We start from the raw sequence: 57,671 nt of genomic DNA, 5'->3' as shown, positions 1-57,671 counted from the left end.
CCGCCGATAACCGCACAAGGCCAAGTATCTTAATAATTATCAAAGGGTTATGAAGATTTCATAGTTCTCATCTTCATCCGGCGCTGCCCGCCATTTACCCATATGCCAACGTTTGCCGCCGCTGCCAGCTCCAAAACCGCGGCCGCTATGCCATCCAGCCTTGCTGACCGCATGACGGTCGGCTTGCAGGGCAATCGAGGGTGGAACGCAGACGCCGCAGGCCCGGCCATTTCATACGCAAATACTATGCGTTCCCCACTTCCTCCGTCTCGAATTCCAACGGCGCCCTGCATTATCTGAGCGACTGCAGGCGACTCATGCCGCTTCCCGCGCGCGCGCACTGCAGGAGCAAACCCATGCAGGACATTTTCTGGATCGGCCTCATCCTCGCCTTGCTGGCGGCCAGCCTTGGCTATGCCGCGCTGTGCGACAATGCATGAGGATGGCCCGATCATGACCATCGATCTCTGGCTCGCGGCGATCACCGCCTTCGGCCTCCTCCTCTATCTGGTCGCGGTCCTCGCGCGGCCCGAACGCTTCTGACAAAGGAAGCCACCATGACATTTCAGGGATGGCTGCTCATCGCGGCCTTTATCGGCATCTTGCTGGCGCTTGCCAAGCCGATCGGCCTGTGGCTGTTCGCCTTGTACGAGGGACGGCGCACGCCGCTCCATGCCGTGCTCGGCCCCGTCGAACGCGGCTTCTACAAGCTGTCGGGCATCGATCCGGACGAGGACCATAGCTGGCGGCGCTATGCCGTCAACATGCTGATCTTCAATGCCGCGCTGTTGTTGCTGACCTATGCGGTCCTGCGGTCGCAAGCGGGGTTGCCGCTCAATCCCCTGGGTTATGCGGGCCTGAGCGAACATCTGTCGTTCAATACGGCGGTCAGCTTCGCGACCAACACCAACTGGCAAAGCTATGCGGGGGAATCGACCATGTCGAACCTCAGCCAGATGCTTGGCCTGACCATCCATAACTTCCTGTCTGCCGCGACCGGCATCGCGTTGGCGTTCGCCTTCTTCCGCGGATTCGCCCGGCGGAGCGCCACGGGGATCGGCAATTTCTGGGCCGACGTGACGCGGGTGACGCTCTACCTGCTGTTGCCGATCTGCATCGTCTACGCGCTGTTCCTGATCGCCAGCGGCGTGCCGCAGACATTGGCGGGTTCGGTCGACGTGACGACGCTGGAAGGCGCGAAGCAGACGCTCGCCCTGGGGCCGGTCGCCAGCCAGGAAGCGATCAAGATGCTCGGCACGAACGGGGGCGGCTTCTTCAACGCGAACTCGGCGCATCCGTTCGAGAATCCGACCGCGCTCACGAATTTCATGCAGATGCTGTCGATCTTCCTGATCGGCTTCGGCCTTTGCTGGACCTTCGGCAAGGCGGTGGGCAACACCCGCCAGGGCTGGGCGATCCTTGCCGCGATGCTCACCATTTTCCTGATAGGCGTGACGGTCATCTACGCGCAGGAGGCCGCAGGCAATCCGATCCTCCACGGCATCGGCGTCGCTGGCGGCAACATGGAGGGCAAGGAGGTCCGCTTCGGCATCGCCGCTTCGGCGCTGTTCTCGGCCATCACCACGGCGGCGAGCTGCGGCGCGGTCAATGCGATGCATGACAGTTTCACCGCGCTTGGCGGCATGATCCCGCTGTTCAACATCCAGCTTGGCGAGGTCGTGGTGGGTGGCGTGGGCGCGGGCATCTACGGCTTTCTGCTCTTCGCGATCCTCGCCGTTTTCGTCGCTGGACTCATGGTGGGCCGCACGCCGGAATATGTCGGCAAGAAGATCGAGAGCCGCGAAGTGAAGCTTGCGGTGCTGGCGATCGCCGTGCTGCCGCTCATCATCCTTGGGTTCGCCGCCATCGCCTCGGTGACGGATGCCGGACTGGCGGGGCCGCTCAACAAGGGGCCGCACGGCTTTTCGGAGATTCTCTACGCCTTCACCAGCGCGGTCGGGAACAACGGGTCGGCCTTTGCAGGCATCACCGCGAACACGCCCTTCTACAATGGCCTGCTCGGCATCGCGATGTGGCTTGGGCGCTTCTTCGTGATCGTCCCGATGCTGGCGATTGCCGGCAGCCTCGCGGCGAAGAAGCACACGCCGGCGACGGCAGGCAGCTTCCCGACCACCGGACCGCTCTGGACCGGGCTGCTCATCGGCATCGTGCTGATCGTGGGCGGCCTCACCTTCCTGCCTGGCCTCGCGCTTGGCCCTGTCGCCGATCATCTTGCGATGATCCGCGGCCAGCTTTTCTGATCGGAGCACAAAAATGGCACGCACCGCGTCCAAATCGCTCTTTACCGCCGACCTGATCCTTCCCGCGATCGGCGACGCCTTCCGCAAGCTCAACCCCAGGGAGCTGATCCGCAATCCGGTGATGTTCACGACCGCGGTCGTGGCTGTCCTGCTGACCGTCCTGCTGGTTATCGGCCAGGACGGCCTGTCGGTCGCCTTCAAGCTTCAGCTGGTCGTCTGGTTGTGGCTGACCGTCTTGTTCGGCACCTTCGCCGAAGCCATCGCCGAGGGGCGGGGCAAGGCGCAGGCCGCCTCACTGCGCGCGGCCAAGGCCGATCTGACCGCCAAGCGCCTGAAAGGCGACGGACGGGAGAAGGAAAATGTGCCCGCGAGTGCGCTCAGGATGGGCGACATCGTGCTGATCGAGACCGGCGACCTCATCCCGGCCGATGGCGAGGTGGTTTCCGGTGTCGCTTCGGTCAACGAAGCGGCGATCACGGGCGAAAGCGCGCCAGTCATCCGCGAGGCGGGTGGCGACCGGTCGGCGGTTACGGCGGGCACGCGCGTCCTGTCGGACGAAATCCGGGTTCGCGTCACCGTCAATCCCGGTCAAGGCTTTCTCGACCGCATGATCGCGCTGGTCGAGGGGGCCGAGCGGCAGAAGACGCCCAATGAGATCGCGCTGACGCTCCTGCTGGTCGGGCTGACGATCATCTTCTTGATCGCGGTCGGCACCATCCCCGGCTTTGCCAGCTACGCCGGAGGATCGATCCCGGTCGCGATCCTGGCGGCATTGCTGATCACCCTGATCCCGACCACCATCGCCGCATTGCTGTCGGCGATCGGCATCGCCGGCATGGATCGGCTCGTGCGCTTCAACGTGCTCGCAAAGTCCGGCCGCGCGGTCGAAGCCGCGGGCGACATCGACGTGCTGCTGCTCGACAAGACCGGCACGATCACGGTGGGCGACCGGCAGGCGGCCGAGTTCCGCCCGGTCGGCGGCGCGACGCCAGCCATGCTTGCCGAGGCGGCTTTGCTCGCCAGCCTGGCCGACGAGACGCCCGAAGGCCGTTCGATCGTCCTCCTCGCCCGGGACAGGTTCGGCCAGTCGGCCGACGCCTTGCCCGACGGCGCCCAGGTCATCCCCTTTACCGCCCAGACCCGGCTATCCGGCGTGAAGATCGGCGGCGCCGAGATCCAGAAAGGCGCGGTCGACGCCATCCTGCGCGCCAATCCCGGCCTGGACAAGGAGCCTGCGGCGCAGGAACTGCGCAGGATCACCGACGAAATCGCGCGCTCAGGCGGTACGCCGCTGGCGGTCGCGAAGGACGGCAAGCTGCTGGGCGCCATCTTCCTGAAGGACATCGTCAAGGCTGGCATTCGCGAACGCTTCGGCGAATTGCGCGCCATGGGCATCCGCACCGTGATGATCACTGGCGACAACCCGCTGACCGCCGCCTCGATCGCGGCTGAGGCGGGGGTCGACGATTTCCTTGCCCAGGCGACACCGGAAGACAAGCTGGCGCTGATCCGCCAGGAGCAGGAAGGCGGCCGCCTGGTCGCGATGTGCGGCGATGGCACCAACGACGCACCGGCCCTGGCCCAGGCGGATGTCGGCGTCGCCATGAACACCGGCACCCAGGCGGCGCGCGAAGCGGGCAACATGATCGACCTGGACAGCGACCCGACCAAGCTTATCGAGGTTGTCGGCCTGGGAAAGCAACTGCTGATGACCCGCGGCGCGCTGACCACCTTCTCGGTCGCCAACGATGTCGCCAAATATTTCGCGATCATTCCGGCCATGTTCGTGGCGCTCTATCCCGGTCTGGGCATCCTCAACGTGATGGGACTTGCGACGCCGCAAAGCGCGATCCTGTCGGCGATCATCTTCAACGCGCTGATCATCCCCCTGCTTGTTCCGCTGGCCTTGAAGGGCGTGACCTACCGCCCGATCGGCGCCGGACCGCTGCTTGCGCGCAACCTCGCCATCTACGGCCTTGGCGGCCTCGTCTCGCCGTTCATCGGCATCAAACTCATCGACCTGGCCGTCAGCGGCCTGGGCCTGGTTTAGAGGGATTTATCATGGGCAAGGATATCCTCACTTCGCTGCGGCCGGCCATCGTGCTGACCATCCTGTTCGCGGTCCTGCTCGGCATCGCCTATCCGCTTGCGATGACCGGAATCGGCCAGGCCCTCTTCCCGCATCAGGCGAATGGCAGCCTGATCGTGGACAAGGGCAAGATCGTCGGCTCCTCCCTCATCGGTCAGGGCTTTACCGACCCGCGCTATTTCTCTTCGCGGCCATCGGCTGCCGGCAAGGGCTATGACGGCCTCGCTTCGTCCGGGTCCAATCTTGGCCCGACGAGCCAGGCGCTGGTCGACCGCACCAGGGCCGATGTCGCGAAATTTCAGCGAATGTCCCCCGGTCGCCCCGTTCCGGCCGATCTGGCGACGGCCTCCGCCTCCGGTCTCGATCCCGACATCTCGCCTGAGGCGGCATTTTATCAGGCGGCCCATGTCGCGGCGGCTCGCGGCCTTCCCGTGGCGCGGGTCCGATCTTCCGTGCAGGAAACCATCCGCTATCCTTTCCTCGGGGTGCTTGGGGAACCGACCGTCAACGTGCTCGATCTTAATCGACGGCTGGATCGTATAAGCGCTAATAACGCACGGTGAACGCCGCCGACAAACGCCCTTCGCCCGAGTCCTTCCTGCGGGCAGCCACGCAGGAAGGACGAGGCCGCCTCAAGCTGTTCCTCGGCGCGGCGCCCGGTGTCGGCAAGACCTATGAGATGTTGACCGACGGCATGCGGCGGCTGAAGTCGGGCGTGGACGTGGTCATCGGCGTCGTCGAAACCCATGGCCGGCGCGAGACCGAGGCGTTGATCGCCGGTCATGAGCTAATCCCGCGGCGGCATGTCGACCATGCCGGCCACAGTCTTGGCGAAATGGATCTGGACGCCATATTGGAACGGCGCCCCAAGCTCGTCCTGGTCGACGAACTGGCGCACAGCAATGCGCCGGGCAGCCGGCACCCCAAGCGCTATCAGGATGTCGAGGAACTGCTGGACGCCGGCATAGACGTCTATTCGACGATCAACATCCAGCACATTGAAAGCCTCAACGATATCGTCGCCTCTTTCACGCGCGTGCGCGTGCGTGAAACCGTCCCCGATTCCATCCTGGAGGCCGCGGAGATCGAGGTCGTCGATATCCTGCCCGACGAACTGATCGAGCGCCTGAAGGAAGGCAAGGTCTACATCCCGGACGAGGCGGCGCGCGCGCTCACCCACTTCTTCTCCAAATCCAATCTCACCGCCTTGCGCGAACTCGCGCTGCGCCGCGCCGCGCAGGCGATCGATACGCAGATGCTCGACCATGTCCGCGCCCACGCCCTTGCGGGCAGTTTCGCGGTGGGCGAGCGCGTGGTGGTCGCCGTCAGCGAGCAGCCGGGCGCGCCGGGCCTGGTGCGCGCCGCCAAACGCCTGGCCGACGCGCTGAAAGCGCCCTGGACCGCCGTCCATATAGAGACCCGGCGGGCGCAGGGCTTTTCCGACGAGGAGCGCAAGGCGCTCGCGGATACATTGGCCCTGGCGTCGCGGCTTGGCGGCGCGACAGCGAGCATTCCGGCCGAGAATGTCGCCGATGGTCTGCGCAGTTTCGCGGCCGATGCGCACGCGACCCAGATCGTCATCGGCAAGTCGAACCGATCCTGGTGGTTCGAGCTTCGCCACGGTTCGGTTGTCGACCGCCTGGTTCGCGACATCGGTTCCGTCGCCGTCCATGTCCTCCCGTCGGACGAAGATCTCGCGCGGCCGCGCGCCAGGCATTCGACCCGCGCCGCCTGGGGCAAGCCGACCGACTATCTCTGGTCGGCGCTGATGATCGCCGCGATGACAGCGGCGGGCCGGCTCCTGCTGGAAGTCATCGACCTCGGCAATATCGCCCTGCTTTATCTCATCCCGGTCATGTTCGCCGCCGCGACGTACAGCCTGCGCGCCGGACTCTTTGCCGGCCTTGTCTCCAGCCTTGCCTATAATTTCTTCTTCCTGCCGCCGACCGGCACCTTGACCGTCAGCAACCCGGAGAATGTCGTCTCCATATTCGTGCTGCTGGGCGTCGCCGTCGTCACCAGCCAGTTTGCCGCGCGCGTGCGGGGGCAGGCTGACCTCGCCCAATCCAGCGCCCGTCAGAATGCGGCGCTCGCCGGTTTTTCCCGGCAATTGACCTCCGCCGCCAGCCAGGCCGAACTGATGCAGGCGATCTGTGCGGAGATTGCCCGGCTCCTGGACGTGCACACCGTGATGCTGTTGCCGTCGGATACCGGTCCCGCATTGCGGGCCGCCTACCCGCCTGAGGACAGGCTGGGGGAAATAGAGCGGGCGGCGGCGCGATGGGCGATGAACAACGCCCAGCCCGCCGGTCGCGGATCGTCGACGCTGACGGCGTCCGACTGGCTCTTCCATCCGCTGCGTACCCAGCGGGGCGTCCTGGGCGTGCTTGGGCTGGCCCGCGACGACGCCCGCGAACCGCTGCGCTCCGATCAGGTGCCTTTGCTCATGAGTCTTCTCGACCAGGCGGCGATTGCCCTAGACCGGTCGGCGCTGGAGGAGGAGATGCAGGGCGCGCGCCAGATTCACGAGCGCGACCGGTTGCGGTCCGCCCTGCTTTCCTCGGTCAGCCACGATTTGCGCACGCCCCTGACGACGATCATGTCCGCGACGCAGGAGCTGCGCAAACAGCAGCCGTCCGCCTTGCTCGACACGGTCGAGGGCGAAGCGCGGCGCCTCAACCGTTTCGTCGCCAACCTGCTCGACATGGCCAGGGTCGAAGCGGGCGCCCTGCCCATGAAGATCGAACCGACCGACCTGTTCGACGCGGTCGGCAGCGCGGTCCGGGACACCCGCCAGTCGCTCGCCGGCCATGAGGTAAAGGTCGACATCCCGCCGGACATTCCGCTGGTGCGCGTCGATCCGGTGCTGCTGCACCATTGCCTGATCAACCTGCTGGATAATGCGGGCCGCTACGGAGAGCCGGAAACGCCGGTCACGATCGGCGGCAGGCGCGAGAACGGCGCCATCCTGCTATCCGTCATCGACGAAGGGCCTGGCATCCCGGACGGTGCGGAGAAGAAGGTGTTCGACACCTTCTCGCGTCTCGAAGGATCGGATCGGGTCAAGCATGGCACCGGCCTTGGCCTTGCCATCGTCAAGGGATTTGCCGAGGCGATGGGCCTGAGCGTCGATGCGTCGAACAATGTCGAACCCCGCGGCGCCCGCTTTACGCTGCGCATTCCGGAACATCTTGTCATCAGCGATTTTCCCGGCGAGGCACTATCATGACGATCCGCCACAAGGTTCTGATCATCGATGACGAACCGCAGATACGCAGGCTGATCGGCGCGGCGCTCACCCGCGCGGGCTATGCGACGGTGGAGGCCGGGAACGCCCGCGAAGCGCTGGACAGGCTGCGGTCCGAACGACCGGACATCAGCCTGCTCGACCTGGGCCTGCCCGACCGCGACGGCCTGGAGCTGGTGCCCCTGTTCAAGCAACAGAGCGATACGACCCTGATCATCGTGTCCGCGCGGGAAGCGACGGAGGAGAAGGTCGCCGCGCTCGACCTGGGCGCGGACGATTATCTGACGAAGCCGTTCGACACGGATGAATTGCTCGCCCGGGTGCGCGTGGCGCTGCGCAATCGCATGACGAGGGACGGAGGCGTCCCTTCCGTCCATGCCGGCGACGTCGAGGTCGATCTGCTGAACCGGGTCGTGAAGAAAGCCGGGAAAGAGGTGCATCTGACGCCCAAGGAATATGCCGTGCTCGCCCAGCTCGCCAAATTTCCGGGGCGGGTGATCACGCACGGCCAGATCATGAAGGAGGTCTGGCCCAAGGAGCATGAGCATCATGTCGAATATCTGCGCGTGCTGATCCGCACCTTGCGTCAGAAACTGGAGGATGACCCGCAGCATCCGCAGATTATCGGCAACGAACTGGGGATCGGCTATCGGCTCCTCTTCATCAAGGCATTTTCAAGTCAGGCGTAACGCCGTTCGGCGCCATGCGCGAGAAGCACCCTGCGCCCGATCAAGCTTTTCTACCCCCGCGATCAGCAAAGCTTGAAAGACAAATCTCTACCTGCAAACTAGATAAGAAGCCGTCCCGATTCGGCGGGGAGAGGACATGTGGGGGAGAGGAGATATGGAATGGCTCTCGGCAATCGGTCGGCATTGGGGTCTCTGGAGCGAGGCCTTGAAGCGCGAGTTGCTGCGGGAGCCGGACCGCGTCCTGCTCGAACGCGGGCCTGACGCCGTCGCGCTCGACCGGGGCGCCACGGACAGGACGGAGATTTTGGAGCCGTCGCTCGATCTGCGGTGAAAATGCGCTGACAGGCTTGCCCTTCCCACCCGGTTCCCGATATCGCGGCCATCGGCCGAACGGCTTTCACGTCGTTCCCCAGTTTTCAGGGAGTTTCCATGTCAGCCACCACCCGCGCCGTGACCCGCGCCGTCGAACCGCTTTTCCTGGACCGCTGGTCGCCCCGCGCCTTCGATTCCTCCGCCATCCCGCAGGAGGATCTGAACACGATCTTCGACGCCGCCCGCTGGGCGCCATCGGCCTTCAACTATCAGCCCTGGCGCCTGCTCTACGCCACGCGCGACAGCGCCGACTGGAGCCGGTTCCTGGGTCTGCTGCTGCCCTTCAACCAGGCATGGGTGCAGAACGCCTCCGCGCTGGTCTACATCCTGTCCGACACGCTGATCGCCGCGCCGGGTTCGGAGGATTTCAAGCCCTCCCACAGTCACAGCTTCGACGCGGGCGCGGCCTGGGCGCTGCTGGCGTTGCAGGCGACGCGGCTCGGCTATCACAGCCATGCCATGACCGGCGTCGAGTTCGACAAGGCGCGGGTGGAACTGGGCGTGCCCGACCGTTTCCGCATCGAAGCCGCCGTCGCGCTCGGCCGCATCGGCGACAAGGCGACCCTGCCCGAAGCGCTCCAGTCCCGCGAAGAGCCGAGCGGGCGGAAGGACATTTCGGAATTCGTCACGGCGGGCAATTTCCCCGCGTAAAGCAGGATGGGGCCGCCTGAACGACCTGCGGCCCCTTCCCCAAAACGGTGAGGCCCGGTCCTGCTTGCGCAGGCCGAGCCTCATTCCCTCTCCAAACTGGCAACGGATCAGCCGTCGTAGTCGCCGCCGATATTCTGGTTGCGCGGCGGGGCTGCGGCGGTCAGGCGCAGGGCCTCCGCCGACTGGGCGATCGAACCGATTTCGTCCGGCGTATCGTCATCGTCGATCTGCACCTTCTGCAGCGAAGCGACGAGCGAATCATGCAGCTCATCCGGCAGGACGGTTTCCTCCGCGATCTCGCGCAGGGCGACGACCGGATTTTTATCGCGGTCGCGGTCCAGAGTCAGTTCGGCGCCGCCCGAAATCTCACGGGCGCGCTGCGCGGCAAGCAGGACGAGGTCAAAACGGTTGGTAACCTTGTCGACGCAATCTTCGACGGTAACGCGGGCCAAACGGGCGCTCCTGAACCAAGAGAAATGGTGAAAGGCGCGCCTAACAGCGCAGCTCTCAAGAGTCAATGAAAAGCCCATAAAGTCGTGGCCAGCCGCCCCGAATGCGGGCATGAACGGAAGATGGCGAGCATCCAGCAGGCAGAGCCGGGGCGTGGCGAAGGGTCGGGCGAAGGGTCGGGCGAGAGGCCGGGCGAAGGGCAGGGCGAGGGTCAGATCGGCCTGTCCCTGCACGCCAACCGCCTGCGCCTGATCGAGACCGGCCCTGCGCTGCGGCAGGCGTTGGTCGACCTGATCGACGGCGCGGATGAGAGCCTGAAACTTTATTATTACATCTTCGCCGCGGACGGCAGCGGGCAGTTGATCCTGGACCGGCTGGTCGCGGCGCGGGCGCGGGGGGTGGCCGTCACGCTGATGGTCGACGCCTTCGGATCGGCGGCCACGCCGCTCGCCTTCTTCGATCCGCTGGCGGCGGCGGGCGGGCATTTCGGCCGCTTCGGCGCGCGCCGCTCGACGCGCTATCTGATCCGCAACCATCAGAAACTGGCGATTGCCGACGACCGGCGGCTGTTGATGGGCGGCTTCAATGTCGAGGACGGCTATTTCGGGATTCCGGCGGAGGATTGCTGGTACGACCTTGGCCTGCTGGTGGAAGGGCCGCAGGTGCAGGCGATGGCGAGCTGGTACGGCCAGCTCTGGCGCTGGGTGTCGACGCGCAAGCAGCGCTTCCGCACGCTGCGCCGCATGGTGCGCAACTGGCACAGCCCCCTCCATATCGCTCCGGGCGATCCGATGCGCTGGGTGATCGGCGGCCCGACCCGGCGGCTCAGCCCCTGGGCGCAGATGGTGAAGCATGATCTGGAGCGGGCGCGGCGGCTGGACATGGTGGCGGCCTATTTCTCGCCGGGCCGGGGAATGCTGAAGCGGCTTGCCAATGCCGCGCGGCGGACGGGATCGCGCCTGGTCCTGCCATCCAGGTCCGACAATGGCGCGACCGTCGCGGCGGCGCGGCTGCTCTACGGCCCACTGCTCAAGCGGGGGGTGGAGATTTGGGAATATCAGCCCTGCAAGCTGCATATGAAGCTGATCGTCGTGGACGACGCGGTCTATATCGGATCGGCCAATTTCGACATGCGCAGCCTGTTCCTGAACCTGGAGGTCATGTTGCGGGTGGAGGATGCGGGCTTCGCCCAGGCGATGCGCGCCTTCATCGACCGGCGCGTCGCGGAAAGCCGCCGGATCACGCTGGAAACCCACCGTGCCCAGCGCAGCCTGCCGACGCTGATCAAGCAGTGGATCAGCTATTTTCTGGTCGGCGTGCTGGACTATACCGTGACCCGCCGCCTCAATTTCCGCGATCCGGACGCCGATTAGGGCTGGATGGCCGATCGTGCAGGAAGAACTGGATGGGAACGACCAGCTCCAGCGTGGCGCCCGGCCGATCGTCGGGAGGCTTCGGCAGCGGCATGGCCCGCATCGGCAGCGACAGCGCCTCGCGATCGAGGTCCGGCGATCCTGAGGTGCGGCGCAATCGCACCGACATCACCCTGCCGTCGCGATCCATCACGAAACGGATCAGCGGCGCGCCCTGTTCGCGGCGCGCCAGCGAGTCGCGCGGATAGCGAAGATGTCTGTTCAGTGCGGCGAGCACGCGGCCTTCCCAACTGTCCGGGCCATCGGATGCGGGCGGGGCGGGCGGCGGCATGGGAACCGGAACGGGCGACGGCGCTGCCTCGATCCGTTCAGGCGCGGAGAGACCGGCGGGTCCGTAGCGCAGGCGTTCACCCTCCCTCACATCGGCGAACCGGGCGGGCGTCGCGAACGACCCGAGGCGAGAGCAGCGGACGAAAACGAAATCGAATCCTATTGCCGGTCTGCCGTCGCCATGTTCATCGCCGCACACGGTGGCAACGACCACGCGGACAGATAAGCATTTGATTTCTCCGGTCATCAGCACAAAAATGCGATGGAGGCCGACATGGTCGGTACGCAGGCCGTCTCTTGATAAGTTGCCGAAATTGCCGAGACTGATCGCTGTTTTGTGGGCGGTCGCCAGCCTTCGGCCGTCTTGGACCGAAGGCTGAGGCTTGACGGAAGCTTAGCGATTTCCAGTCAGATGGCATTGTCTGACGTTTAAGAAATCGCGGTAAAACAAAGGAATAGAGCGGTCGATCTGATTCAATCAGATCGACCGCTCTAGAACGGCGATGCCGTCGGGCGGACGACCATCTCGCTGACATCGACGTTGTCAGGCTGTTCAAGCGCATAGCGGATCGCCTGGGCGATCGCGAAAGGGGATTGTGCGTCCGGCATGCCTTGCTGGATCCAGGCCGCGATGTCGGGATCAGAGACGTCGTGACCGAGTTCGCTGGTGGTAGGCCCGGGCGATATGAGGGTCGCGCGAATGTTGTTATGTTCCTGACGCAAACCATCGGTGATGACGCGGACGGCATGCTTGGTCGCGGAGTAGACCGACGAGGCGGGCGTCACGATGCGCGCGGCGACCGAGGCGACATTGATGACATGCCCGTTTTCCTGTGTAACGAAGCGCGGCAGCACTGCAGCAATGCCGTTCAGAACCCCGTGAATGTTCACGTCGATCATGCGCTTCCACTCATCCCGCTTCAGGGAAGCAAGCATCGAAAGCGGCATGATGCCGGCGTTGTTGACCAACGCGTCGATCCGACCGAACCGTTCTTCCGCCGCATCAGCGAACGCATCGAACGCGGCGCCATCGGTGACGTCGAGCTCCTGCCATGCGACGTTCTCGCCCAGTTCGTTCGCCAGCGCCTTCAGCCGCTCGGTGCGGCGGGCACCGATAAACAGCCGTGCGCCTGCTGCCACCAACTCACGTGTGGTCGCTTCGCCGATGCCGCTCGATGCCCCGGTGATCAGCACAACCTTGTCGATAGTATGCATCATGATGCTTCTTTTCCGTTCTTAAGTGATGGCATACAAATGGCGCAGCATTGGTATGGGGCGATAGAGCGATCCTCCGAATGATTTGCACGATCCTCCAGGATTGATGGCGCGCTGCTTGCGCGACGGAACGGCATCGTCGAATATGGACCTATGGATAGAATTGCCGAACTGGCGCAAGCTATTGAACGTCACGTGGCTGGCCCGGGCCTTTGCGCCACCGCTATGCCTCGCCTGTCACTGGTTCACGCCGATCAGCCGGTTATTCCGATGCCGGTCATCTATGAAGCCGGATTGTGCCTGATTGCCCAAGGATCGAACCGGGTGTCGATTGGTGATCACAGCGTAGTGTACGATGCCGCGCACTATCTGGTCGTTTCGGTGGACATGCCGCTGGTGTGCAACATCACCGAGGCCAGTGCAGACAAACCCTATCTCTGCTGCAAGATCGACTTCGATCCCACAATCTTCGCGGAACTGATGGTGGAAGATGGCGACGCGGCCCGACGCACCGATCTGCCGGTGCTGGGGGTCTATCCAAGCGACCCTGATCTCATCGACGCGGCTTGCCGACTGGTCCGGCTACTCGACCGTCCCGACACTATCGATGCGCTGGCGCCGCTCATCGAACGCGAAATACTTTATCGCCTGCTCCACGGCCCACATGGGCAGATATTACGCCACCTCGCGACCTTGGGCAGTCACCTCGATCAGGTAAGCCGCGCCATTGCTGCGATCCGCCAGCGTTACGACAGCCAAATCCGCATCGATGACATAGCTGCGGAAGCCGGCATGAGCCCTTCCTCGCTGCACGCGCATTTCAAGGCGATCACGCGGATGACGCCGCTCGAATATCAGAAGCAGTTGCGACTACAGGAAGCGCGCCGTCTTATGCTTGTCGAGGGTGCGACAGCAGGCACGGCGGGCTTCACGGTCGGTTACGAAAGCCCATCCCAGTTCAGCCGCGAATATCGGCGGATGTTCGGTGCACCCCCAAGGCAGGATATCGAACGGCTGCACGCCACGCCGGCGGTGGCTATGGCGTATTAGATGTACCCTCGGGATGCTCACCTTGTTTACCGCGAGCAGAGCGGGCCGAGAGGCGGCGCGTGCCATCGCTGCATCTCACTGTTTTTGGATTTATCTCTGCGTCGAAGCCGCAGCCCATCCACCACCCAGCGCGCGGAATGAGGCGACGGCGCCACGAGCGGCGGCCGCTCGCGCCTGCACCGCACCATCGCGGGTTTCCAGGAGCCGGCGATCCGCATCGAGCACTTCGATCAGGCTGACCGCGCCGCCCTTGTAGGCGGCAAGCGACGCTTGCTGAGCCCGGGTAAGCGAGGTTTCACCCTGTCCCAGCACCGCCGCGCGCTGTTCCTGCTGCACCAGCGTGGAGAAGGCATCCTCCACGTCCTGGGAGGCGCGCAATACCGTCTGGCGGTAGGCTGCGAGCGCCTCGGCATTGCGGCCCTTGGCGGCCTTGATCTCGGCATCGACGCGGCCGAAGTCGAACAACCGCCAGCGCAGGCCGAATATCCCGTTGGCCTGCGTCGCGTTGCCAGTGAAGAGGCCGCCCGCAGCAGTCGTCGCCGTGCCCAGCAGGCCGCTGAGCGAGAATTTGGGATAATATTCCGACATCGCCGCACCGATCCGGGCATTGGAAGCCGCGAGCGTTCGCTCCGCCGCGATGATGTCGGGCCGGCGTCGCAGCAGCGATGCCGGTCCGCCCGCCGTCGATACCGCGGGGGCGAGCGGTATCGGGGAGGATTGTGCCAGTTCCGATCGGGTCGAGCCCGGCTGAACGCCGATCAGCACATCGAGCGCATTCATGGCGATATCGAGTTCGTTCTGAAGCGCCGGCACCGAAGCCCGAACCTGCGCCAGTGCGCCTTCGGACTGGCGCAGCTGCAACTCGGCCGCCACGCCTTTGCGATATTGGAGCGCCACCAGGTCTGTCAGGCGTTGCTGGGTCTCGGTCTGCGAGCGGGCGATGGCGAGGCGCGCCTGCAGCGCCCGTATCATGATGTAAGTGTCGGCGGTCTGGGCCGCGACGGCAAGCCGGGCAGCGACCGCGCCAGCGGCCGAGGCCTGCCACTCCGCCCGTGCCGCATCGCGCGCCGCATCGCGCCCACCGAACAGGTCGAGTTCCCAGCTTGCGCCGAGGTCAAGCCCATAAAGTTCGGTCGAGCGCTCGAACTGCGGAAAGGCGCTGCCAATGCGGCCAATGGGGGTTTCAAGCGATTGGTAGGTCTCGCCCGCTTGCCCGCTGATCTGACCCGACGGTAGCAAGGCGGCATTGGCGCCCTTTAGCGCAGCGCGCGCCTGCGACACCCGGGCGACGGCCTGTTGCAGATCGAGATTCTCCGCGAGCGCCCGCTCGACGAGGCTGGTGAGCAGCGGATCGTCGAAGGAGCGCCACCAATCGACAAGATCGGCAGTCGCCGCCGAGGCGGTCCGCGCCTCGACGGCAGGGCCGGTCACGAAGGCAGCGGGTGCATGGGAGGCTGGCTCAACATAGCGCGGACTTACCGCACAGCCGCCCAGCAGGACGGCAAGCAGCGTTGGTGACAGCATGGTTTGGAAGCGCATAGGCGGATCGACTCGTTGAAGCACATATGACCAATGGTCGATATGGTCACCGTTTGTCAATCAGCAAGGGTGGCGTTATATAGCCAGCATGAAAGACAAGACTCCTCCCCCACCATCTGGACGTGGCCCGGCCGAGCATGCTGTCCGCGACCAGATCGTCGAGGCTGCCAACGAGTATTTTGCCCGTTACGGCTATGGCAAGACGACCGTAGCCGACCTGGCTCGGGAGATTGGTTTCTCCAAGGCCTACATCTACCGCTTCTTCGAATCGAAACAGGCGATCGGGGAGGCGATCTGCAGTTCGCGCCTAGAACACATCGTCGCCGAAACACGAGTCGCTATTGATGAAGGCGGAAGCGCCAGCGAGCGGTTGCGCCGTATGTTCAGAGTGATAACTACCTTGACACTCGAGCTGCTTTTCCAGGATCGGAAAATCTACGACATTACGACACACGCGACTACCGAGCGGTGGAGTTCCACCATCCGTTACCAAGAGACGCTCAAGCAGATGCTTGAGGAGATCGTCAAAAGCGGGCGGGACAGCGGTGAATTCGAGCGCAAGACGCCGCTCGACGAGACCTGCCGCGCGATCTTCTATGCCATGTCACCGTTCATACATCCCCTTCATCTGGAACAAAATCTCGAGCTTCTGCCCGATGCCCAAACTGAGGTCACGGGCCTCGTCCTGCGCAGCCTGGCATCATAAAATCGCTGTGACCGGTTGACTAATCGGTCATACGACAACAGATAGTCCTCCAAATTCCCTTGGAGGTTCTCTGTGTCGAGTCGGCCAATCCAGATCGCGTGCGTCGCCCTGTCGCTTTCTGCGTCCCTTACTGCCTGCCAGAAGCAGGAGACCGATCCGCGCACGAAACCGCCGCTGGTGCGCGTGATGACGCCGGTGGCCGAAAGTGAGGCGAACCGTGAGTTTACCGGCGTCGTCGCGGCGCGGGTGCAGAGCGACCTCGGCTTTCGGGTCGGCGGGAAGATCATCGAACGCCTCGTAAATGCCGGCGATGTCGTGCGCCAGGGGCAGCCGCTTATGCGCCTCGACCAGACCGATCTTGCGCTGGCGACGCGCGCCACGCTCGGCACGGTCGAGGCCGCGCGGGCGCGCGCGCAGCAGACGACGGCCGATGAGCGCCGCTTGCGTGATCTTGTCGCGGCCGGGGCCATCTCGGCCTCGTCTTACGATCAGGCCAAGGCGGCCGCCGACGCGGCCCGTGCCGAGCTTTCCGCAGCACAAGCGCAGGCGCGCGTGTCGCGGAACGAAGCTGGCTACAGCGTGCTGGTAGCGGATGCGGACGGGACGGTTGTCGAAACCCTGGCCGAGCCGGGGCAGGTCGTGGGCGCTGGACAAGTCGTCGTGCGCGTCGCCCGTTCGGGGCCGCGCGAGGCGCTGGTGCAGCTTCCCGAAACGGTCCGTCCCGTCATCGGATCTTCAGCGCGGGCACGAACCTATCAGGGTGCGAACGGAGACGCGACGCTCCGTCAGCTCTCCGATGCCGCCAATCCGGCCACGCGCACTTTCGAGGCACGCTACGTCCTTGCCGGCGCGCCGGCCCGTGCGCCGCTCGGATCGACGGTGACCATAGCGCTCACGATGCCCGGTGATGCCGGTGGGACCCAAGTGCCGCTCGGCGCGATCCGCGACGTGGGCAAAGGACCGGGCATATGGGTGGTGCAATCAGGCGCGCAGCCCAAGGTGACATGGCGTCCTGTGCGCATCGCGGCGCTGGGTGAAGAGACCGCCACCATCAGTGGCGGATTGAAGCCCGGCGAGCGCTTCGTGGCGATGGGTGCGCACATGCTGCATGAAGGCCAGCCCGTTCGGATTGCCGCCCGATGAGCGCGCCTTCGGAAGGCCCTGGCCGTTTCAATCTCTCCGCCCTGGCCGTTCGCGAGAGGCCGGTCACCTTGTTCTTCCTCATCATGATCATCCTCGCGGGTGTCTTCGCCTTCCTGCAGATCGGGCGAGCCGAAGATCCCAGCTTCACGATCAAGAACCTGACCGTCGTCACGGCCTGGCCGGGCGCCACCGCGCAGGAAATGCAGGATCAGGTCGCCGAGCCGCTGGAAAAGCGGCTACAGGAGCTGCGCTGGTATGACCGCAGCGAGACGTTCACACGCCCTGGGCTAGCCTTCACGACCCTGACGTTGCGCGACCAGACGCCGCCGAAGGACGTGCCCGAGCAATTCTATCAGGCGCGCAAAAAACTCCAGGACGAGACGGCCAGGCTTCCGCGTGGGGTGATTGGGCCATTCGTCGACGACGAATATGGCGACGTCAGCTTCGCGCTCTACGCACTGAAGGCAAAGGGCGAGCCGCAGCGCAACCTGGCGCGCGAAGCCGAAAGCCTGCGTCAACGCCTGCTCCACGTTCCCGGTGTCAACAAGATCAAGATTCTGGGGGAACGTCCCGAACGCATCTACGTGGAGTTTGCGGAGGAGCGGCTTGCCACGCTGGGAGTGTCCCCTCGCGCGATCCTCGATGCGCTCGGAAAGCAAAACCTCATAACGCCCGCCGGATCGATCGAGACGAAGGGGCCGTCGGTCGTGGTGCGCCTCGATGGCGCATTCGACGATCTGTCGAAGATCAGGGACCTGCCCATCGTCGCAAACGGCAACACGCTGCGCTTGTCCGAGGTCGCGAAGGTGAAGCGTGGCTACGAAGATCCCGCTTCCTTCCTGATCCGTAGCGAAGGTGAGCCGGCGCTTCTGCTCAGCGTCGTCATGCGTGACGGCTCGAACGGCCTTGATCTTGGAAAAGCGTTGAACGCCGAGGTCGACAAGATTCGGGAAGAGCTCCCGTTGGGCATGACTCTGAGCACCGTGACGGACCAGTCGGTCAACATCAGCGATGCCGTCGACCAGTTCATGCACACCTTTCTGGAGGCGCTGGCGATCGTGATGATCGTCAGCCTCATCAGCCTGGGCTGGCGCGTCGGCATCGTCGTCGCCGCCGCGGTGCCGCTGACGTTGGCGATCGTGATCGTGATCATGTGGGCGACCGACCGCGTGTTCGACCGCATCACGCTTGGCGCCCTCATCCTCGCACTGGGATTGCTGGTCGACGACGCGATCATCGCGATCGAGATGATGGTCGTGAAGATGGAGGAGGGCTACGACCGCATCCGTGCCTCGGCCTATGCCTGGAGCCACACCGCGGCACCGATGTTGGCGGGCACGCTGGTGACGGTCATTGGTCTCATGCCCGTGGGCTTCGCGCAATCGAGCGCCGGCGAATATGCCGGTAACATCTTTTGGGTCGTCGGCTTCGCGCTCATAGCCTCTTGGTTCGTGGCGGTAATCTTTACGCCCTATATGGGCGTAAAGCTGCTGCCCGCGATCAAGCCCGTGGAGGGTGGCCATGCCGCCATCTATCGGACGCCGCGCTACGAGAAGGTTCGGGGGATCATCGCCTGGGCGGTGCACCGCAAGAAGCTGGTCGTGCTGAGTACGCTCGGCGCTTTCCTCATCGCGGGCGTCGGCATGGGGCCGGTAAAGAAGCAGTTCTTCCCCACATCCGACCGGCCCGAGCTGCTGGTCGAAGTGCAGATGCCGAAGGGCACGGCGATCGGCCGCACAAGCGAAGCCGCGCGCGAGGTCGAGACCTGGCTGCGCAGACAGTCGGAGTCGGCGATCGTCACCACCTATGTCGGTCAGGGCGCGCCCCGCTTCTACATGTCGCTTTCTCCCGAACTGCCTGACCCTTCCTTTGCCAAGATCATCGTCCGCACCCGCAACGAGGATGAGCGTGAGGCACTGAAACGCAAACTACGCCAGGCGGCTGCCGACGGTCTCGCGCCCGCCGCGCGCGTCCGCGCCACCCAACTGGTGTTTGGGCCGCCTTCGCCGTTCCCGGTCGCCTTCCGCGTCAACGGCCCGGACATCGACACCGTCCGCAGCGTCGCCGCGCGGGTGCAGAAGGTGATGGAAGGCGATCCGATGATGCGCACGGTCAACAGCGATTGGGGCGATCGTGCGCCGGCGCTACGCTTCATTCTGGATCAGGACCGCCTTCGCGCGCTGGGACTGACCTCAGCCGACGTCGCCGAACAAATGCAGTTCCTGCTGACCGGCGCAACGGTCAGTCAGGCACGGGAGGATATCCGCACCGTTGATGTGGTCGCGCGGTCCGGCGGCGCCGACCGCCTCGATCCCGCCCGCATCGGCGATTATATGCTGACCGGGGCGAATGGCGAACGGGTGCCGGTCAGCCAGATCGGCAAGCTCGAAGTGCGGATGGAAGATCCCATTCTCCAGCGCCGCGACCGCGTGCCGACCATCACCGTGCGCGGCGACATCGCCGACGGACTTCAGCCGCCGGATGTCTCCACCGCGATGCTTGAAAAGCTGCAGCCGATCATCAAGAATCTGCCGAGCGGATACCGCATCGACATGGCCGGCTCGATCGAGGAGGCGAACAAGGCGAACGCGGCGCTCGCGCCGATCTTCCCGATCATGATCGTGCTGATGATGGTCGTCATCATCCTGCAGGTCCGCAGCCTGTCGGCTATGGCGATCGTACTGCTGACGGCGCCGTTGGGGCTGATCGGCGTCGTGCCGACCTTGCTCGTCACCGGCACGCCGTTCGGCTTCAACGCCATCCTGGGGCTGATCTCGCTTGCCGGTATCCTGATGCGCAACACGCTGATCCTGATCGGCCAGATCCACGACAATGAGAGGGCGGGAGCGGACCCTTATGCGGCGGTCGTCGAAGCCACCGTGCAGCGCTCGCGTCCGGTCATCCTCACGGCTCTCGCAGCGGTGCTGGCCTTCGTCCCGCTTATCCAGTCGGTGTTCTGGGGGTCTATGGCGATCACGCTCATCGGCGGCACGCTGGGCGGGACGATCCTGACGCTCGTGTTCCTGCCCGCTCTGTATGCGTTATGGTTCCGGATCAAGCCGCCGGCGCGCGAGGAGGGCGAACTGGTTGCGCGCTCGGGTCCGGCGAACGCGGCACCGGGCGGATGAAGCGGCGCCCGCCTTCCGACGATCCCCAGGCAATTGCCGACGCGATCATTTCCACGAAGTGGACTGTCGCGATTATAAGAACGCTCCTGGAAGGGCCTGCTCGCTTCTCGCGAATAAGAGCAGCGAATCCGGCAATCTCTGCCAACATCTTGACCTCTCGGCTTCGCTACCTGGAGGAGCAGGATGTTATTCGACGGTCGATCATGCCCCCTCGGGTCGTCTCAGCCTATGAGATATTCAGCTATGTTCATGATGATGCGGAGGGCGGGCCGTCCGAAAGCTCTATGCGGAAAGCCCTGAACACCGCACTGGCCGAACTGAATGAGAAGCTGCTCGGCTCGCCGCTTCGCATCATGAGGAAAGCCCGGCCGCGCGGGTGGACAATCGAGCTTCGAGCCTTGCAGCGCGCGGAAGCCGCATGATCGTCGAGGCTGTGGATTTTCTCGATCGCGTCGAGGCCGTTGAGTTCGTGCTGAGCCGAGCGCATAACCCGATCTGGACCGTGCGCCGCCACGGCGAGCTTATTGCCGCGACGATCTGCTCATGCGCCGTTCGCGATCTGTCGTTGCGTATGATGGCCGGAGCGGTGCGAGAGGATTTCCAAGGGATGCGGGTCGCCCGCTCCTTCGTCACACATATTCGGGACAGCGCCCCGGTCGTCGGCGCGGCGGTGCGGATCGATCGGCAGGACAGGCGGGATCGACTGACGCGTTGGGGCTTCGACCACTGGTATGAGGGCGCGACCGGCGACATCGTGGTCGGCTTCTCTCGGCCGATCGAGCCGCCAGCAGGGCTCATATTCGCCGTGCCGATCGCGACGGATCAGGAGATCGCGGCGGGACTGGCGCGCTTAAACACGTCGAACATGCGGGAGCGCAAGCCCGCCACGATCCCGCCTCGATCGTCACTCACACGCTGAACGGTGCAACAGACAGGGACATCATGACGAGCGTTGAAGCTGAGATGACGAGCCTGGAGATCGCGAACCGTGTTGACGACATGCTGACCGCTCTGCCGGTCGATGCGCCGCCCGTTGCCCGGCAAGCGTTGAACGAGGCGCGCGATGCTCTGCGCAAAGCTGCTGATGCGTTCGCCGATGCTGCTGAAAACTCTGCATCGTAGCTGATCCAACTAACGCCATGCTGTTGCAATCAAGCACATTTCACGATGGCGGGTTTATTGGCGGGTACCCCTTGAACTCCGCTATAAAGCCCAATGATTTCAAGGATAATTGGCGGAGAGGGAGGGAACCAAACATTTCTTACAAGCCCTTGATTTCATTACATCAAATAATGCAACTTTGTTCAGCATGCCCCCTTCAATGCCCCCACTTTCACGTCGAACAATCTAGGATGACCGAAGCCGTCCAGTCGGCTTGCCGAAAATTAGCGGGCAGAATCGCGTAACGGCAGGTGGCTCCTACATCCCGACTACTTTCATTCCAGCGTCTATCAATCCTTCTATGCCACGGCGTACATCGCCGTCGCGGGCAGTGAGCGGGGCTTCCTCGACGATCAGTACCCCTTCACCCGCTGTGACGCTATCCTTGAACAGCGGTTCGCGGCCGAGGAAATAGGGCCAAAACGTCTCCGCGCGCGTGACCGAATAGGCGAGGTCGGCGGAGAAACCGATAAGTTGGTCCTGCCCAAAGACCCTCCCCTGCTGCGCCGCCTCGACGCGCACCCCACGTCCGCCCTTGAGTACGAGCCGCGCAGGGCCGTGGAAAACAAGGTATCGCAGTTGCAGCGTCAGCCAAGCGTTGAGTGAACCGAGCCGCCAATGGCGCGTGATCCGTATTGGACAGCGAATCGGCTGCACGACGGCGGCAAGGGCGCGCGGCTGGAGCACGCAGGCGGCGTCCTCAGGTAGCGTCAGGATCGTGACCTCGGCGAACCCGTCGCGGACCGCCGAGACAGTCGTGACCTCGCCTTCGTCACGGATGCGGGTGAGGAAGGTGAGACCGGTCGCGATGCTGGTGATCGGCTTTTTCCAATCAAGCAGCCATTGCGTGCCCTTCGCGCCAGGATGACTACTGGTCTGGAGATAATCCTGCCGCACGAGCAGCTCCTCCCGCGGCTCCAGCCGCACCGCGACAGAGGTGGTGGAAGGCGCTGCGGGCGGGACAGCTATGGCAATGCGCTGCGGCACCGTGAGGCGGATTGCAGGACGACGCATCGCGATCGGCGCGAGAACGGAGAAGCAGAACAGGCGAATGAGGAATGGCATGGCAATGATGAGCGCGAGGGCAAGGGCCGCAGTGCGCAGGATTTTCGTAAGCTTCGAACGTTCGGCCCAAACCCGCAGCCTTTCGGGAAGGGAGCCCGAAAACTCAATGCGAGCGCGTTCCGCATCCTTGGCGAGAGCAACACCCGCTTCCCGGATCATTTCGGTTGAAGCGGTGGCCCTTGCAAATGCATCCTTCGCACGACGGTTTACCGCGTCCTTTTGGTTAGCCACGGCAACCAATCGATCGCGATGTTTGATCGCTGCCTCGACTGCTTTGCACCGATTGTCCCGCGCAGCGACGAGCGCTTTGTGTTCGGCACTCTCCCACCATTGCCGCAGCTTCCAACCCCACCGCTGCTCGTACATATCGACATTGGATTTCGCCCGATTGCACATTGAATTTAGGCGAGCAACTTCGCGCTTCTGTCGAGCGAGATCCGCCTTTGCTGCGATGGAAGCACCGTCGCTCGTGGCCGCATCACGCGCTGTAGAGATCGCTGCTAGTTCCTGGTCGATCACCGCAACTCGCAATCTGCTAAGTTCGATAGCCAGCAGCGCCTTCTGATTGATGAGGGCGAGCGCCCACGGCAATCTAGCATCGTTGATACGTTGCATCAGCCGAGCGCGTTCCTCGTTCAAGGCACGGCGTCGATCATCGAGCTCACCGATACTCTCGCTGCGCAAAGCGACAGCGGCCTGCCTGAACGATTTCTCCTCAACGTCGCGTTTCGATTCGATTCTGCTTTTCGCGTCCTCCAGCACCTGCATGCGTACTAGAGTCGGCGACCGACCCAAAGCGACCTGCTTCACCCAAGGAATGAAAAAGGTGCTGGCCGCGATAGCTGCAACCAATAAGATGTAAAGGACCGCCTTCCGCCCCAGCCATCCGATCACTCTGCGCATAAACCTTGGAACACCCACCCACTCAGTTGCAGCCAATTTCCTGGCAAAGACGAAGAATTTTCGCAATCGGGCTAGGATGGGCTTGTGCCAATTTCCATTGCTTTGCCAAATTCGCGAGCCTCAGAATGAATTAAGGCAATCGAGGTGACGATTCCATTTTTGGGCATGACGAGCTTAATGCTTAACGGCTCCAAGTGGCGCACCGTTGCCACGCATGCCCCGGATGTACCCTGGAATTCTGCCAAAATGCCTCTGACTTCCATAGATCAGCTGACGGTGCCGTGTCGCAAGATCCTAATTTGCGAACGCGTCGGTCTGAACCTTAAATACAGCCTTCCCCAGTTCTTCGTCGGCTGCGGCCTGCGCGAGGCCCAAGGCAGCTAAAAGGGCATTTGCGCATGCATTGCCGAGGCATTCTCCTATCTCGTCGCTATCAAAATTGAACTCGATACCTCTCTCTGAATTGCAACGCACTAGCAGCGGACCGCCGACATGGTTCATCGCGTTCAATCTTCTGGAATTATGAGCGTGGATGCTGGAGAGCGTGTCCGAATCGAAAGAGCCTTTTGCTTCCAGATCCTGGATCATATTCCAGGTCTTTTGGTTAGAGGTGTCGTCGATGAACTTCTTGATCTGCTCGTCGCTCGCACATTCGAGCAACCAGAAACCGCGAACTATGGCCTCCCAAATCGACCTCGAGAGCATAAATGCCGACGGGAGGTTATTCCTCCGGGTCAGCGCTGCGATTGCGGAATGAACGTCCAGCGCCACCATGAAGGCGCCCCCGGCCAACCGATGACGGTCCGTGGCAATCAACTCCAGATTCTGTATGAGCCGCGACAGCTGGTGATCAACCCACTCCGAGCGCTCGACAGCCTTTGACAAATTCACGTCCATATTTCGCTGTTTCGCCTTCCCAATCGCTGATTTGCGTCTGAGCTGATGTGCAGTTGAAAATTCTTCGGGCCGTTGGTCGTCGTTGCAGTCCATCAAAAGGGTCGGCGGGGACTGACGCCCGAGACAGCATTGTCCGCGCCAATCCGCGGGTTCCTCTCACTCCTACCCGCCGTTGGAAACCGGCCTGAAGGAAGACTTCTCGCGTATGGCTGTCACCAGTTCATCAAGCAGAGCGCGGGCAGCCCTGATGCGGTCAAGAGTCTTTGCGACCGGCGCGAGCGCTGCCTCCAGATCATTGTCCTCGAAGCCGATCGCAAGCGCTTCGCGGTCTACTGGAATGCGAAGCGCGAGCTCTCCCGTTTTGGGGTCGCAAAGAAAGCCTTGATCTACCAGCCCCTCAGCGAGCTTCGTCTGCGCTCTCAGCACCGCCTTCCAGTCTCGCTGCCCGATCGCGTCGGTAGCGAATTCAAAGCGTATGGTGGCGCCTGCAAAGCCGCAGAAATAACCGACCCATGTGTCGGGTTCTTCACCGTCGATGCAATCCGTCGTAGAGAAGCTGAGATAGAGATCGAATCCATCATCGGCATCGCCAGCCATGCGCCACTCGGCGGGCGCCAGCCAAAGCATGTCGTCGAAATCGGTCGGCGCTTCGCCCTCCCAGCCATAGATTTTGCGCCTCTCATCAATGATCGCAGCCGTTGCCTTTTCCAGCATCGGCGTGAGGGAGCGGCGCGCATATCGTAGAGCTGCCTCAAGTTCATCAATATGCTGAACGATGACAGCGCCTACTACAGGATCGGTCATATTCTTACCCCCTAAAACTCGGCAACATGATCGCCGAATGCTGCGATCAGATGTTGGACGAAAGTTCGTTTTTCTGCAGAGGCTTGTGCCGCCCGTGATGCGGCGCGATAGATGTCGCGCCAGCAGCTATCGGCAACCGACGCAAGCTTTCCCGGGAACGGCGCCAGCAGGATAACATGAGGCGTCCGGTCGCGCAGACGGGCACGGCGCGCGATCGCCACCTCGTACCGTTGTAGCTGCTGAGGCGCCAGACGTGCTCCGATCTTGACCTCAATGGCCACCAGATGTTTCCCGGTCTCGACAACAAGATCTACGCGATCGGACCTTTCGCCCAGAGGGCAAATCTCCGTCTCGACATGATAGCCGGCCGCGATCTCGGCCATCCAGTCGATGCCGGGAAGGGTCTCTTCAAGAAAGCTGCTGATGAAAAGCTTCGAGCTGCTCCCCCCAAAATCAGCCATCCAAAGGCCGGCAAGCGTCGCAGCATTGCGGACCTCGTCCCGTCCCAGCCCCGCGATCGCCCAAGGGTTGATGAGATCGCCCTCTGCTCTGGCCGCAGCGAGCGGAGTCTTCAGCGCAACGAAGGCAGCCTTCAGTGATTCCAAATCGTAAAACTGTCTGGCTGCTGAGGCTGGGGGCGATAGGTGAGGCTGCAACGACTGAAACGCGGCCCGGAGCCTCTCCGCAGCAAGGTCGGGGGCAAGTGAAAGGCGCGCCATCTATATTCCTTACCGGATTCATTATGGATGCCAAGGGAAGGTGGCCATCGCGGGGACAGGCAGCTTCGTCAATGATAAGTCAACACATTGGCAAGCAGGTTGCCCTAGGAAAGATCAAGTCCGTCAAGCTACTCGTGACTTTTCTGAAGCAGCATGTCGAAAAAGGGCCGAGGCTGGGCGGCAGCTTGCGTAACCCAACACAAACTTCCAATGGGCATCATTTCTGAATCGTGGCGGAAAGTATGCGACCTGAGCTCGACAAGAAAGAAATTACCCGACGCGTATTTGAACGAGCTGCTTGGGTAATGGACCAGTCATGGGAAGAAAACTGGCGCCACTCGCGCTTGCTCGATGAGCCGTTGATCCCAAGCTATATTATCATAGCTGGACGCTCACGGACATCTGCAGAGCATCGTGAACATGTTGTGCCGCTGGCGCTCATTCGCAACCAGTGCGAAGAGATGTTTTCGTCGGGAGCAGATGTGTCCGCCGTCGCGAAGCTGTTGGAAAGACATTTGAAGATTGTGATGATCTCCAAAGCTGAACGCCAACGCCTCGATTTCGAGTTGGGTCTCAAGGTGAATATGCCAGAGGGTTGGTCGTTCGAAGATGAGAATGCCGATCCCTTTGCGAGATTGAAGTCGGCCGGCATCAAATAGGACCCGATTGATACGAGCGCGTGAAAGAAATCGAGAGTCAGACGCTGCTCTGAATCAAGCACCCCTGTTCCTCCGATTGCCGCTTTCGTCGCTTTCGTCGGCGTTTGAAGTTCCAGGGCGGATCGGGATTGTCCCGCAATCCGGGCCGGCCCTGCTCGGCGTCACCCTGTGCATTGCCGTTCAGTCAGAGGCCGAGGGCAGTCCGGAATCCGCAAGCTCCGCTACAATGGCCTCGGCAACCATTGGCGAGACCTTCACGAGTTGCTGCAGCTCCCGTATCGCCCCGTCTTCCAAACCTTGCGCGTATTCACCTGCCACCCAAGGGCGACCGACGTTACCGGAGGATGGCGTGAAAAAGCACAGAGCTCCATTTTCGTTAGTCAAAATCTGAACCCCATAATGTGCCAGCCTTGCCATAATCAGACCGGCAATCGTTTTGAGCGGTTCTGCGCCTGTTCCAAAGTTGTTCACGTTATGTTTACTCGTTGATTCTGCGCCAATATTTCTCCGGTGGGATGTGAATAAGCGGCGCGACAGATTTGGACGCAGCAGAATCTTCCACATCTAGTGCCGCGGTCGACATAGCTATCGTCCATCGCGCGCAAGGGCATGAGAGCAATGCTGCCAAGCAAACGAAAGGGCGCGTCGAAACCGCCGCGCCCTTCCATTTCTACCCTGGTGCGTCAGAAGCCGAAGCTAATGCCACCACGGACCTGGCCGAGGCTGTTATGGCCACCGAAGCCGTAACCGCCAGAGAGGAACAGGTTGACGCGCTTGTTGACCGAGGCATCGATACCCAGTTCGATCAGCCCGTTACCGTCCGGATCCACACCCTTCAGGCGGAAGGCATCGCCGCCGCCCAGATACTGGACCGTGCGATCGCTGCCGATGCTGCCCTGGAAGCTGTACTGGACCTTGGCATAGGGGCGATAGGCGATCCCATCGGCATCACCGAGCAGAGCCCCGGCCTTCACACCCAGAACGGGCGAGAAGACGGTCTTGGAGGCGTGATCCACGTTCAATCCGATGCCAGCACCACCTTCTTCAGTGAAGCCGTTCATCGACCAGCGACGCAGCGCCAGCTTACCATAAGGGGTCACGACCAGACCGCTACCGGCGGCAAAGTCATAGCCCAGTTCCAGGCTGGCATCCAACTGTTTGCCCTTGAAGTCGGCTTCAATGGTGCGAGCGAGGATGTCCAGGTCGCGTTCGACTTCAAATTTCGAGAAGCCGTACGCCAGCTGGAAGCTGCCGTAGAAGGGGCCAAAGCCCTGGGTCGCATAGGCACCGATGGTGTAGGTGCGAACCTGGGCATCTTCCTGCGAACCCTGCGCAGTGACGTCATGCTGGCCATAGCCGAAGCCGATGCCGAAGGCGCCGTCTTCCTGATAGGCCACGTCGAGACCAAAGGCGCCGCCATAGCTGTTGGTCTTGATCTTCGACGCACCCGAGCTGGTGCCGCCCGTCTTGGCGAAGTTCGCCGACGGATTGAACCAGATCTGCGTGCCCAGCGCCTCACCATAGCCACGGCGAGCAGCCAGACGGTTGACGGTGGTGTTGAAAACCGCGTTCTGATCAACCGCGGCCAGCGAACCATAGATCTCCGCCGAGGAAAGCTCGTTGAAGACCTGCGCCGCCTGTGCGCTGTTCAGGCGCCAGTCGAGACCCGCTGCGATGTTGGCGATGTCCTGCGCATTGGCGATCTCCGTAACCGAAGCAAAGCCATTGCCGCCAGCGGCGTCCGTCTTCACCCGGGCGATGACGTCAGCCAGCGCGCTGTCCAGACCCACGGCTGCCGAAGCGGCATTGGGATTGGTTGCGCCCGTGGCGTAGCTGTTGCGGGTCGCCTCGATCGAAACGGTCTTGGCGGTCGCATCATGCTTCAGGCCGAAGGTCACGAACTGCGAGGCCAGCGTCGGCGCCGCCGTGGCGGTGACGTTGCCGGTGCCGGTATAGGTGAAGAGCGTATAGCCATCGCCCGTCGAATAGAGGCTATCCTTCGACACCGTCACCGCGACCTTGCCGGCCAGGTTCAGGTTACCGTCCACAGTGACCGACGACGGGATCGAGAAGACACCGGCATTGGTCGGGGTGGTGAAGTAGGGAACACTGACGCCGCCAGTGATCGGACCCAGCACCTCGGGCGCTGCGCCGCCATCGTTGACGGACAGGTTGCCAAAGCGGACCAGCGAGGGATTGACGCCCACAACCGTCGTACCGTTGGCAGTCTGGGTGTAGTTGCCCTGCTGATAGAGCTCAATGCCCTTGATCGCTTCGGGTCCCGGCGTGACGATGCTGTTGCCAACCGTCTGAACGAAGGTCGGTGCACGACGGCCGAGGACCAGGGTAGCATCATTGTTGATGTTGCCCTTGATGCCGAACACGGCGTCGGTGCCATCAACGTCCAGCTGAACTTCGCCAGCCTGCACGTTGAAGTTGCCGACATCCATCGTCCAAGCTGCCGGGGCAGCCCCTTCAGCCGGAACATATTCGGCGCCCGTTACGACGAAGGTGCCTGCACCGGTCTTGTTGACCGTGTTGACGCCCAGGACGCGGACGGCGGTCGGGCCGAACAGGCCTTCAGCTTCTTCCGGCAGCGTGGCGGCCGGCGTGAAGATGGCAGGCGAGGTCGAGGTAGCCGAACGCAGTTCGCTCGCGCCCAGGAAACCGCTGCCATTCAGGTTGACGGTCGTGTCGGTGAGGAAGGCGCCGCTATCGTCACGCTGTGCGTCGATGTCGCCAAGCGTGATCGAACCATTGTTGAGGTTGATCGTCGACTTGATGGCAGCAGTCTTGACGGCAGCCTCGCCACCCACGGTCAGGTTGAACGCAGCCGGATCGACCTGCGAGGCATCGAGTGGCACCGCTGGCGAAAGCAGCGAAGACAGCGCGGACGCCACCTCGCTCTGCGTGGAAACCGCACCCGTTACAGCGAAGCCACCCGAAACACCGTTCTGATCGACAGTGTAGGTCTGCGAAGCGGCAACCGAAGTCACGGTCACGTTGGTGGTGTTGATCGTCGCATCGACCGTGGCCGATCCGCTGAACACCGAACCGCCAAGGGTGGTGGTGCCGGTCAGGATGCCATTGTTGATGAACGAACCCGTCACACCTTCGAGTTCGACGTCACCAAAGGCGTTGCCGCTGTTGGTGAAACTGGCGTTGCCGCCCACAGGCATTGCCGCAACCGTCGCCGCGAGGGAACGGATGCCAGCGTTGGTGGGGTTGGTGTCGGTCAACGTAACAGTGCTGTCGGCGTCCAGAGCCGAAACGCTGAACAGATTGCCGCCGGTGCCCAGATCGCCATTGTTGACGAGCGAAGCGGACGTCAGCCCCTGAACCTCGACATCGCCAAGGACGGTGCCGTTGTTGGTGACCGAAGCCGCGCCGCCTACTGCGGCAGCGCTGAAGGTCGACGCAACTGTGGCGGGCGTGAAACCGTCCGCAGCGTAGGTCGTGACCGTCTCATCGCTGCTGCTTTCGCCCAGGCTGTTGGCGAACAGATTGCCACCCGTACCCGTCCCGGCATCACCGACAACGCTGCCGTCTTCGACCGTGATGGAGGCGCCCCCGACGCCCGACGCAAAGACATTGCCTGCAACGCTAGGCACGCCCTTGCCCTGCAGCGCAGCGGCCGTGTCGATCACGACATTGGCCTGGCCACCGGCATCGGCGAAGCTGTCAGTGAAGGTTTGCGACGTCAGCGTGTTGAGGCCGCCATTGACGCTGTAGTCCGAGGTGGAACCGCTGCTCGACGTGGACGCGAACGCGCTGGCGTTCACCGAACCGCCAACAGTGCCGGTGATGGTGGCCGTAGCGTTGCCGAAGCCCGCTGCAACGGTCGCATCCCCATCGATTCGGCCGGCGTTGTTGAGCGTGGCATCAGCAGCAACAGCTGGAGCCGACACGGTGAACAGCGACGTATCGACCTGAGTGTCGTCTCCCGACGCGTCTGTCGTCCGCGTGCTGGAGTTCGTGGACGAGGCATCGCCTACGGTGAAGAATGGGCCAATCGGGACTGCCGTGCTGACGAACACATCCTGTTCGACCTTGGCTGCCGAGCCGATTGCTGCCGAAGCAGAGGCACCGCCCTCAACGCTCACATTGCCGTTAACCAGACTGCTTCCCTGAAGCGAGACGGAAGCGTCTCCGCCTGCCCGCGCCTGATTGAACTGCGTGCCGCTTACCGAGGTGGAACCCTGGAAAACGCCCGCGTCATAGGTGTCGGTGTCTTCCGAGGTGAATGCCCCATTGAACGCCACGCCCTGGCTGGTCGAGGACACATTGCCCGACACCTTGCCGCCGTTGATGATGACGGCGCTCGCAGTATCGCCGCGGGAGATAACATCACCATTGCGGCCCGAATCGCCTGGCGCGACCGTGCCGGAGATGTTGACCGTGCTTGTGCCGCCGGTCGACGCCACGTCGAAGGTGTTGTTGCTGCTGTTCACGACCGAGCCGGTGCCCGCCGCGTCGCGCGAATCGGTCGACACGGCCACATTCTGCGTAGCAAACGAAGAGCCAGACGCTTCGGAGTAGATGTCGCCGTACACGGTGCCCGTCACGGTCGCCGTGCTGTTCGTGCCGCTCACCTGAGTGATGCTGCCGTCATTGCCAGCACCGAAGTTCAGCGAGCCATTGATACCCGCGTAAGTACCATCGATATCGCCGCCGACGGTCTGCTGCGAAGTGCTCGACTGGGTGGTGGTGGTGGTGGTGCCCGATACCGTGGTCGTCGGACCGGTCGAGGTGAAGGTCGTGTTGCGGCTGAACGCATCAGTCTGACCCAGGACCTGGCCGTTGTTGGCGATCGTGATCGCGCCGGACTCGGATCCCGCTGACACATCGCCGCTGATGCGGCCAGACGCGGCGTTGGTGACGGAGATCGCCCCTTCGCTGGTCGAGGCAAAGGCGCTGCCTGCAACATCGCCGCTGTTGGCGATGCTTACGGTGCCGGTGGTGGCCGATCCATCGAGGTCGCCATCGACAGTGCCAGTGTTAGTGATCGAGACGTTGGCGGCGTCGAGCGCCTGCCCGATAAGGCTGCCACCCACTTCACCGGCCAAGCCGTTTGCGAGTGTGACGTCACCAAAGCCAGAGCCGACAACGCTGCCGCCTACAGTGCCATTGTTGGTAACCGATACCGCGCCGCCAAAGTCCGTCGCGCTTACGCCGCCGACGACTTCACCATTGTTGGTGGCGGTAAAGCTGTTGGCGGCACTTGCCGCACCCACGCCGCCAAACCTCAGGCCGGTCACGCGACCATCATTGGTGAGGTTTACCGCGCCGTCGCCCTGACCCGCAGCAAAACCTGCTGCAACGAAATCATAGCCGACGCTCGCGCCGCTGATATCCGCGCCGCTGGCAATCGTAACCGTGAGGTCGGGATTGGCTGGCGTGGTGATGGCCGTTGCAATGTCGGCGTTTACGGCCGCGCCGGTCCCTGCGCCGGTCGGCACGTTCACTGTGGCGGGAGCCGCCAATGCACCACCAGCGTTTGCGAGCAGAGCCGCCGCTGGTATGGAGGCTGACAACAGCAGCATCCGGTTGAACCTCGACTTCTTATTCATTCAAAACCCCTATTGGCTGCGATTCTCAGGCAGATGAGCGGCAAACGACGGGCGCCAGTGCTTTCGCGTACGCAAAAGGCTTTGCGCTGATGCTGTTCGGAACTCCCCCATGACACCTGTAGTTGCGCAAATATGCGCAACATGCGCAAACATCTATGTGTAGAACGAAAGCCGTGCAAATCTTTTTTGTGAGTTTGCGCCCTCAAAAATGACAGAAGTGGTCGCAGCCTCAATATACCGTTATGCCGCACCGCAATTTTTCTGATGCATTTGCGCAAATATGCACTTGCAAATTTGCGCTATTATAGTTTGCGCCGGAATGATCGAAGCGCATAATGATGCAGGCGCGACGGACGACGGCCGCATATGGTCGTGGTTGGCTGTCGCGCTAAGAAAACGGGCGCATACACATGTCTTTTGTCGGTGAGTGGGATCAGGATAAAGCCCGCAGCCTGATCGGTTGCCTGATCAAGGAAACCGGGTTTTCAGCAAGCCAGATTGCACGCCGCTCAGGTCTTGCGCCCTCCACGCTGACCCGGATCTACCCCAACCCTACGGTCGGCTATTCGCTCTCACAACAAAGCGTCGCTAAGCTCAAGGCCACGTTTCCAGATGCATTTTCCATCTGTGAAACGGATGCGTTGCCGCTGCGATCTCCGGCATTCGACATCACGCTGAAGGACGATCCGGCCCTTCCCGTGCTATCGAAGCAGAACGGCATCCCAGTGTACGCGGCGAGTGTCCACTTTCCTGAGGAGAGCGGCTTAGCTTTTTCCGAGCAGCTTGAACTCTGGGAGGCCGATCTTTCTCGTCCAGTTGCCTATATGGCAGCACCTTTCGGGCTGGGTGACGCCGATCGCTACCTTGTCATGTATATCCCGGGCGAAGCTATGGAACCGCGATTCAGAGCCGGCGAGCGAGTGGTATTTGACCGCATCAAACCGGCATCGATCAACGCGGACGTGCTGGTCCAGCTGCGAGATGAATCAGGGCGCTCATTGTGGATCGCCGGTCGACTGCTCGCCCGCGATCGCAACCTTATCGAGCTAAGGCAATATCGCGAGCAAGCGACGGCATCGATCCCCCACGGCCAGATCAAACAAGTTTTCCCAATCATCGGCATGATCGACGACAACGTCTGACCGACTGAAAGCACCGCCTCCCCCTATCTCGGCGCGCGGTGCATGCGCCAAATGACGCGGTCAGCGCGCCGATTGAGGATTCATCGCTTTTTCTATGCCGGCCCATTCATGCTCGTGTGTGCCGATATGATTTTCCATTTCAGGCTTCGTCAGACAGCCTTTCGGAGTGGTGTAGCTGTGGATCGTTCTGGCCGGTTGTTCGAACCAGGATATGTTGAAAGCCCAGTATTTGGGGAAGAAATAGAGACTGGAGTAAGGCAAATGATCGTGGATCCACCATGCGAGCTTCTGCCAATCGCCCTCCTCCTGGAAGGCATCCCAAAAAGACGGAACAACGATACAGGCCGTCGCTCCCATCATACCGTCACGCTTCCGATCCCAAATATGGCTGGCGTAGTTCCGCTCGTTGGAAGCGCAGTTATAGCCCGCCTTACCGGCATTCATCATCTCGGAGCCAAGTCCGTTGACGTCGCAGGAGCGGAATGCCGAGCGTATGGCCAGCCGACCGAAGCGGTCCTGTAGCGGCTCAAGCAGATCCTGACACAGCCGGCTGCCCGCCTCGATGGCGAGGTCAGGGTCATCAGGTACATTTCGAAGCCCGTGGATCGCCGCGATGTCTGAGAACAAAAAGTCGCGCATGAAAAACGACTTTGACAGCCGCACTCTTCCAAATTCGCTCAGACTGGCGACGCTCACCGGCTTTTTCATAGACGCTCCTTTTCTTTCGCCTTTGTCAGTAAGATGCGACATTTTCGGTCACAGTAGATGGCCATCTATCGCACTGATAGCCAGCATCCGGCGCTCCTCGACAATCGCCGTATTCGCGGCAATGGCAACGCGGATGATTGAACTTTTAGCTTCATTCGTTGCTTGGAGCCCAAAATTCAGCGGTCCACGGAAGGCGGGTAGCCATCTCAAGCTCTGCCATCATCTCTCGCACTGGCCCGCTTCGCACTTCAGCGCCGTCGATCCACCCCAAGCGATCATCCCTGGCCTGATCCAGACAGGTGATCGCAAGCGACGGCGTGACGGCCATAGTTTCCCCGGCCACGGCCAGGTCAGCCGCGATACGGCAGCCGAGACGAGCCGGATCGAGAAGGCCGAAGCGCAAGGTTTCCTGCCAAGGATTGGGAAGGTTGGTTGCATCAGCCACGCTGAACCAGTGATCAATCGACCTTTCATCCTCCATCCCTCCACGTCCATGACGGGTGAGATAGCAGCGGGTGACGTAGACCGCTTCAAGCTCCCCAAGCCCCGCCTCTGTGGCGATGGCAGTGATGTTGGCAAGACCCGTACTGGAGCGCGTGACGAATGGGAAACCAGCTGCACCCTGGTCGAGAAGTAAGCCCTGCGCTGCTTCGAAGATGATCGGCCCCATCCTGGGCAGATCGGCATCGGACTGCAGGACAACCCGTTCCGAAAAAGCCCGGCATTGCTCTACGAAGCGCTCAAGCAAAGCATCGGCCGCCGCAAATGCCAGCGGACCAGAGTTCAGGTCGATGCCGAGTTGCGCGCAGCGCACAGGCAGCCATTCATCCCGGATTGCTCGCAGCCTACCCACAAGATCAGGCCTACAAAGATCTGCAACCGTCAGCGTGAAGGAAGTCTGCTCGGAGCGCCCTACCGTCTCTCCGAAACCAAGGCCACAGCTACCATGCCGGCGTCCGCCGCGCGCCAGTTCCACCGCCTGATTGACCATCATGTCCCACGGGGTCGTTACCCAACCGCGCGGATCCGCCGTGACCTGGGGCGGATCGCAGAAACCGATCAACGTCTCCCGTTCATCGGCAAAAAGGATGGGATGCGAAACCATGAAGCGTGACAGATGCGTACGTCCCTTCCGCAGCGTCGCCGAACCGAAATGATGGAACACATGACGCCGCCCGCCCGTCACCACGGTATGGCCTGCCTGCGCGCCACCATTGCTGCGCACTACGACGACATCGGGGCCAAGGGAAGCGGCCAGCCAGTCGACCGTCCGCCCCTTGCCCTCATCACCATAGTTCGCGCCGATCACGGCATAGGCGCGCATCTCAAATCCTCCCCAGCCCGGCCCAGCGAAGGCGCCGCAGCGGTTCGGGCAATAAGGTGGCAAGACTGCTCGGGGCTGTTGCGGGACGACCGCTCGCCAGTTCAATCGTGGCAACGATCGTTTCGGCAAGCCGAGCCGGATCCTTCAGATGGATGACCCGTTCAGGAAGGATCGCCTCCCACGATGCCCGCACCTTCCGCATGTTGCGCGCCGCGTAGCTGCCGTCGACAATGATGTGAAACACTTCATAGCCCGCGCTCGCCAGCTTCACCGCTTCCCGGCCCGACACACCCCGCTGCGCATCGATGCCCAGCACTCGAGCCAATTGATCACGCTCAACACCGTCCAACACGGGTTCGTCGCCGACCGTGAACAGGAAGCCTTTGCGGCGGCGCTTCTCCATGGCGTCGTGCTCGGTCTTGAGGCCCGCGAAGACATGGGCGAGGCAATAGCTCTCTCCCTCATTGCCCCCACCGCCGCCTTCCAGCCAGAGCTGGCGTAGCTGCTCAACGATACGCAGGTCCGCCTCGAACTGCGTGACCTGCAACGGCGCCCGATCGCAATAGGCATCCCCGATCGCCATCGCCATGACATGAGGATCGCTGACCGGCCTGCGATCCATCAACATCGTGAATGTCTCATTGAGGCCGTGCACAACCAGCTCTTCCGCCAGCATGCCCATCGACCCGGTTACATCGACCCCGATGATGATCGGCGTGGAATCCGGATTGTCAGCGCTGTCGCGCGATTCCCGCATTTCGATCCGCGCCGGATCATAGGATGCATCCATACCCCGGGCGCCGAAAAGCTCGCTGCGGCCGCGCCCATGAACCGAGCGAGCCGCATAAGCCTCCCAATCGCGGGCGCTCCAATTTCCGTGTCCCATGGTCAATCTCCTTATCGACTCAATAAACGTCATTTTGCATTTTATTAGATAAGATGCAAGATGCAGTTTATGAGCCCGTCATTCGAAAAGCCGATCCTGACTGTCGACATCGTCCCGCTGACATTGAACGAAGACCGGTTGTGCGTGCTGCGCGCCCGACGTGGCGCCGAACCTTTCGCCGAGCGCCAGGCTTTGATCGGCGGCTATGTCCATGTCGGTGAGGACAGCCATCTGGGCGATACGGCGCGGCGGGTGCTCAGCGCCAAGGCGGGGCTCACCAATCTCTATGTCGAACAGCTCTCAACCTTCTCCGGCGCGGATCGCGATCCACGGGGATGGTCGGCCAGCGTCGCCTATTTTTCATTATCCCCCCGCGAACGACTGGAGCCTGCGTTGAAGATCGAGGGACTGGAACTCAAGCCAGTGGAAGTGGCCGGGGGGATGCCCTTCGACCATGACAGCATCCTTGCTGCCGCGGTCGCGCGTCTGCGGGGCAAGGGCGCCTATTCCGATCTGCCTGCGCGTTTCCTGGGGCCCACTTTTACCTTGGCGGAACTGCACAGCGTCTACGAAATTGTCCTGGACGAAAAGCTCAACATTGATGCCTTCCGGCGAAAGGTGATCGAACGAGGCTTTCTGGAAGAAACCGGAGAAAAGCGTCGCGAGCCTGGTGCCAATCGCCCCTCCCTTCTCTATCGGCTCAGAAAAGGCCATGCCATCTTCGACCGTCGTGTCTAAGCACTGTGATCAGTAAGATCTTCCAGCTTGAACCAGCGGGTCGGTTCCAATGAGAAACGAGATTTACCCCGAGCCTAATTTCAAATTAAGGTTGTGGAATCAATGATGCCGTTTCTCATCTCTCAACTGCCTAGGTGCTATGACCGACCTGTCGACTGACCCGCGCGCCACACACAGCTCAGATCCGATCCGCAGCCGCTCCATCCAGCGCCTGTTCGATGATACCCGCAGGCGGTTGGTAGAGACGGGAACGCGTAACCGACTTGTGCATGTCAATCGGGCGAACACGCGGGGTAATGTTCTGAACATCGTCAATGAACGATCAGATGATGTTTATGCGCTTCTTTCGGGCGGGAAGGCAATGCGGTTCCGTGCTCTCGGACGCGACCAGCGGGATACCGATGACATTGTCCTGGCAGAGAATATCGACGGCGACATCGGCGAAGGTCGCTACACAGACGATCAGCTCGAAACGCGACTAGGGCCGGACGCCCTTGCCAAGAAACTGCTCAAAATCGCTCGAGAGGCAAAAACTGCCGAAGAAGAGCAGGGCATCAACATCCTGTACATCGCCTTAGGTTTTGCGACTTGGTTCGAGGACAAAGATTCGGGTGTGGCTCGAGAAGCCCCTCTGGTGCTGTTACCTGTTGAACTGGTCCGCGATCAGCGCCGCTCAACATATGATCTCCGAGTTCGCCCAGAGGACATGATGACCAACTTGCCGTTGCAGCAGCGCTGGCAAGAAGATTTCGGCATTCGGCTACCCGAAATCGACTATGACATGGATGACTGGCGCCCCAGCTACTATCACTCCCAAATAGAGGCGATTGTTGCTGAGCGACCGGGCTGGAAAGTGAATCGTGATGCGATCCAGCTTGGCTTCTTCTCCTTTTCGAAGTTGCTGATGTATCGAGACCTAGCGCTCGAGGCCTGGCCGAAGAACGCCTTGGAAACACACGAGCTGACGCAAGGCCTTCTCCACGAAGGATTTGCACACGAGTCCCCCCTCTTCGGCCCAGAGGATCGGCTCGATGCCGTTTTGCCCCCCGACAAACTGTTCCACGTTGTCGACGCCGATGCGAGCCAAGCAAAGGTGATCGAGGAAGTCCGGGCAGGCCGAAATTTGGTTGTGCAAGGACCGCCTGGCACCGGCAAGAGCCAAACCATCACGAACATCATCGCTGCGGCGGCCAAGGAAGGTAAGACCGTCCTATTCGTCGCCGAGAAAATGGCGGCCTTATCGGTTGTGCATGATCGATTGGTAAAAGTGGGCTTGCGCGATCTTATCCTTGAGCTCCATTCCAAAACAGCAAACAAGAGGGCTGTACTCGGCGAGTTGGCTCGCACCCTGAGCGCCGGGCAGGCGGTACCGGCGATGCCGCCAAAACCGGAAGCCCTTCGCGGCGTCCGTGACAGGTTGAATGACCTCGCGGATGCGTTGCATGCTCCAATCGGTACAAGTGGTGAAACGCCGTTCACCGTCCTCGGCCGACAAGCCCGATATCTAGGCATGGGTGCCCCCATGCCCACGCTAGATGCGCAGGCTGTGGCTTCGATGTCTCGCGATGAGGAAGCCGCGGCGAGCGACCTCATAACCCGCTATGGAGCCTTGCTCGCCACAGCTGGGCCTCAATCCCTGCATCCATTCGACGGCGTAGGCATGATTGACCTCCAACCAGTGGCCGTTGCTCGCCTTGGTCAAGACTTAACTGCTGCAGTTGATGGGGCAAAGAGGTTGAGGGCGGCCCTCGACGCACCAATGTCAGCAGCCGGTTTAAATGATGCTCGGGCAATTAACGCTGCGGGCCCTTTACGCGATCTGCTGGATCGAATTGATGGGTTCGACGCTTCCGATGCAACGTTGGCGCGCCGACTTCTTTCGATAGCCGACGCAGCCCGCCTGATTGACGGACTAAACGTGGCCGCCGCTTGGCGCACCGCGCAGGACAACGCCCGGGCTGATTTCATCGAGTCGGCATTTGAAACCGATCCCACGCAACTGCGCGGTCCGCTGGTTGCTGGCACTGGATCCTTCTTCGCCCGCTGGGGCGGAGCCTATCGAACCGCATCTCGCACGCTCGCCGGTCTATTAAGAGGGCCGATACCAAAGACCGCCGACGAGCGGCTTGCTCTCGTCGACCTTCTTGCAGACATCCAGACCCTTCGTCGAGGGTGGGGCGACGACGAGGCGTGGCTAGCCACAGTTCTTGGCGACGATTGGCGCGGTGAACGGACTGACTTCTCCCGAATTTCCCGTGTCGCGGAATGGTGCGATCGAGCTTCCGAAGGGGCTATCACCCTCCAACCAGACCGTCTCGTGGCGATCGCTAGTGATGCGCCCGCGCGGGAACGCCACGCGGCCGACCTAGATGCCATCTTTTCTGAGACCCGTGATCGGTTGGCAACAACGATTGGGGCGCTCGACATCGACGAACGGCGCTTCGGAAATCCCCATGCCGATGTCGACCTCGCGGTCGTGTCAGGAGTTTTTGATGGCATGGCAGCTGCCATTGACCGGTACTCAGAATGGGCCGCTCTGTGTCAGGCACGTGCGGCGCTTGACGCGTTCGGCTTAGCGGAACTGGCTGACCGCATGGCTGCGGGATCGCTGGATGGGAGCGCGGCCGTAATTGAACTGAAATTTGCCCGCGCCGAGCAGCTATGGAACGCTACCTTGGCCTCCAATCCAGCGCTAAAGGAAGTCGCATCCCTGGACAGACATGCATTGGTCGACGATTTCATCCAGCTTGAGCGCTCTCGTTTAAAAGAGAATGTGACCTCGATTCTCGCCGATCACCTCGCGCAACTGCCGCAAGGCGCGCAGGGCGAAATGAAGGTGATCCGGGGCGAGATAGGCAAAAAGAAACAGCAAATGGCTCTGCGCAAGCTGTTCCTCAATGCGCCTGTCGCGATCCAACGGATCAAACCCGTGCTGCTAATGAGCCCCATTTCTGTTGCGCAGTTCCTCACGCCAGGTTTGGTCAGCTTTGATCTGTTGGTTATCGACGAGGCCAGCCAAGTTCGACCCGAGGATGCATTGGGTGCTATTGCTCGATCGCGGCAGATTGTCGTGGTAGGCGATAAGCAGCAGTTGCCGCCGTCCTCCTTCTTCGATCGCCTCTTAGCCGACGGTGATGGCGAAGCTGATAGTTTAGATGAGGAAGAAGAAACGATTGAGGATTTGCTCGAGAATGCCGCTGCGCTTGGGTCCTCCGAAAGCATTCTGACACTATGCGAAGCGCGCGGTCTGCCAGGCCGAATGTTACAATGGCACTATCGCTCTCGCGATCCTTCACTGATGCGCGTGTCCAACGCTGAATTCTATAACGAAGCATTGGTCCTCCCACCCTCTCCCCTCGAAAAAGACGCCGCCTATGGCCTGATCTTTACCCAGGTTGACGGGGTTTACGATCGCGGTGGACGACGAGACAACCGCATTGAGGGCGAGGCTCTGGTCGCTCGCGTACAGGAACATGCGCGGCGCACGCCCGACCTTTCCCTTGGGATCGTAACTTTCAGCCACGCACAGAAAAACACGATCACCGAATTGCTCGAGTTAGCGCGACGGGATGACCGTGATCTCGACTCCTTCCTTCGAGAAGGTCGCGCCGAGGATCTGTTCGTGAGGAATATTGAAAACGTCCAAGGCGATGAACGCGACGTGATTCTGATCACCGTCGGATATGGTCCGACGCAGGCCGGTGGTATCATGGTCGGCGCGAGCTTTGGCCCGGTGAATAGCGAAGGCGGGGAGCGACGGCTCAATGTGCTTTTCACCCGAGCTCGATTGCGGTGCGAAGTTTTCGCTTCGTTTGATCCGGGACAGCTTGACGTGAGCCGAGCCAGCCAGCCCGGCCCCCGCATTCTCAAGCGCTTTCTGGAATACGCGAAGTCCGGTGCGATTGAGCAGCCCACACTAACCGGGGAAGTGCCCGACACGCCGTTCGAAGAAGATGTCGCAGAGGTGATTCGCAGCCTCGGCTACCTTGCGGACCCGCAGGTCGGTTCGGCCGGTTTCCGGATCGATATCGGGGTACGCCATCCCGATCGCCCCGGCAGCTATTTGCTTGCTGTGGAGTGTGATGGTGCGACCTATCATTCAGCGCTCTGGGCCCGCGAGCGTGACCGTCTCCGCCAGGATGTCCTTGAGCATCTCGGCTGGCGCTTCCATCGGATCTGGAGCACGGACTGGTTCTATGATCGACGTCGGCAAATCGAACGCCTCCGGGCAGCGCTCGAGGCTGCACGCCTAAAGGAACGTGATGAGTTGGTAGTTGCTGGGGCCAATGGCGGAGAACCAGAAGTTGAGCAGATAAGTCTACCCGAGCGGATCGAACTGCCTGAAGTGGTTGCGCGCGTGATGCCTGCATATGTTCGGGCTCAACCTTGGGCCGCGACCGCTATCGAGCCACATGAGGCTCCCACGCCGCTGCTCATTCCACTGGTGCAGGAGATTGTGGCGGTCGAAGGACCGGTCCATGTTGATGAGGTAGCGCGCCGTATCGCTTCTGCCTTCGGGAAAAAAAGCAGCGGTAAACGAATTTTGGCAGCCACACATCAAGCACTGGTTTCTGCCAAGCGCAAAGACGCTGACCTTCAGAATGACCACGAGAATTTTTGGTTTACTGCAGCGCAAGCCGCCGAGCCGCCCGTACGAGATCGATCAGCCGAGAGTGGTTCCACTTTTAAGGCGGAAGCTCTTTCCTTGCTAGAGGTGCGCGCAGCAATTCGCCTAGCGCGGGAGGACAATCCCGGCGGTGATGATCCGGATCTGATCCGCGCCGCTGCACGATTGTTGGGATTCAACCGAGTAGGCCCTGACCTCCAAACACGAATCGGGGCCGGGCTCGATTGAGGGTGCTTTAGCGCCCTTTCCATATCGCTCAAGTGATGCCGCCTTGTCGCCATCCCCTTGACCAGGTGGCGCGCTGTAGAAGCGGCGCTGATCGGCTCAACTTGGCCGTTAGCCGACTGGAAGGTATCCATCCGCGACTTCAGGATAGCTGCCATTTGTCGCCCACGCGATTTGGAGGCGGCTTGCGACGCAGCCCTTCGCCCAGGCTGAAATTTTTCCTTCCCCAAGCGAACTCCTAGAAGTGAGGCCATGCCGCCGCGACCGACCAGGCGAGTGCACCGGTTGCAAGACCACCCGCAAGTAGGCGTGGGCCATGCAGGCGAGACCAAAGCAGGAAACCGGTGATGGCCATGGCGCCAAGCGCACCGGCGATGCTGTCGATCAGCAAAACCCAGGCGACCCCGAGACCCGTTCCTTTGTGCAGGTTTTTGACCACATCGAGCAGGCCAATAGCGTCGCGTTTGACCGTTACAGCCGTTCCGCCCACGGGATATTCGGCGGTGAGCCTGCCATTCGGCAAATGAAACATCACGCGCCAGATTGGGACCAGCGGCCGGTCCTTGCCAAGGAACCGGCCCGACGATCTGCCGCTCGGTGGCTCTGTGACCGCGCGGGGATCGGCTGCAAGCGAAAGTTCGCGCTTCACCCATTGACCAAGCGCTTTTTCGTCCTGGATCTTCGCGGTGCCGAGCGGCAGCGCAGCCTGGCTGAGTTCGACAGGTTCGCCCGTATCGATCTTCATGACTGTCCGATGATTGAGCAGGAAGCCGCTAAATCCCAGCAACAGAAACAGCGCCGCTCCCCAAAAACCGGTCCAGGCATGGACGCGTTTCAGCCAGATTAGGAAGCGAACGCGCTGAAGGTGCGCCGGAACGAAAAGCAACCGCATCGGTCTTAATGATGGTGGGGATTGGAAACAGGGGCGGTCACAGTAGGACCACCGGATTGCACGATGGCGAGCGTCGCACGATGCTGCTGGCGCTCGAAGGCTGCCCCGGCGTAGGCTCCCGGACCTTCTTCGCTATGGACGACCTCAAGAACATAGAGGCCGCTCCAAGGCGTGGAGAAGCGCACCTCACCGCGCTCGTCCGCAGCTTCCTCGCGGGTCCAACCGTTCGGCGCGTGGACGAGAAGCTTGGCCTTGGACAGAGGCTGGCCCTTGAAGACCACCGTCGCGGTGGTGGGGCTATGGGGCAGGATGTCGAGCATCATCGGACGACCGCCCGTTCCCCAACGTGCATAATAGAACGGCTTGACCATGCCGAGGCCGCTCGACCGCCAGTCCTTGACCGGCACCGACAGATTCTCAGCAGTCACGCTTCGCGCCGCTGCGGCCCCGGTGATGGCGATCCGATCGCCGGCAAGGGAAGTCGTGGCGATGCGGTCCGCGACAGAAACCTTCGTTTCAGCCATTTCATCGAGACGGCCGGGAGACTTTTCGACGATTCCTTCCTCGAACTCGCCGAAGCGAACTGCGGGACCCGCGGCCGGGTCGACCCAGAGATAATGCGCCCGGACCGGGGAAGCGGCGCAAAGAAACGCCACCATTAGGGAAATCGCAGCCGTCCTTTTCATCGTGCCCGCTCCTCGCCGATCTCACTCACAATCTACCCTGCCCGATCAGAACCGCGCCCGGAGTGAAAGCTGTAGGCTCCGCGGTTCGCCGGGCAGTGCGCCGATGAAGGTCGGCACACTGTACCATGTCCGGTTCGTCAGGTTGTTGACGACGAGCTGAGCTTCCCACGCTTCCTGCCGGTAGGACAGCGCCGCCCGGACCAATGTGTAGGAGGGCACGCGCAGAAGTTCGAGCGAGTCCACGTAGGAAGCGCCCTTATAGGTTACGCCCGCGCCGAAACCCAGCCCAGCGAGAGAACCCTGTGGCACCGTGTAAGCGGCCCACAAGGCACCAGACGTTTCCGGTGTGGAACTGATGCGCTTGCCCAGCATCGACTGATTGGTGGCGAGCAGTGTCACGGACGACAGAGCCGCCGACCGATTGATCGCATCGACATATGCGAAATTGCCGATGATGCTGAGGCCATCGAACGGCGAGCCGACCACATCCAGTTCGACGCCGCGCGAACGCTGCTTGCCGACCGGCTCGGGATTGCCGCCTGGAACCAGCGTCACGAAATATTTGTCCCGCTTGGTCTCGAACACCGCCAGATTGGCGTTGAGGCGTCCGGGGATGATCTCGGCCTTGATCCCCGCTTCGACCTGACTGGAGCTTTCCGGAACCGGCGTGAGGCTGGTCGATTCAGTCTGGATGCTGACGAACTTGCCCCGGGCATACCCGCCGTAGAAGGATAGCTGCTCGCTCGCCTCGTAGACGGCTCCCACCTGCCAGCTGAAGAGGTTGGGATTGCCGGCGATGCGGCGCTGAGTGGCACCGACGAAGCCCTCATCCACCAGCTTCACGCTGTCGTAGCGCACGCCGCCGCGAAGCTTCAGGACGTCGGAAATATCCATCTGCTCCTGGGCATAAACTGACATGCTGTCCGACTGAATGCGCCGGTCGAAGCCAAGCGTCGTGACTATTGGGATCGCCGTCTCGGGCGCATCGATCCGGCCGCCGATGATGCCGGCATTGGGCAGATTGTAGTTGCGGCGCACCGTCGTCATGTCGGTGCTGTTATATTCGACGCCAAGAAGGATGGTGTGCTTGATCGCGCCGGTGGTCGGGGTGATGACCGCTTCGGCCTGGGCTGTCCAGAACTCGCTGTCATCGACCTGCGTGCGCCCGTTGCGACTAGTCGAAACACCCGCTGCGTTCAGGATATTGCCGCCCGCGTTGCGCGCCACCTCGATATCGCGGGTGTCGTAAATGACCGCCGCGCGAAGTTGCAGGTCGGGAAGCACCTGCGCGCGATCGCCGACGGTGAAACGGTGCAGGGTCTGATCGGCATAGTTGAAGGGGCTGTAGAGTCGCGATTTCTCATCGACGTCCGCCAACTTGCCGTCAACCGTGAAGGGAATGCCGTAATTATCGACCACCGAGTGGCTGTCGCGATAATCGTAGTCGAGAACAAGCTCGTGGCCTTCACCCAGCTTCACCGACACGGTCGGCAACACCTCCGTGATGCGGCGCTTGAGCCCGCGATAGCCGTCGGAATCCTCGTAGTTTCCAATCAGCCGGGCGTTGATGCCGCCCGTCAGCGGACCCGTAATATCGCCAAAGGCGCTCCAGCTGTCCCACCGGCTGCCGATCGAGCCGCCAACCTCGCCGGACCATTCATCCTGCGGCGCCTTGGTGATCAGATTGACCGAACCACCTGCCTCCGCGCGACCGTAAAGCGCCGATCCGGGACCCTTGAGAACCTCCAGAACCGAAACGTCGGCGAGGCTGCGGCGGTAGCCCATGAATGAGGGGCCGTCCGGCAGGCCATCGCGCAGGAACCGCATTGGCAGGCCGCGGATGAGATAATTGTCGGCAACGCCATAGCCGCCGGCGAACACAGGTGCCACTGCGCTGGCATTGGCGAGCGCGTCGTTCATCGAGTGAACGCCCTGGTCGCGCAGCACAGCCTCCGGCACGGTGACGATCGCAGCCGGGATGTCCTTGTTTTCGACATTCGTCTTGCTGCCCGTTCCGGGCGCTGTAGCAGTGTAGCGCTGCCCCTCGACCGTGATCAGATCATAATCGCGTGGCGACGTGCCCGGTGCCTCTGCTGCTTTTTCCGCCGCTTGAGCATTGGTTGCCAACACGACAGCCGCGGTCGCGGCCCACACCATCTTACGCATCATCTGGTCCCCCTCAGGAATCGCTGTTGCGACTAATTAGTAGGAAGGCCAGCGTCAACGTAAGATTGCGAGGCATTCGCAGGGGATTAAGTGGATCGAAGGTGCCTGTTCTCAAATTCTAGTCGGAGCGAGCGCGACCGAGAACAGCTTAAGCATCGTTCAATCGAGGACTAAGTGACTCTATTATACGACAATTGGCGAATTCGTACCCTGACAGCTTTCGATGCTCGAGTTCGGTTCGCAGCGCCTGGAGATCCGCAATCTTGCGGTCGATCTGTGCAACATGCTCGGACGTGATGTCGTCGACCTGCGAACAAGGAGCATTCTGATCGTCGGCCAGCCGGAGCAGCGCGCGAACTTGCTGGACCGTGAAGCCCAGGTCGCCGGCGCGACGGATGAACGACAACCGCCTGAGATGCCCGCCCGTATAAATGCCTGAACGGCATGTTAATCACGCTTCGCGACCCGAAGGCTCTGACGTTCAGAGACTTCTCCTGACCCGGCCCCAAAATGGCCGGGTCATTTTTGCGAATCAGCGTATTGCACGGTAAGGGCCGTTTCCCGAACAGCGCTGACTTTCAACAGCCAGAATTGCGATCGACCTCGCGGCCGAGCAGCGCGCCCGCACCGGCTCCGACGATGGTGCCCGGCGCGCGGTCGCCATAGCGATCTACCGAGCGCCCGAGCAGCGCTCCCGCTACACCGCCTAACAGCAGACCGGTCGTCCCGCTGCCGCCGCAGCGATAGCGACGCTCGTCGCGATAATGGCGCCTTGGCTGATAACGCGGGCGTTCATATTCACGGCTTTCATAATAGCTGCGGCGATAGCGCGGACGATCGTCATGATCATCGTCGTAGTCATCATGACGATATTCTTCGTAACGATACCAGCTACGCTCCCCGCCATGGGCGTGAGCCAGCGATGGCAGTCCCGCCATTATCGAAGCAGCCAGCGACAGCGCCAGGATCGGCTTGCGGATCAGCATCTCGAAATTCCTCCCATTGCGACGGCTCCCGTCTCCACGGACGCCCTTATTCCAGCCGGTTGCTGGCTAATACATGAACGAAGAATGCCGCGCGATCACCCTACCGTCTTGTCAGCACCAACGACCTGCGTACTGCCCGATCTTTGCGAGAGGCGGTTGCCCGCCCATGCGAAACAAAATCTCGAACATACGGCCTGCCGGGGCGGAAACGACGCAGTTCCGCGCCCATGCACCCCGACGATCGTGGATGCCCCTAGTCGGGCGTTTCCCACGACCTACCATCGCCCCGACGCAGAACCCTGTGACCACGCGCAGGCGATGCTCCCGGAAAAGGATCAAACCGCTGGGGGCAGCTTTACGGTGCCAGCCTGTTTATTGAAGGTCTCAGATAAACAGGCTCGGCGGCATGAAACGGCGACCTAGAAAGTCACGCTGACAGTGCCCATGACCGAACGCGGCGCACCGGGCACATTCAAGATGGGCGAGGTTCCATGGCCCGATACGATATAGTGCTTGTCCGCCAGATTATAGGCGTTGACCTGGAGGCGGACGGGGCCGAACTGCGCCCAAGCCATCGCGTCAAAAGTGACATAGCTCGGCAATATGGTCGTGTTCTGTGGATCGGCCCAGCGGTCATCGACATAGTTGACGCCCCCTCCGAGCCCGAAACGACGCGCGATCGTCTTGGTCACAAAGAGATTGGCGGAATTGAGCGGGGTGAGCGTCGCCCGCTTGCCGATGAAGGCGGCCGTCGCGGACTCGGTTGTGCGCGTATCCAGATGGGCATAGCCCGCAACCGCACGGATATTCTCCGGCAGGTCAAGGGCCGCTGACATCTCGAAGCCTCGCGTGCGCTGCGTCCCGATGGGCTCGACGCGTTGGGTTGCAATATTGGTGCCCTTGATACCGGTGCGACGGAGGATGAACGCCGCAGCCTGGATTGACAGTTTGCCGCCCAGCAGCGTGTATTTCGCGCCGATCTCATTGTTCGTCGTTTGCTCTGGCGCGATATCCGAATTATTGGCCGCCAGCGCGAAGGTCTCGCCGGAAGGCTGGAAACTGCGGCTCCAGGAAACATAGTAAGACTGCGCATCATCCGGTTGGAACAACAGGCCGGCACGCGGGCTCCATTTGCGATCCGTGCGGGCAAGATCCGTTTGCCCCGGCAGGCGCAGGTCGGTCTTCTGGATGAACCAGTCGTGGCGCAGGCCCAGCATCGCCTTGAAGCCGTGGCCGAAGTCAATGAGATCCTGGACGTAGAGCCCCCGCGTCTTGAGCGTCGTTTTCGAATTGTCGATTATTGTCGTGAAGGATGAATTATCGACCACTGGCAACACCGGGTCAAATATCGACGTGACCGCGACCGTGCGAGCGGCAGAACGCAATGCGAACTTCTGCTGCTGGGCAATTTCAAAACCATAGAGAATGGTGTGGTTCGTTCCGGCGAGCGCCAGCTTCTGCGTCAGTTCGGTCTGGTTGGACCAGCCATCCTCGTTCCGATCGAACCAGCTATGCCCCAGCGTCACCGTCCCCGCTGCGGCGTTGACCGCTGTGGGATTCGTGCTCTGCCGGTCGAGTTGATAGTTATAATGGTTGAAGCCGTTGCGCAGGCTCAATGCATCGGAGAAACGATGGGTAATGGCGACACGCTGGGAGAACACCTCGCTCTCGACGAAGTCGGCCTCGCGCGCATTGGCCGCGCCGTAGTAAGTGGAGCGTGGCACATCGACCGGCCGGCCGTCGAGTGCCGGGATGCCCAAGTCCATGATGCGGCGATCGGTCAGATAGTCAGCCTGGAGCAATATGGTGGTATCCTGGCCAGCGCCGAACAAGAAGGATGGCGCGATGGCGTAGCGCTTGAGGAACTGCTGGTCGCGGTAGCTGCCATTGTCCTCTGCGGCCCCGGTCAGGCGAAACCCGACATGCGACCCCGGATCGAGCATGCCAAGGTCGAATTCGCCGCGATAGCTGTCGAAGGAACCGGCCGATAGCGTCACGGCCAAGATGTCGCGATCAGGCTTCTTCGTAACGCGATTGATCAAACCACCCGACGACCCGCGGCCATAGAGCACGGCGGCGGGCCCCTTGATCACCTCGATACGCTCGACGTTGGAAAGATCACGAAAATAGAGGGCATCGTCACGGAAGCCATCGACGAACTGATCGGCAATCGCGGTGAAGCCGCGGATCGTCACCTGGTCTCGTTGACCGTCGCCGGAGGAAAAACCGACGCCCGGAACATTCTTCAGCGCATCCTGCACCGACAGCGCGCGCTGATCGCGCAAAACCTCTGCCGGAACCACGGCGATCGACTGCGGGATGTCGCGCAGGGGCACCGGAATCTTCGCTGCACTGGTATCAACAGGGATATAGCCCTGGGTGACACCGTTGACCACGATGTCGCTGCGCGGGCTCTCAGCCTCGCTTACGGTGTCTTCCGCCAAGGCAGGCAGACCTGCGATCATTGCGATGGTTGCGACGGAAAGACCGAGTGTCTGACGAATTAGCATTGGTGCGGCTACCCCCTAGATAAAACCCTGATAAAAAGAACGAGGGGCGCTTACCGCTATTGCGATTTGTTTGCAACTCTGTATCAAACTGTATCAGAGGGTAGCGGGCCGTGAGGGCACGTCGCCACAAAGATGCAGTCGAGCGAGGGCCGCCCAAGCGGGCTCGATCAAAAAGTGATGTAATTTCTGCAGCATCGCCTGTCCCAACAGGCGATCTCAGAGAAAGACCATCCCGTCGTGCGTGCAGAGGCATACTGCACTGACCGACTGGATTTGTAGCGGAGACCCCGATAACAAACATTAATCGCTAATGAGTCGCATTATCTTTCTTCAGATTATGACGCGGTAGGGCAGCCGAAGCGGCCTCCCGCATTAATCCTGGCTGCAACCAATCGGCTCCAATGCCAAGCGCATTCTGCGCCGTCGCCTAGTCCCTTCAATTTTAGACCTTCAACTGGAGAGCCCATGCCTGATCTCGCAATACTTGCACATGTGCCTACAGACGCCGTAAATGAGGGGTTCCTGCCGGCTGCGCATCGACTTGGCTTGTCCGTGGCCCTGCTGACGGACCATGCGGATGCTCATCGCCGCCATTTCGCGCAGTCCGACCTGCCCGCTTATCCCGATCAGATCATCGCCTGCGACGTCTTCAATCCCATCGCCGTCATCGAGGCGTTGGAAAGGAAAAGCCCGAACGCGATCTTTTCCAACAGCGATCATCTGCAGACGAGTGCGGCCACGGCAGCCTACCATCTGAACCTGCCGGGCAAGGATCAGCGCGTCGTCTACCGTGCCAAGAACAAGGCTGCGATGCGAACCTACATGGCAAGCAACGGCATCGACATGTTGTGGCACAAGATCGTCGCTGACGATGCCGACCTGATTGTCTCGAAGGAAGCTCCTTTTCCAGTCGTCGTGAAACCGCGCGAAGGCGTCGGCAGTCAACTCGTCCGGCTCATTCAGGATGAACGGGAGCTGGCGGAATATTGCCGGTCCGTCTGGAAGGAACGTCCCGGCTGCATTCTGCTCGTCGAGGAATATGTTTCGGGCGATCTCTACACCCTTGAGACTCTGGGAGATGGCCGGAGCCTTTGCGCGCTAGGCGGTTTTCGGGTTACCCTGTCGCCTCCCCCGCATTTCGTCGAACTCGCGGCAGAGTGGGGCAATTGGCTCGATGCGAAAGATCAGGACACGGTGTTGCATCAGATCCGCGCCTTCGGCGTCGGCTTCGGTTCCTGCCATACGGAATTTGTCCTCACCCCCAATGGACCCCGGCTGATTGAAATCAACTATCGCACGGTCGGGGATAGGCGCGAATTCCTCCTCGAAGATACGCTGGGCTTCCCGCTGTTCGAAACCATCCTCCGGCTGCACCTGGGCGAGCCGCTCCCCGATCTGGACCCGGGCAGCCGGACCGCAGCGATGCGATATTTTCCGACCGTGCGAAGCGGTGAACTGATCAAGGCGCCCGAGGCATTTAGCGAGGCGGCTAACGGGGTTTCGCTGCGTTATCGTCCGCTCCGCCAGGCAGGCGACGCGATCGCGATCAGCAATTCGAACAAGGATTATCTGGGCGTACTTTCTGCCAGCGCACCGAATGTTGCCGTGCTCAACAAGGCCATGGACGCGGCGACCAATCGCCTGAACTGGGAAGTCCGGGCATGAGGGCGTCACTCCGCTTCGAACAGGAAGATTGTCCGGATTATCTGGCGCGTCGTGTCATCGACGCCTTTCTGCGGGAGGATGTGCGCGAATGCGTCAGTCGCGGAGCGATGATGCCCGGTGATGCCGAAGTGCTCAGGGAGGCGAAGTTGGATAGCGCGCCAGAAGACAGTTGGCTGCGCATCGACCATCTTGGCGGGACGCTCTGGCTGGCGGTTGGGCCCGGCCGCTTCATGCAGGATTGGCGGCTTCGCGCCCTGCCGGCTCTCTGGCTGCAGAGTGGGAAGACCAAATATCTATTTGGTCTTTCCGAAATACTCGCCTGCTTCCGCGAACAGCTGGACAACGAGACACAGAGCCTTCACCTCGCTTTCGCTGAGGAATGCGCGGTCGCCGCAGAGCATCGCGCCCTGTGCGAAGCCGAGCGGTCGCGGTGGTTCGCAGCGCGTGACGAAGAGCCCGCAGGTTGGCCGCAATGGGCGAAAAGCCTCGTACGGCATGACCGCCTGGCGGCATTTCATGACCATCCCTTTTATCCGACAGCACGCGCAAAACTGGGCTTTTCCACCGAAGATGTTCGCGCTTATGCGCCTGAGTTTCAGCCGGCGTTCGAGCTGAACTGGCTGGCCGTGCCCAAGACCCGCTATGAAGGCACACGACTTCCGGGATCCATTCGTCCGGATTTCGAAGAGCTCGGCCTGAACTCATCCCTGAGCGCGGACCACGAACTGTTGCCGGTTCATCCAGCGCTCTGGCAAGATGGGCTCGAGCAGTTTCTGGCGCAGGCGGATCTGACGGGATCGGTAATCCGGGCGCCGCGCACGTTCTTGAAGGTCCTGCCTACCCTGTCGGTGCGAACGGTGACGCCGCTCGCCTGCCCAACCCTTCATCTCAAGCTGCCGCTGGCGATCCGCACGCTTGGCGCGAGCAACATCAGAACGATCAAGCCCAGCACGATCGTCGATGGCCACATCGTTCAGACGATCCTGCGCGATGTTGCGCGCGAGTTGCCGGGCCTCTCCGAACGCCTGCTGTTGACGGACGAAGAGAGCGGGGCGACCGCCTTTGGCCAGAGTTTCCTGGGCTTCATCCTGCGCCGCTATCCAGACCAACTGGACGAGGAAACCGTCACGCCCGTCGCCGCGCTGGCTGCACCGGAGTCAGGCGGCCAGCTGGTGGCGGAAACTTTGGCGGATCGCTTTTTTCAAGGCGACGTCGATGCCTTTTTCCAAAGCTATCTCGACCTGGTCCTGCCCCTTCATCTCAGCCTGTGGCTGAAATATGGCATCGCGCTCGAATCCAATCAGCAGAATTCGCTCCTGCTCTTTTCCGACGGCCCCATGCGGTTGATGCTCAAGGACAATGATGCGGCGCGCATTCGCAGCTCGGTTCTGCTTCAAGCGCGGCCTGATCTGGCCAGCCGTATCGCAGCGATCAGGGATCGGCGCATCGTCGTCGATCACGATCTGCCGCTGGCGCAAATGTTCATCACCATCACGCTCCAGCTCAATATCGCCGTGCTGGTCGAAGCCCTGCACATGGCGGGCCGGGCGGATCGGGAAAGCCTCTATGGGCTTGTCCGCGCGACCATCGCGGTTTGCCTCGACCGATTGGCCAGCGAGCATGTCGACGTGAGATCCGCTCAGCGCCACTTGCTGGAGGCCGAGCGACTGCCGCTTAAATATCTGCTGCGGGCGGCAAGCCTTGAAAGCAAGGCCCAGACCGGCACCGCCGACGTCAACAAATTTTACGGCGTCACGGCGCCCAATTTCTTGAGGCTCGCATGAAACAGCGTTCATGGACCATAGCCGCCATCGTCGTAGGGCATTTCACCGCGGCCTTCTCAGCGCTCGGCATGCCTCCCTTCTTTCCCCTGATATTTTCGCGGTCGCTGCATAGCGACGCGGACTATCTCATTGGCTGGGCCTATGTCCTGCCGGCGGCCATGACCGCGCTGAGCGCACCCATGTGGGGACGACTGTCGGATCGCTTCGGCAAGAAGGCATTGTTGTTGCGCGCCCAATTCGGCCTTGCCGGTAGCTTCCTTCTGGCGGGCTTTGCGGAGTCAGTACCGGTCTTTCTGCTGGCGCTCGCCCTCCAGGGACTGTTCGGTGGCACATTCGCGGCGTCGAGCGCTTATCTGGCAACGATGGTCGACGGAAAGGGACTCACCCGGACATTGACGCTATTGCAGGGGTCGGCGCGCGCGTCGCTGTTCGTCGCACCGGTGGGTCTGGGGTTCGCACTGCTCCAGACCACGCCCATCGAGACCTACCGCTATCTGGCCTTGCTCCCACTCGCCGCCGCGCTGCTGATCGCGTTCCTGCCGGCCCCCGAAGCGGCGCCTGCCGCCAAACCCCATTCGGTGTCCGGCAAGTCCGCTTCGGGCGGGTCAGCACGATCGGAACTGTGGACGCTGGTTCTGATCCAGTTCGCCTTCGCCTTCGGCACCGTGGTGACGTTTCCCTATTTCGTGCCATTCGTCGACACTCATCTGGGCGGTGCGGATTCGGCGCTTACCGGCATGCTGTTCGGCCTGCCGCACCTTGTCTACCTTTTGGCGGCGGCGCCGCTCAGCCTCTGGCTTGGCCAGAAACATCTCGATGCGACGGTGTCAGCGGCATTTCTTCTGCTGGCGGCCAGCCTGTGCGGGCAATTGTTCGCGAACACCCTGCTTTCTCTCACCCTGTGGCGTCTCGTCATGGGTGTTGCGATGACGGCAGGCTTTATCGGTCTGCATGGCATGATCGCCAGTGCAAGCCGATCCTCGAACGCCGGCCGCACCTTCGGGTGGCTCGATGCCGCTTCAAAATGGGGCGGCGTGGCCGCCGGTGTGATCGCCGGCCTCGCGGTTGAAGCTTTTGGAACCAATGCTCCACTGGTGCTCGGCGCCCTGGTCCTCGCGGCAGCGGCAATCGCGCTCGTCAGTCGCGCGTCCATTCCCCTTCTGCAGGCTCGATGAATCGGAGATTATTTCCATGCTCACGAATTTGGCTCACCGTGCAATGGCGGCTGATGATGCCGAGGCAGGCCAACACTGCGCGGAAACGCTGCTCAATTGCTACTATAGGGAGGTCGCCGCTCCGGACGGCCACATCATCTTCGACTCGCCGTTCGGCCAGAATGACTGGCCAATGGCATTACGCGTCGCGAATGCTCAAGGCGGAGTGATCCAGCTGCATCTGCCGCATTCCCACGCGCGCCTCGTGGCCCAGGCGAAGCCCCCGTTGCCAGCGGGCCGCCTACGCCTGCGTTCGCCCCTTTACGCCCGCATGCCGGAAAAGGCGTGGGCGCCCATCGAATGGCGTGAGCTTGCAGCTTTGCTGATTAAAGAGCTGTCGCTTGGCCAGGGCGCCGAGTTCAATGAAGAACTGCTCACGCAGATCTACGACAGCGTGGAGAACGTCTCGGCCTTTCAAACCGACCGCCCCGCCCGAAACGACATCGACGACCCATCGACGCATTATATCGAGTCCGAGCAGGCGCTGGTCCTGGGACATGCTTTTCACCCGGCCCCGAAAAGCCGCCTCGGCTTCGACGCGGGCGACCGCGCGCGCTATTCCCCCGAACTACGCACGCAGTTTCCCTTGCACTGGTTCGCGATGCCCCAGGAAATGATCCGTCAGCGTTCATTGCTGCCGTCGTCCGCCGATGCGCTCATCGGCGACGAGGCCGGTATCCCGACGATCGATGGCCAGGCGCTGGTCCCAGTGCATCCCTGGCAGGCCCGGCACGTCCTTGGTCTCGATCCCGTTCGCGATGCGATCGCAGCCGGGCGGATCAGGGATTTGGGAATAGCGGGCGAGGATTATTTTCCGACCTCCTCCGTGCGGACCTTGTTCCGGCCCGGTGCGGCCTTCTTCCTGAAGTTGTCGCTTCACGTGCGCATCACCAACTGCCTGCGCAAGAATGCCCATTACGAACTGGAGGGAGCGGTCGAAATGACGCGGCTCATCCGTGATCTGATGCCCCGGATGGCGATGTTCCCCGACCTGCTGGTTCTGGAAGAACCCGCCTACCTCACCGCTGATCTGCCCGGTGCCGAACCGGAACAGCGCGCAGAGGTCCAAGAAGCGTTCGGCCTGATCCTGCGGGAAAATGTGGAGCACATTATTGACCAGGGTTTCACGCCGCTACTCGCGGCCGCGCTGTTCGCGGACGATGCTGGCAGAACGCCGCAGGCGCGCGATCTCTGTCGGGGCATTGCGCGGCGGGAGCAGCTTTCCTACGCTGCGGCCGCAGAAGCCTGGTTCGATGCTTATGCCGGGCGCCTCGTTCCCCCCGTCCTTCACGCACTGTTCGGGGAAGGTATCGTGTTCGAACCGCATCTCCAGAACACATTGGTCGGGACGCGTAACGGCTGGCCGGAGCGGATCATCCTGCGCGATTTCGAAGGCACCAAGCTTGTCGCCGGCCATTATGACGCCGGGCGCGTTGCCCATCTCGAACCGACCGTGCAACTGGCTCTATGGTATGACGAGGATCGAAGCTGGAACCGCATCGCTTACTGTCTCTTCGTCAATCAGCTCGGTGAAGCCGTCGACCATTTGGCGGAAGGAGACGCTGCGCTGGCCGGAAAACTATGGCATATCGTGCGGCACCATATCGAAAGCTATCAGGAGGCGCACGGATCGCGGGCCTCCTCTGAACGGTTGAGCACGCTGCTTTCAGGAGCCCCTCTGCCTGCCAAGACCAACCTTTTAGTCCGATTCACGAGGCAGGCCGATCGCAAGGCAGGCTATGCGCCACTCGCCAATCCGATGGTGGATGCGTCAGCATGATGGCTGACTGGACCCGGATAACCACCGCCGCCCGGAACGCCCAGGCAATGTCCGAGGAGCCATGGTGCGGCTATATCTATGACTTGGAACTCCTCCGGCAGCACGCACAGCGGCTGGTGGCGTCGCTTCCGGCCAATTGCGATCTCTTCTACGCGATAAAGGCCAATTCCGAATATCCGATCCTCGATACGCTGGCGCCGCTGGTCGCCGGGTTCGAGATCGCATCGGGAGGAGAGCTGGCGTGGGTGCGGGAGCGCTTTCCCGATCTGCCGGTCGTGTTCGGCGGGCCGGGCAAGACCGATGCGGAGCTTGTTCAGGCCCTCCGCTCGGGGATCGAATATGTCCACGTCGAAAGTATCGGAGAACTGGTTCGTCTGGGCCAGCTTGCCCGTCAACATGGGGTCCGCCAGGCTATATTGCTTCGCATCAATCTGCCGCTCGCGCGAGCGCATGACGTTCCGCTCGCAATGGGCGGCAAGGCGACTCCGTTCGGCATCGACGTCGCTCTCCTGCCCGAGTGCCTGCATCTGCTCGACGGCTTTCCCGAACTGACGCTGGACGGCGTGCATTTCCATCTGATGTCCGGGCAGCTCGATGCAACCGTGCATCTGCGCCTTCTCGAACATTATTTCACGACGTTGGCGCAGTGGGAAAGCGTGCATGGCCTGACCATGCGCCACATCAATGTCGGCGGCGGCATCGGCGTCAACTATCGTGATCCCACCCGGCCGTTCGACTGGCCCACCTTCACCCAGGGACTGCATGATATCATCGACCGGATGGATCTGGGGCGGTGGCGCATCCGCTTCGAGATCGGCCGTTTCCTGACCGCGGGCTGTGGCGCCTATGGGATGGAGGTGCTCGACATCAAGCGCAGCTTTGGCCGCACATTCGTTGTGGGCCGGGGTGGCACGCACCATTTCCGCACGCCTTACGCGCAGGGCCACAGCCATCCCTTTCTCGTGCTGCCGATCGATCGTTGGTCGCGCCCCTATCCGCGCCTGACAGCGAACGCCGAGCAAGTGACGGTCGTGGGCCAGCTCTGCACCCCAAAAGATGTGCTCGCCACCGATGCTCCCGTCGAGCGGATACAGGTCGGGGATCTGTTGATCTTCACTCTCGCCGGCGCCTACGCATGGCACATCTCGCATCATGCATTTCTGCGTCATCCCCACCCAGAGCAAGTCTATCTCGCCTCGCAGGAGAGCATGAATGTTGCAGCCGAATAGGCTCAAGCGAGCGTTAGCCGCCGGCACGCCGGTGTTCGGCCTGATCAATTCCGTGCCGGCGCCTTTGCTGGTCGAAATGCTCGGATATGCCGGCTATGACTTCGTGATCATCGACCTTGAACATAGCTGCACGAATCTGGAAACCGTCGAACATGCGCTGCGCGCTGCCGAATGTTCGGGCACGACGAGCCTGGTCCGTGTCCCAAGGGCTGATCCGGCCATTATCCTGCGTGTTCTTGATGCCGGCGCCCAAGGCATCGTTATTCCGCATGTGAGCAGCGCCGACGAGGCAAGGGCGGCGGTATCCGCAAGCCGCTATCACCCATTGGGCACCCGCGGCATTTCTGGCGGGCGGACAACCGGTTTCGGCACGATTGGCCTCACCGAATATTTTGCGCTGGCAAACGCGGAAATTCTTGTCGCGGTGATGATCGAGGATCGTGCTGGCGTCGATGCGATAGATTCGATCCTTGCAGTGCCCGGTATCGACCTTGTTATCGAAGGCGCTGTGGATCTGTCACAGTCTTTCGGCGTTCCCGGGCAACCTTTGAATCCAGCTGTCCAGGCCGCTATCGCTCACCTCGCTGATCGCAGCCAGGCTGCGGGAATACCTTTTTGCGCCGTTCCACGCGCCGAGGGACAGATCGAGGCATGGCGTCGCAAGGATGTGCGGGCGTTTCTCGTGGGTGATGATCGGGGCGTCGCGTTTCGAGCTCTCAAGGCGCACCTTTGCGATTGGCGCGACAAGGGCGACCGGGCTTACCAGGCCGCTTCGCAGATTGAGGCTCCGATGGGCTGATTGCCGTCCAAATCCTACTTCTCAATAGCGGCCGGCCGGAGAGTTGGAACGCACTTTACCTCGATCATCACCGGGAACCCGACAGTCGAGAAAGTTCCCACTCTGGTCATGAATTGAATGACTGATTCCAAGTGCAGGAAAATCGCGCTCGGACGGCAAGAAATGGCGCACTGTGCCCCGGCCGATGGTCCGCGCAAAAAATTGGCTAGATCTGGAACAGGCGCAGGTCCCAAGGTACCGGACTCGCCATGTCGTGAGTAATTTTGGCCGCCTCGGGGTGACGCAGATT

At 61.7% G+C, this 57,671-nt stretch carries 47 protein-coding genes (1 of these 47 cut by a window edge); 27 read left to right on the top strand and 20 right to left on the bottom strand.

Going from position 1 to position 57,671, the window contains the following annotated elements; all coding sequences use genetic code 11:
* Positions 1–317 precede the first annotated feature (317 nt).
* From NUH86_RS15835 to NUH86_RS15795, 9 genes are all read left to right on the top strand, one after another.
* On the top strand, positions 318–440 hold the full coding sequence (locus tag NUH86_RS15835) for a hypothetical protein (RefSeq protein ID WP_267250375.1): 123 nt from the start codon (positions 318–320) through the stop codon (positions 438–440).
* Positions 441–453: 13 nt separating this feature from the next.
* Positions 454–543 (top strand): potassium-transporting ATPase subunit F, encoded by a 90-nt coding sequence (locus tag NUH86_RS15830; RefSeq protein ID WP_267250374.1) that lies wholly within the window; start codon positions 454–456, stop codon positions 541–543.
* Between the two features lie 14 nt (positions 544–557).
* Positions 558–2,261, top strand: coding sequence for a potassium-transporting ATPase subunit KdpA (kdpA, locus tag NUH86_RS15825; protein WP_267250373.1), 1,704 nt, complete (start codon positions 558–560; stop codon positions 2,259–2,261).
* A gap of 13 nt (positions 2,262–2,274) precedes the next feature.
* Complete coding sequence (gene kdpB, locus NUH86_RS15820; RefSeq protein ID WP_267250372.1) at positions 2,275–4,311, top strand: potassium-transporting ATPase subunit KdpB; 2,037 nt, start codon at positions 2,275–2,277, stop codon at positions 4,309–4,311.
* Positions 4,312–4,322: 11 nt separating this feature from the next.
* The gene (gene kdpC, locus NUH86_RS15815; protein ID WP_267250371.1) at positions 4,323–4,913 is read left to right on the top strand and encodes a potassium-transporting ATPase subunit KdpC; all 591 of its coding nucleotides are present in this window, start codon (positions 4,323–4,325) and stop codon (positions 4,911–4,913) included.
* Entirely contained in the window at positions 4,910–7,579 is a 2,670-nt protein-coding gene (locus NUH86_RS15810) for a sensor histidine kinase (protein ID WP_267250370.1), read from the top strand. Before kdpC ends, NUH86_RS15810 begins: the two co-directional genes overlap by 4 nt.
* Positions 7,576–8,286 carry a response regulator gene (locus NUH86_RS15805; protein WP_267250369.1) on the top strand — a complete coding sequence of 237 codons (711 nt, stop codon included), beginning with the start codon at positions 7,576–7,578 and terminating at the stop codon, positions 8,284–8,286. The genes NUH86_RS15810 and NUH86_RS15805 overlap by 4 nt, the downstream gene beginning before the upstream one ends.
* Positions 8,287–8,440: 154 nt before the next feature.
* The gene (locus NUH86_RS15800; protein WP_267250368.1) at positions 8,441–8,617 is read left to right on the top strand and encodes a hypothetical protein; all 177 of its coding nucleotides are present in this window, start codon (positions 8,441–8,443) and stop codon (positions 8,615–8,617) included.
* A 98-nt stretch (positions 8,618–8,715) separates the two neighbouring features.
* Positions 8,716–9,309, top strand: coding sequence for a nitroreductase family protein (locus NUH86_RS15795; protein ID WP_267250367.1), 594 nt, complete (start codon positions 8,716–8,718; stop codon positions 9,307–9,309).
* 107 nt (positions 9,310–9,416) lie between these two features.
* Here NUH86_RS15795 and rpoZ read toward each other — a convergent pair whose 3' ends face one another.
* The gene (gene rpoZ, locus NUH86_RS15790; protein ID WP_267250366.1) at positions 9,417–9,761 is read right to left on the bottom strand and encodes a DNA-directed RNA polymerase subunit omega; all 345 of its coding nucleotides are present in this window, start codon (positions 9,759–9,761) and stop codon (positions 9,417–9,419) included.
* A 120-nt stretch (positions 9,762–9,881) separates the two neighbouring features.
* Here rpoZ and NUH86_RS15785 point away from each other — a divergent pair, with 120 nt between their 5' ends.
* Positions 9,882–11,132, top strand: coding sequence for a phospholipase D-like domain-containing protein (locus NUH86_RS15785; protein ID WP_267250365.1), 1,251 nt, complete (start codon positions 9,882–9,884; stop codon positions 11,130–11,132).
* Here NUH86_RS15785 and NUH86_RS15780 read toward each other — a convergent pair.
* Complete coding sequence (locus NUH86_RS15780; protein WP_267250364.1) at positions 11,104–11,676, bottom strand: energy transducer TonB; 573 nt, start codon at positions 11,674–11,676, stop codon at positions 11,104–11,106. The genes NUH86_RS15785 and NUH86_RS15780 overlap by 29 nt on opposite strands.
* Before the next feature lie 278 nt (positions 11,677–11,954).
* A complete protein-coding gene (locus tag NUH86_RS15775) occupies positions 11,955–12,680 on the bottom strand; it encodes an SDR family oxidoreductase (RefSeq protein WP_267250363.1) in 726 nt (241 codons plus the stop codon).
* Between the two features lie 150 nt (positions 12,681–12,830).
* Here NUH86_RS15775 and NUH86_RS15770 point away from each other — a divergent pair, with 150 nt between their 5' ends.
* Positions 12,831–13,727, top strand: a complete 897-nt coding sequence (locus NUH86_RS15770; RefSeq protein WP_267250362.1) for an AraC family transcriptional regulator — start codon at positions 12,831–12,833, stop codon at positions 13,725–13,727.
* 90 nt (positions 13,728–13,817) lie between these two features.
* On the opposite strand, the gene NUH86_RS15765 is transcribed toward NUH86_RS15770, so the two are convergent.
* Entirely contained in the window at positions 13,818–15,266 is a 1,449-nt protein-coding gene (locus NUH86_RS15765; protein WP_267250361.1) for an efflux transporter outer membrane subunit, read from the bottom strand.
* Positions 15,267–15,354: 88 nt separating this feature from the next.
* Here NUH86_RS15765 and NUH86_RS15760 point away from each other — a divergent pair, with 88 nt between their 5' ends.
* The 6 genes from NUH86_RS15760 to NUH86_RS15735 all read left to right on the top strand — a co-directional run bounded on the left by NUH86_RS15760 (position 15,355) and on the right by NUH86_RS15735 (position 21,365).
* A complete protein-coding gene (locus NUH86_RS15760) occupies positions 15,355–15,972 on the top strand; it encodes a TetR/AcrR family transcriptional regulator (protein WP_267250360.1) in 618 nt (205 codons plus the stop codon).
* A gap of 72 nt (positions 15,973–16,044) precedes the next feature.
* On the top strand, positions 16,045–17,115 hold the full coding sequence (locus tag NUH86_RS15755; protein WP_267250359.1) for an efflux RND transporter periplasmic adaptor subunit: 1,071 nt from the start codon (positions 16,045–16,047) through the stop codon (positions 17,113–17,115).
* Positions 17,112–20,243, top strand: coding sequence for an efflux RND transporter permease subunit (locus NUH86_RS15750; RefSeq protein ID WP_267250358.1), 3,132 nt, complete (start codon positions 17,112–17,114; stop codon positions 20,241–20,243). Before NUH86_RS15755 ends, NUH86_RS15750 begins: the two co-directional genes overlap by 4 nt.
* Positions 20,159–20,665, top strand: a complete 507-nt coding sequence (locus NUH86_RS15745) for a helix-turn-helix domain-containing protein (protein ID WP_323748993.1) — start codon at positions 20,159–20,161, stop codon at positions 20,663–20,665. Before NUH86_RS15750 ends, NUH86_RS15745 begins: the two co-directional genes overlap by 85 nt.
* The gene (locus NUH86_RS15740; protein WP_267250356.1) at positions 20,662–21,162 is read left to right on the top strand and encodes a hypothetical protein; all 501 of its coding nucleotides are present in this window, start codon (positions 20,662–20,664) and stop codon (positions 21,160–21,162) included. The genes NUH86_RS15745 and NUH86_RS15740 overlap by 4 nt, the downstream gene beginning before the upstream one ends.
* 23 nt (positions 21,163–21,185) lie before the next feature.
* A complete protein-coding gene (locus tag NUH86_RS15735; RefSeq protein WP_267250355.1) occupies positions 21,186–21,365 on the top strand; it encodes a hypothetical protein in 180 nt (59 codons plus the stop codon).
* 297 nt (positions 21,366–21,662) lie between these two features.
* On the opposite strand, the gene NUH86_RS15730 is transcribed toward NUH86_RS15735, so the two are convergent.
* The 4 genes from NUH86_RS15730 to NUH86_RS15715 form a co-directional block, all read right to left on the bottom strand.
* Positions 21,663–23,438: a hypothetical protein gene (locus tag NUH86_RS15730; RefSeq protein WP_267250354.1), complete on the bottom strand. Its 1,776-nt coding sequence runs from the start codon at positions 23,436–23,438 to the stop codon at positions 21,663–21,665.
* A 228-nt stretch (positions 23,439–23,666) separates the two neighbouring features.
* Positions 23,667–24,269, bottom strand: coding sequence for a DUF6988 family protein (locus tag NUH86_RS15725; RefSeq protein WP_061935612.1), 603 nt, complete (start codon positions 24,267–24,269; stop codon positions 23,667–23,669).
* Between the two features lie 162 nt (positions 24,270–24,431).
* Positions 24,432–25,073, bottom strand: coding sequence for a hypothetical protein (locus tag NUH86_RS15720; RefSeq protein WP_267250353.1), 642 nt, complete (start codon positions 25,071–25,073; stop codon positions 24,432–24,434).
* An 11-nt stretch (positions 25,074–25,084) separates the two neighbouring features.
* On the bottom strand, positions 25,085–25,792 hold the full coding sequence (locus NUH86_RS15715) for a PD-(D/E)XK nuclease family protein (RefSeq protein ID WP_267250352.1): 708 nt from the start codon (positions 25,790–25,792) through the stop codon (positions 25,085–25,087).
* A 230-nt stretch (positions 25,793–26,022) separates the two neighbouring features.
* On the opposite strand from NUH86_RS15715, the gene NUH86_RS15710 reads away from it, so the two are divergent.
* Positions 26,023–26,451: a hypothetical protein gene (locus NUH86_RS15710; RefSeq protein ID WP_267250351.1), complete on the top strand. Its 429-nt coding sequence runs from the start codon at positions 26,023–26,025 to the stop codon at positions 26,449–26,451.
* A gap of 180 nt (positions 26,452–26,631) precedes the next feature.
* Here the strand turns inward: NUH86_RS15710 and NUH86_RS15705 are convergent, their stop codons facing one another.
* Positions 26,632–27,015, bottom strand: a complete 384-nt coding sequence (locus NUH86_RS15705; protein ID WP_267250350.1) for a hypothetical protein — start codon at positions 27,013–27,015, stop codon at positions 26,632–26,634.
* Between the two features lie 119 nt (positions 27,016–27,134).
* Positions 27,135–32,021 (bottom strand): autotransporter domain-containing protein, encoded by a 4,887-nt coding sequence (locus NUH86_RS15700; protein ID WP_267250349.1) that lies wholly within the window; start codon positions 32,019–32,021, stop codon positions 27,135–27,137.
* Positions 32,022–32,431: 410 nt separating this feature from the next.
* On the opposite strand from NUH86_RS15700, the gene NUH86_RS15695 reads away from it, so the two are divergent.
* Positions 32,432–33,163: a hypothetical protein gene (locus NUH86_RS15695; protein WP_267250348.1), complete on the top strand. Its 732-nt coding sequence runs from the start codon at positions 32,432–32,434 to the stop codon at positions 33,161–33,163.
* A 60-nt stretch (positions 33,164–33,223) separates the two neighbouring features.
* Here the strand turns inward: NUH86_RS15695 and NUH86_RS15690 are convergent, their stop codons facing one another.
* The 3 genes from NUH86_RS15690 to NUH86_RS15680 all read right to left on the bottom strand — a co-directional run bounded on the left by NUH86_RS15690 (position 33,224) and on the right by NUH86_RS15680 (position 36,081).
* A complete protein-coding gene (locus NUH86_RS15690) occupies positions 33,224–33,871 on the bottom strand; it encodes a hypothetical protein (protein ID WP_267250347.1) in 648 nt (215 codons plus the stop codon).
* Positions 33,872–34,022: 151 nt separating this feature from the next.
* Positions 34,023–35,195, bottom strand: coding sequence for an adenylosuccinate synthetase (locus NUH86_RS15685; protein ID WP_267250346.1), 1,173 nt, complete (start codon positions 35,193–35,195; stop codon positions 34,023–34,025).
* A 1-nt stretch (position 35,196) separates the two neighbouring features.
* Positions 35,197–36,081 carry a hypothetical protein gene (locus NUH86_RS15680; protein ID WP_267250345.1) on the bottom strand — a complete coding sequence of 295 codons (885 nt, stop codon included), beginning with the start codon at positions 36,079–36,081 and terminating at the stop codon, positions 35,197–35,199.
* A 69-nt stretch (positions 36,082–36,150) separates the two neighbouring features.
* On the opposite strand from NUH86_RS15680, the gene NUH86_RS15675 reads away from it, so the two are divergent.
* Positions 36,151–36,819, top strand: a complete 669-nt coding sequence (locus NUH86_RS15675; protein ID WP_267250344.1) for an NUDIX hydrolase — start codon at positions 36,151–36,153, stop codon at positions 36,817–36,819.
* A gap of 139 nt (positions 36,820–36,958) precedes the next feature.
* Positions 36,959–41,674, top strand: a complete 4,716-nt coding sequence (locus NUH86_RS15670) for a DUF3320 domain-containing protein (RefSeq protein WP_267250343.1) — start codon at positions 36,959–36,961, stop codon at positions 41,672–41,674.
* A gap of 235 nt (positions 41,675–41,909) precedes the next feature.
* Here NUH86_RS15670 and NUH86_RS15665 read toward each other — a convergent pair whose 3' ends face one another.
* The 6 genes from NUH86_RS15665 to NUH86_RS15640 all read right to left on the bottom strand — a co-directional run bounded on the left by NUH86_RS15665 (position 41,910) and on the right by NUH86_RS15640 (position 48,911).
* Positions 41,910–42,563: a PepSY-associated TM helix domain-containing protein gene (locus tag NUH86_RS15665; RefSeq protein WP_267250342.1), complete on the bottom strand. Its 654-nt coding sequence runs from the start codon at positions 42,561–42,563 to the stop codon at positions 41,910–41,912.
* 5 nt (positions 42,564–42,568) lie between these two features.
* Entirely contained in the window at positions 42,569–43,249 is a 681-nt protein-coding gene (locus NUH86_RS15660; protein ID WP_267250341.1) for a hypothetical protein, read from the bottom strand.
* Between the two features lie 45 nt (positions 43,250–43,294).
* Positions 43,295–45,418, bottom strand: coding sequence for a TonB-dependent receptor (locus NUH86_RS15655; RefSeq protein WP_267250340.1), 2,124 nt, complete (start codon positions 45,416–45,418; stop codon positions 43,295–43,297).
* Positions 45,419–45,563: 145 nt separating this feature from the next.
* Entirely contained in the window at positions 45,564–45,821 is a 258-nt protein-coding gene (locus tag NUH86_RS15650) for a MerR family DNA-binding protein (RefSeq protein ID WP_267250339.1), read from the bottom strand.
* 172 nt (positions 45,822–45,993) lie between these two features.
* A complete protein-coding gene (locus tag NUH86_RS15645) occupies positions 45,994–46,401 on the bottom strand; it encodes a glycine zipper 2TM domain-containing protein (protein WP_267250338.1) in 408 nt (135 codons plus the stop codon).
* A gap of 419 nt (positions 46,402–46,820) precedes the next feature.
* Positions 46,821–48,911, bottom strand: a complete 2,091-nt coding sequence (locus NUH86_RS15640) for a TonB-dependent receptor (RefSeq protein ID WP_267250337.1) — start codon at positions 48,909–48,911, stop codon at positions 46,821–46,823.
* A gap of 465 nt (positions 48,912–49,376) precedes the next feature.
* On the opposite strand from NUH86_RS15640, the gene NUH86_RS15635 reads away from it, so the two are divergent.
* Genes NUH86_RS15635 through NUH86_RS15610 form a run of 6 tightly spaced genes read left to right on the top strand, consistent with a single transcriptional unit; the run spans position 49,377 to position 57,382 of the window.
* Positions 49,377–50,576 carry an ATP-grasp domain-containing protein gene (locus NUH86_RS15635; RefSeq protein WP_267250336.1) on the top strand — a complete coding sequence of 400 codons (1,200 nt, stop codon included), beginning with the start codon at positions 49,377–49,379 and terminating at the stop codon, positions 50,574–50,576.
* Complete coding sequence (locus NUH86_RS15630) at positions 50,573–52,360, top strand: IucA/IucC family protein (RefSeq protein WP_267250335.1); 1,788 nt, start codon at positions 50,573–50,575, stop codon at positions 52,358–52,360. The genes NUH86_RS15635 and NUH86_RS15630 overlap by 4 nt, the downstream gene beginning before the upstream one ends.
* On the top strand, positions 52,357–53,535 hold the full coding sequence (locus tag NUH86_RS15625; RefSeq protein WP_267250334.1) for an MFS transporter: 1,179 nt from the start codon (positions 52,357–52,359) through the stop codon (positions 53,533–53,535). The genes NUH86_RS15630 and NUH86_RS15625 overlap by 4 nt, the downstream gene beginning before the upstream one ends.
* Positions 53,536–53,551: 16 nt before the next feature.
* The gene (locus tag NUH86_RS15620) at positions 53,552–55,354 is read left to right on the top strand and encodes an IucA/IucC family protein (protein ID WP_267250333.1); all 1,803 of its coding nucleotides are present in this window, start codon (positions 53,552–53,554) and stop codon (positions 55,352–55,354) included.
* Positions 55,351–56,583 (top strand): type III PLP-dependent enzyme, encoded by a 1,233-nt coding sequence (locus NUH86_RS15615; protein ID WP_267250332.1) that lies wholly within the window; start codon positions 55,351–55,353, stop codon positions 56,581–56,583. Before NUH86_RS15620 ends, NUH86_RS15615 begins: the two co-directional genes overlap by 4 nt.
* Before the next feature lie 31 nt (positions 56,584–56,614).
* Entirely contained in the window at positions 56,615–57,382 is a 768-nt protein-coding gene (locus tag NUH86_RS15610; protein WP_267250331.1) for an HpcH/HpaI aldolase family protein, read from the top strand.
* A 205-nt stretch (positions 57,383–57,587) separates the two neighbouring features.
* Here NUH86_RS15610 and NUH86_RS15605 read toward each other — a convergent pair whose 3' ends face one another.
* Positions 57,588–57,671: the 3' portion of an RES family NAD+ phosphorylase gene (locus NUH86_RS15605; RefSeq protein ID WP_267250330.1), read on the bottom strand. 402 nt of this gene lie beyond the right edge of the window; only the last 84 of its 486 coding nucleotides appear in the window; its start codon lies beyond the right edge, outside the window — the gene reads right to left on this strand; its stop codon occupies positions 57,588–57,590.

Source organism: Sphingobium sp. JS3065 (assembly GCF_026427355.1).
Taxonomy (GTDB): Bacteria; Pseudomonadota; Alphaproteobacteria; order Sphingomonadales; family Sphingomonadaceae; genus Sphingobium.
This window is presented reverse-complemented; position numbering and strand designations above follow the sequence as displayed.

Excerpts from the sequence above, each read along its gene's own strand:
- NUH86_RS15660 (WP_267250341.1), bottom strand. The coding sequence starts at position 43,249 with ATGAAAAGGACGGCTGCGATTTCCCTAATGGTGGCGTTTCTTTGCGCC.
- NUH86_RS15690 (WP_267250347.1), bottom strand. The coding sequence starts at position 33,871 with ATGAAAAAGCCGGTGAGCGTCGCCAGTCTGAGCGAATTTGGAAGAGTG.
- NUH86_RS15795 (WP_267250367.1), top strand. The coding sequence starts at position 8,716 with ATGTCAGCCACCACCCGCGCCGTGACCCGCGCCGTCGAACCGCTTTTC.
- NUH86_RS15670 (WP_267250343.1), top strand. The coding sequence starts at position 36,959 with ATGACCGACCTGTCGACTGACCCGCGCGCCACACACAGCTCAGATCCG.
- NUH86_RS15625 (WP_267250334.1), top strand. The coding sequence starts at position 52,357 with ATGAAACAGCGTTCATGGACCATAGCCGCCATCGTCGTAGGGCATTTC.
- NUH86_RS15680 (WP_267250345.1), bottom strand. The coding sequence starts at position 36,081 with ATGGGACACGGAAATTGGAGCGCCCGCGATTGGGAGGCTTATGCGGCT.
- NUH86_RS15765 (WP_267250361.1), bottom strand. The coding sequence starts at position 15,266 with ATGCGCTTCCAAACCATGCTGTCACCAACGCTGCTTGCCGTCCTGCTG.
- NUH86_RS15800 (WP_267250368.1), top strand. The coding sequence starts at position 8,441 with ATGGAATGGCTCTCGGCAATCGGTCGGCATTGGGGTCTCTGGAGCGAG.
- NUH86_RS15805 (WP_267250369.1), top strand. The coding sequence starts at position 7,576 with ATGACGATCCGCCACAAGGTTCTGATCATCGATGACGAACCGCAGATA.
- NUH86_RS15655 (WP_267250340.1), bottom strand. The coding sequence starts at position 45,418 with ATGATGCGTAAGATGGTGTGGGCCGCGACCGCGGCTGTCGTGTTGGCA.
- NUH86_RS15785 (WP_267250365.1), top strand. The coding sequence starts at position 9,882 with ATGGCGAGCATCCAGCAGGCAGAGCCGGGGCGTGGCGAAGGGTCGGGC.
- NUH86_RS15695 (WP_267250348.1), top strand. The coding sequence starts at position 32,432 with ATGTCTTTTGTCGGTGAGTGGGATCAGGATAAAGCCCGCAGCCTGATC.
- NUH86_RS15685 (WP_267250346.1), bottom strand. The coding sequence starts at position 35,195 with ATGCGCGCCTATGCCGTGATCGGCGCGAACTATGGTGATGAGGGCAAG.
- NUH86_RS15775 (WP_267250363.1), bottom strand. The coding sequence starts at position 12,680 with ATGATGCATACTATCGACAAGGTTGTGCTGATCACCGGGGCATCGAGC.
- NUH86_RS15665 (WP_267250342.1), bottom strand. The coding sequence starts at position 42,563 with ATGCGGTTGCTTTTCGTTCCGGCGCACCTTCAGCGCGTTCGCTTCCTA.
- kdpB (WP_267250372.1), top strand. The coding sequence starts at position 2,275 with ATGGCACGCACCGCGTCCAAATCGCTCTTTACCGCCGACCTGATCCTT.
- NUH86_RS15745 (WP_323748993.1), top strand. The coding sequence starts at position 20,159 with ATGGTTCCGGATCAAGCCGCCGGCGCGCGAGGAGGGCGAACTGGTTGC.
- NUH86_RS15675 (WP_267250344.1), top strand. The coding sequence starts at position 36,151 with ATGAGCCCGTCATTCGAAAAGCCGATCCTGACTGTCGACATCGTCCCG.
- NUH86_RS15735 (WP_267250355.1), top strand. The coding sequence starts at position 21,186 with ATGACGAGCGTTGAAGCTGAGATGACGAGCCTGGAGATCGCGAACCGT.
- NUH86_RS15770 (WP_267250362.1), top strand. The coding sequence starts at position 12,831 with ATGGATAGAATTGCCGAACTGGCGCAAGCTATTGAACGTCACGTGGCT.
- NUH86_RS15620 (WP_267250333.1), top strand. The coding sequence starts at position 53,552 with ATGCTCACGAATTTGGCTCACCGTGCAATGGCGGCTGATGATGCCGAG.
- NUH86_RS15640 (WP_267250337.1), bottom strand. The coding sequence starts at position 48,911 with ATGCTAATTCGTCAGACACTCGGTCTTTCCGTCGCAACCATCGCAATG.
- NUH86_RS15740 (WP_267250356.1), top strand. The coding sequence starts at position 20,662 with ATGATCGTCGAGGCTGTGGATTTTCTCGATCGCGTCGAGGCCGTTGAG.
- NUH86_RS15615 (WP_267250332.1), top strand. The coding sequence starts at position 55,351 with ATGATGGCTGACTGGACCCGGATAACCACCGCCGCCCGGAACGCCCAG.
- NUH86_RS15630 (WP_267250335.1), top strand. The coding sequence starts at position 50,573 with ATGAGGGCGTCACTCCGCTTCGAACAGGAAGATTGTCCGGATTATCTG.
- NUH86_RS15725 (WP_061935612.1), bottom strand. The coding sequence starts at position 24,269 with ATGGACGTGAATTTGTCAAAGGCTGTCGAGCGCTCGGAGTGGGTTGAT.
- kdpC (WP_267250371.1), top strand. The coding sequence starts at position 4,323 with ATGGGCAAGGATATCCTCACTTCGCTGCGGCCGGCCATCGTGCTGACC.
- NUH86_RS15635 (WP_267250336.1), top strand. The coding sequence starts at position 49,377 with ATGCCTGATCTCGCAATACTTGCACATGTGCCTACAGACGCCGTAAAT.
- NUH86_RS15750 (WP_267250358.1), top strand. The coding sequence starts at position 17,112 with ATGAGCGCGCCTTCGGAAGGCCCTGGCCGTTTCAATCTCTCCGCCCTG.
- NUH86_RS15835 (WP_267250375.1), top strand. The coding sequence starts at position 318 with ATGCCGCTTCCCGCGCGCGCGCACTGCAGGAGCAAACCCATGCAGGAC.
- NUH86_RS15705 (WP_267250350.1), bottom strand. The coding sequence starts at position 27,015 with ATGTGGAAGATTCTGCTGCGTCCAAATCTGTCGCGCCGCTTATTCACA.
- NUH86_RS15830 (WP_267250374.1), top strand. The coding sequence starts at position 454 with ATGACCATCGATCTCTGGCTCGCGGCGATCACCGCCTTCGGCCTCCTC.
- NUH86_RS15715 (WP_267250352.1), bottom strand. The coding sequence starts at position 25,792 with ATGGCGCGCCTTTCACTTGCCCCCGACCTTGCTGCGGAGAGGCTCCGG.
- NUH86_RS15720 (WP_267250353.1), bottom strand. The coding sequence starts at position 25,073 with ATGACCGATCCTGTAGTAGGCGCTGTCATCGTTCAGCATATTGATGAA.
- kdpA (WP_267250373.1), top strand. The coding sequence starts at position 558 with ATGACATTTCAGGGATGGCTGCTCATCGCGGCCTTTATCGGCATCTTG.
- NUH86_RS15700 (WP_267250349.1), bottom strand. The coding sequence starts at position 32,021 with ATGAATAAGAAGTCGAGGTTCAACCGGATGCTGCTGTTGTCAGCCTCC.
- NUH86_RS15645 (WP_267250338.1), bottom strand. The coding sequence starts at position 46,401 with ATGCTGATCCGCAAGCCGATCCTGGCGCTGTCGCTGGCTGCTTCGATA.
- NUH86_RS15760 (WP_267250360.1), top strand. The coding sequence starts at position 15,355 with ATGAAAGACAAGACTCCTCCCCCACCATCTGGACGTGGCCCGGCCGAG.